Raw genomic sequence first — 57,671 nt, 5'->3', positions numbered from 1 at the left:
CTGCCGAACGTCAGCCTCAACACCGTCGTCAACGACCCCAGCTACCCCATGACCGGCTGCACCGGCGCGGAAAAGGCCGCGCTGCCGAAGGCGCCGGCGGCCACCAGGTCGATGTGCTGGGACGCCGACCGCGCCGGGACGACGACGTGGAGCCCGCAGGGCATCACGACCTCCGGCGACGCCGACGACGACGGCATGTGGGGCAACGACAGGATCATCCTGTCCGGATGGCACGGCACCGACGCGCTCGGCCGCTACAACGACGCGCGGATCCAGGCGATCGACTACGACGACCCCGCCTCGCCGTCGTACCGGATGTTCTACCTGGCCGTGCCCAACAGCACCGGCAGCAGCTTCTCCGCGGCGCAGGCCCACATGGGCGGGATGGCCTGGTACGGCGACAAGATCTACGTGACGGCCGAAGGCAGCACCTCGACCGCCATCCGCGTGTTCAGCACCAAGCACATCCTGCAGATGACCGACACGACGTCGAACGCGATCGGCAGGACCTCGGGCGGGTACGCCGCCTACACCTACAAGTACGCGATGATGCAGATCGGCTACTACACCTACGCGGGCGGCACCTGCAGCATGGCCTCCGACACGGGCGTGCCGTGCTTCTCGTCGATGTCGCTGGACCGCAGCACGTCCCCGGCGTCGATCGTGACGACGGAGTACTTCTCCGACCAGACCCTCCACGGCCGCCTCTACCGCTACCCGACGGGCACGGACTACCTGCTGGCGGCGTCGTCCGGCACGGTGGCCGCGTCGGAGGCGTTCCGCAGCTCGGTGGGCAACATGCAGGGCGTGCTGTCCCACGACGGCAAGTGGTACGTCGCCCACAGCTCGGCCACGACCAACGGCCAGCTCTGGACCCAGACCACGGCGAAGAGCACCTCCGCCACGTGCGGATCGACGTCGACGACGGCCTGCTGGGCGGTCCACCCCGAGGCGCTCACCTACGACTGGTCGACCGGCCTGGTGTGGTCCCAGTCGGAGTGGTCGACGGCCGACTGCACGGCGAAGGACCAGGTCTGCGGGCGTGCGGTGTTCGCGGTGCCGCTGTCCTCGCTGGCTTCGTGACGCGGGTCAGCTGACCGGTGCCGCCGGCTCGGGTTCCCGGGCCGGCGGCACGGCCGTTTCGGGACGGCGGCGGCGGTTCCACAGCTCCCGGCCCCGCCGCAGCACGACCGGCGCCACCATCACGCACAACGACATCGCCGTGACGTCGAGCAGGTACGCCGCCAGCCACAGGTGCTTCGCGATCTCGAAGTACCCGTCGCCGACCACCGCCATCGCCGCGATGCCGAGCGCGCTCGTCACCGCCACGCCGGCGACCGTCCCGTAGCGGGTCGTCGACCGGTGGCGGCGCACCAGCGCCACCACCGCGGCGGCCAGGCCGAGCAGGACGAGCAGGGCGGGCAGCCACGGGATGCCCATCCCGTCGAGCCACTGCTGGAACGTCGTCGCGTCGCCGCCCATGTCGCCGCTGACCGGGGCCGAGCCGTCCGGGGGCCGGCTGACCGGGCTCCACGGCTGGTCCGGCAGGTAGGGCAGGCTCCGGCCGAGCGTCGCCTGCAGGCCGATGCCGATCGCGTGGACCAGCACGAACGGGTGCTCCAGCAGCAGGTCCCACGCCTTGTGCTTGACCGTGCTGGGGTCCTCCAGCAGCACGTCGGAGCCGGCGAGCGCTTCGGGGCCCTCCGGGTAGTACGCGTGCCCGGCGCTGCTCTGCGCGGACTCGGGCAGGCCGAGCCGGGGCGCCGAGCCGGGCAGTTCGGCCAGGGTCAGGGTGTAGACGACGTTGACGGCGTTGACGTCGGCGTAGTTGCGTTCCTGCCAGGCGAGGTTCGCCCGCACCGGGGCGATGATCTCCAGCACGAGCAGGATGGCCAGGGCGGGACCCACGATCCGGCCGGTCCACCACCGGCCGCCGCCCGGCCGGGCGGCGGTGACCGCGCAGACGAGCACGGCCAGCACGAACAGCGGCAGGAACCCGATCTTCGCCAGCCCGCCCACGACCCCGCCGGCGGCAACCAGGACGAGCGCGGCCAGCCGCGCGAAGCCGTCACCGGCCCGGGTCGCGGCGATCACCGCGACCCCGAGCAGCAGCGTGTAGGCGCCGAACAGCCCGGCCGGCTCGGCGAAGGTGGAGATGAACAGCCGCGCGAAGGACGGTTCGAGCAGCGGCAGCAGCGGCGGCACGAGGAACAGCAGCCGCAGCGGGCCGCGCGCCTGCACCGCCCAGGCCGCGAGCAGCGTGACCAGGAAGACCAGCAGCACGTACAGCCAGCCGAGCTTGACCAGGCTGAACGCGCCACCCCCGTTGGCGACGGATCCGAACAGCACCGCGGCGCTGGACGGCTGCGGGTCCGGGCACGGCGTGCCCCGCCCGAAGTCCAGCACGACCCCGCCCAGCCAGCTCGCTTTGTGGTTCGGCGTGGCGGGCGTCAGCCCGGGCCCGCAGAACAGCCGGTAACCGTCCCCGTTGTCCCCGGCGCCGGTCGGTGTCCCGCCCAGCAGACCGAGCACCAGTGCCAGAGCGAGCGCGGCGACCGCCGCGGTCGCCGTGGCGATCCCCACCCTCTTCATGCCGGTCAGCGTAGGTGGTCGGTTCGCCGGGTGGTTCCGGAACACCCGAAACCGGCGGTTCCGTCCTCAGGCTCCGGGGTGTCCGCAGGCGTAGACGTTCGCCGACGCGAGTGTCACGCAGGCCGGGCAGGTGTTCACCGGCCGGTCGCGGCGGCCGTGGTAGGGGTGGCGGGCGCCGCACAACGCCGTGATCACGTCCCCGGGGCGCGGATCCGGGTGGCAGCGGGGGCAGTAGGCGTGCGCGGCGCGTTCGACCTCGGCACTCATGCCGTGCCGGGTACCCCCGGCGGCCGGGTACCAACCCGCCGCCGGGTCCACACCGGCCGGCCGCCGGTGAAGCACCAGATCGCGATCACCGGGTCGCAGATCGCGCAGCCGAACGACGAGCCGTGGGCGAACGGGAGGATCGGCTGGCCCTTGAGGTGGTGGACGACGTCCCAGCCGGTGTGCAGCAGCCAGCCGATCCCGATGAACGTCCACGAGTCGAGCCCGCGGAACGCGACGTAGGTCAGCACCGCGCAGAACACCAGCTCCCACGGCCCGAGCGCGCCGCCGGAGAGGTAGGCCGCGCCCGCGCCGCCGACCATCACCGCGTTGAAGCGCCGCCGGTGCGGCTCGGGGATCGGGGAGTTGAGCAGGACGTAGAGGAGGCCGATGAGGATCGGCGCCACGATCTCGATCACCGGTCCGACGCTAGGAACCCGCCCGCTCGGCGGCCAGTGGCTGAACAGCCACGCTCCACCGGGATCTCGCCACTATTACGTCAAGCGATTGATTTAAAATCGGGTATGCTGCCGCCATGACCACCACGGAACCGCTCACGGCGGACACCCCGATCGGCGAGTGGGTCGCCCACCCCGACGGCGGTCCGCTCATCCGCACCCTGCTCGCCGAGGCGGGCGTCGACGAGACCGTCCTGGCGCCGGTCCGGCTGCTGCCGCTGCGCCAGCTGGTCGCCCTCAGCCAGGGCCGGCTGGCCCAGGACGTCGTCGACGACCTCGTCAGCCGCGCCAACCACGGCGTGGTCCCGGAGCCCGGGGCCGGCCGGAGCGGGTGGCGGGAGCGGATCGTGCCCGGCCGGTTCGAGGGCCGGACCGTCGTGGTGACCGGCGCCGCCTCCGGGATCGGGCGGGCCACCGCGTCGCGGATCGCCCGCGAAGGCGGCCGGGTCGTCGCGGTCGACGTCTCCGCCGGCCGGCTCGACGAGTTCGCCGCCGACCTCGGCTCGCCGGAGCTGGTCGCGGTCCCGGCCGACATCACCGACTCCGGCGGCGTGGCACGGATCCTCGCCGCCGCGGGCCCGCGCATCGACGGGCTGGCGAACGTCGCCGGCGTCGTCGACGACTTCTCGCCGGCGCACGAGGTCACGGACGAGCTGTGGCGGCGCGTCTTCGCCGTCAACGTCGACGGGACGTTCCGGCTCATCCGCGCGGTCGTCCCGGCGATGCTCGAAGCGGGCGCCGGCGCCATCGTGAACGTCGCTTCCGAAGCGGCGCTGCGCGGCTCGGCCGCCGGGATCGCCTACACCGCCTCGAAGCACGCCGTCGTCGGGATCACCCGCAGCTGCGCCTTCATGTACGGGCCGCACGGCATCCGCGTCAACGCCGTCGCGCCGGGCGGCGTCGCCACCGGGATGGGGATGCACGCCGAGCCGTCGGCGTTCGGGCAGGGCCGGATCGGGGAGTTCCTCGGGCTGATCCCGCCCATCGCCACCGCGGAGCAGCTGGCCGCGTCGATCACCTTCCTGCTCGCCGACGACGGCGTGAACGTCAACGGCGCCCTGCTGCCGTCCGACGGCGGCTGGTCGGTGCAGTGACCGTGCCGCTGTCCGCGGTGGCGCCCGAGCTGCGCGGGCGGGTCCGGCGGATGCCGCGCCTGCCGCTGGAGCGGGCCTGGGTGCGGCGCCTGGTGCGGGCGGCGACCGCGCGGATGCGGCCGCCGTCGCGGCCGGACGTCACCGTCGAGCTGCACCCCGGCCTGCGGGTGTACCGGCCGCGGACGCCGCAGTCGGACCTCACGCTGCTGTGGATCCACAGCGGCGGCCTGGTCATCGGCGGCGCGGCCCAGGACGACCGGTTCTGCGCCGGGACGGCGGCCGAGCTCGGCATCACCGTGGTGTCGGCCGAATACCGGCTGGCGCCGGAAAACCCGTACCCGGCGGCGCTCGACGACTGCCACGCCGCCTGGACGTGGCTGCGGGGCGACGTCGCCGCGGAGCGGGTGGTCGTCGGCGGGCAGAGCGCGGGCGGCGGGCTCGCGGCGGCGCTCGTGCAGCGCCTGCACGACGAGGGCGAGCGGCCGCGCGCGCAGTGGCTGTTCTGCCCGATGCTCGACGACCGCACCGCCGCCCGGCGCGCGCTCGACGACGCCGGCCACCGCGTCTGGGACAACCGCCTCAACCGCTTCGGCTGGCGCGCTTACCTCGGGACCGAACCCGGCGCACCGGTCGTGCCGCGCTACGCCGTGCCGGCCCGCCGCGACGACGTCACCGGGCTGCCGGAGACGTGGATCGGCGTCGGGGACATCGACCTGTTCCACGACGAAGCCGCCGGATACGCCCGGCGCCTGCGCGCGGCCGGCGTCGGCACGACGTTCCACGTCGCGCCCGGCGGGCCGCACGGGTTCGAGGCGTGGGCGCCGTCGAGCGGGTTCAGCCGCCGCTACCTGGCCACGGCCCGGGCGTGGCTGGGCCGGCTCCGGTGACCGCATCCGTAAGGTGGGTTCCGGCAGAGCGTTCGGGTGATGCGGGTGGGTGGATGAACGTCAAGGCGGATCGCGCGAGTGCCACGCGGGAGAGCATCCTCGTGACGGCGGAGCGGTTGTTCGCCGAGCACGGGGTGCACGCGGTGTCGAACCGGCACATCAGCGAGGCGGCCGGGCAGGGCAACAACGCCGCGGTCAACTACCACTTCGGGACCAAAGTGGACCTGGTCCGCGCGATCGCCCGCAAGCACTTCGGCCGCATCGAGCGGCTGCGCGAGGACCTGCTCGAGACCATCGACGGCGACGGCGAGCTGCGCGACTGGGTGGCCTGCCTGGTCCGCCCGTCGACGAGCTACCTGCACGAGCTGGGCTCGCCGACGTGGTTCGCGCGGTTCAGCGCCCAGGTGATGACCGACCCGGCGTTGCGGGCGATCCTCGCGGAGGAGTCGCTGTCCTCCCCGGTCCTCGCCCGCACGGTCGAGGGCCTGAACCGCTGCCTGCACGGCCTCCCCCCGGAGGTCCGCGCCGAGCGCGGCGACATGGCCCGCCAGCTGATGATCCACATGACGGCGGAGCGCGAGCGAGCCCTGGCGGAGGGCACCCCGACCCCGCGAGCGAGCTGGAACGACGCGGGAACGGGCTTGATCGACGCGATCACGGGCCTGTTGCTGGCCCCGGTGACCCCGGCGTCCTGACCGGGCCGGCTCGCGTACCCAGCCGGTCGGGTCGCGTACCTGGGCGGTCGGTTGGCGTGCCTGGGCGGTCGGTTGGCGTACCTCGAGGGTCGGTTCGCGTGCCTGGGCGGTCGGTTCGCGTGTCGCGCATCCCGCGAGCACGCGGGTGCGCCCCGGTCGAGTGCGCACCCGTACCTGGGTGGTCGGCTCGCGTACCTGAGCGGTCGGCTCGCGTACCCAGGTGGTCGGTTCGCGTACCCAGGGGGTCGGTTCGTCCGGGCGGATGGATCTCGCCGCCGGGATTCGTCGGCGTGCACGAACGGCCGCGGGCCGAATCCTCCTAACGTCACCTCGATCGGGCGGTGACGAGGAGGCGGCGGGTGCGGACACTCTTGCGGGGCGGGCGGGTCGTCGATCCGGGGAGCGGGTTCGACGGTGTCGCCGACGTGCTGCTGTCCGAGGCCGGGATCGAGGCCGTCGGTGCGAACCTGACGGCCGACGCCGCCGAAGTCGACGTCCGGGGGCTTGTCGTCGGGCCCGGGTTCGTCGACCTGCACAGCCACGTGCACGCGATCGCCGGGCAGCGGCTGCAGGCCGTGGACGGCGTCACCACCGCGCTCGACCTCGAAGCCGGCCTGATGCCCGTCGAGCGGGCCTACGCCGAGGCCGCCGCGGCCGGGCGGCCGCTGCACTACGGCTTCTCCGCCTCCTGGGGCGCCGCCCGGGCGCAGGTGCTCGCCGGCATCGCGCCCGACGCGAACATCGGCAGCGGCCTGGCCGTGCTCGGGAACCCCGCGTGGCAACGCTCCTCGTCGCCGAAGGAACTGGCCGCCTGGCTGTCGCTGCTGGACACCGAGCTCGCGGCCGGCGCCCTCGGCATCGGCGTCCTCATGGGCTACGCGCCGCAGTCGGCGCCCGCGGAGTTCCTCGCCGTCGCCCACCTCGCCGCGCTGGCCGGGGTGCCGACCTACACCCACGTCCGCGAGCTCGTCGAGGTCGACCCCGCGATCCCGGTCGACGGCTCCACGGAGATCGTCGCCGCGGCGGGGGAGACCGGCGCCGCGATGCACCACTGCCACGTCAACAGCACCTCCGGCCACCACCTCGACCGCGTCCTCGCCACCCTCGGCGACGCCCGGCGCGCCGGCTCCCGCGTCACCGTCGAGGCCTACCCCTACGGCGCCGGCAGCACCGCCGTCGGCGCCGCCTTCATCGAGCCGGAACGCCTGCGGATGAAGGGACTCCGCCCGTCGAGCGTGGTCATCCTCGAAACCGGGGAGCGCGTGCGCGACGAGGGCCGCCTGCGGCAGCTGCGCCGGGACGACCCGGGTGCGCCGTGCCTGCTCGAGTTCCTCGACGAGGACAACCCCCGGGAACGCGCCCTGCTGCACCGGGCACTGGCCTTCCCCGACGCCGTTGTGGCCAGCGACGCCATGCCCGTCCACTGGCCGGACGGCCGCACCGAAAGCACCGAGTGGCCGCTGCCGCCCGGCGGCACGACGCACCCGCGCACCGCGGGCACCTTCGCCAAGACCCTGCGGCTGATGGTCCGCGAAACGGGCGCCTGGAGCTGGCTCGAAGCGTTCCGGCGCTGTTCGTACCTGCCCTCGCGGCTGCTCGACGACGTCGCGCCCGCCGCCCGCGGCAAGGGCCACCTGGGCGCCGGGGCCGACGCCGACGTCGTCGTCCTCGATCCCGACCGGGTCACCGACACCGCCACCTACGCCGAGCCGACGCGGCCTTCACAGGGGGTCCGGCACCTGTACGTCGCCGGAGTTCCGGTGATCGCCGAGGGAAAGCTCGACGCGGAAGCGCTGCCCGGCCGGCCGCTGCGGGGTGAGCCGCGGTGATCGACGACATCGAGGCGCTCGTCCGCTGCGAATCGCCGTCGGCCGACCACGAAGCCGTCGCGCGCAGCGCCGAGGTCGTCGCCGGGATCGGCCGCCGCCTGCTCGGCGTCGAGCCCGAACGGATCGTCACCGACGGCTGCACGCACCTGCGCTGGCGGTTCGGCGACGGCCCGCCGCGCGTCCTGCTGCTCGGCCACCACGACACCGTGTGGCCCCTGGGATCCCTGCGCACGCACCCCTTCGAAGTCCGCGACGGGATCCTGCGCGGACCCGGCTGCTTCGACATGAAGGCCGGGGTGGTGATGGCCCTGCACGCGGCCGCCGCGCTGCCCGACCGTGACGGCCTCGCGATCCTCGTCACCGGCGACGAGGAAATCGGCTCGCCGCGTTCCCGCCCCTTGATCGAAGGGGAGGCCAAGAGCTGCGACGCGGTGTTCGTGCTCGAAGCCTCGGCCGACGGCGGCGCGCTGAAGACCCGCCGCAAAGGCGTTTCCCTCTACCGCGTCGAGGTCGAAGGCCGCGCCGCGCACGCCGGGCTCGAACCGGAAAAGGGCGTCAACGCGGGGGTCGAAATCGCCCACCAGATCCTCGCGATCGCCGCGCTCGCCGACGCGGGCCGGGGCACCACCGTGGTGCCGACCGCGCTGAGCGCCGGGACCACGACGAACACCGTGCCCGCCGAGGCGAGCGTCGCCGTCGACGTGCGGGTGTGGGACGCGGCCGAACAGGAGCGCGTCGACCGCGCCATCAGAAGTCTCGCGCCGGTGGACGAAGCGGCCCTGATCCACATCGCCGGCGGCATCAACCGCGCACCGCTGGACGCGGAAGCGTCTTCGGAGCTGTTCGTGCTCGCGAACGAACTCGCCGCCGGGACGCTCACCCAGGCCGCGGTCGGCGGCGCGTCGGACGGCAATTTCACCGCCGGACTGGGCGTTCCGACGCTCGACGGCCTCGGCGCGGTCGGCGGCGGAGCCCACGCCGACGACGAACACGTCGTCGTCGCCGAGCTGCCCCGGCGCACCGCGCTGCTCGCCACGCTCACGGAAACCGTTCTGGCGCGGGGGAATTCGTCCGCGCCGACGAACGAACCGGGTGAATCCCGTGCGGGACAACGGTGACCCGGCGCGAGCGTCCGGAAAGGATGGTGGGCGTGACAGAAGTCGTGACGAACACAGCCCCGCCGCTGCGGGACGAGGCCGCCGCCGCGGCGGCCGGCGCCGCGCTCGCCTCCGGCGTCCGGATCCGGACCCTGACCGAGGTCACCGAGCTGGCCGCCGTGTCGCAGCTCTTCGAATCGATCTGGCAGCGCGCCCCGCGCGATCCCCTGGTGACGGCCGAGCTGCTGCGGGCCATGGTGTCGGCGGGCAACTACGTGGCCGGCGCGTTCGACGGCCCCGAACTGCTCGGCGCCTGCTTCGGGTTCTTCGGCGAGCCGGCGAAGGGAGGACTGCACAGCCACATCGCCGGCGTCGCGGCCCCCGGGCACGGCCGCGGCATCGGCTTCGCGCTCAAGCTGCACCAGCGCGCGTGGGCGCTGCGCCAGGGTGTCACGGCGATCTCGTGGACGTTCGACCCGCTGGTGCGCCGCAACGCCCACTTCAACCTGACCAAGCTGGCCGCCCGCCCGGAGCTCTACCTGCCCGACTTCTACGGCCGGATGCAGGACGGCATCAACAGCACCGGCGACACCGACCGCCTGATGGTCGCCTGGGACCTGACGAGCCCGGCCGTCCGGGCGGCCGCCGCGGGCCGGCCGGACCGGGTGGACGCGGCGGCGCTGCGGGCTCGGGGCGCCGCGGTCGCGCTGGCGGCGGATCCCGCCGGCGCGCCGGTCACCGGCCCCGCGGACGCGCCGGTGGTGCTCGTCGCCGTGCCACCGGACATCGAGGCGCTCCGGCGCGCCGACCCCGGGCTGGGCCGCGCGTGGCGGGTCGCCGTGCGGGACGTGCTGGGCGGCCTGCTCGCCGAGGGGGCCGCGGTCACCGGATTCGATCGTGCCGGCTGGTACGTGGTCGCGAGGGAGCAGTCGTCGTGAAACTCACCGGGGTGGAACTCCTGCGCGTGCGGATGCCCTTGGTGGCGCCGTTCCGGACGTCGTTCGGCACGCAGGCCGACCGCGAACTGCTGCTCCTGCGGGCGGTGACGTCCGAGGGCGAAGGCTGGGGCGAGTGCGGGGCGATGGCCGGCCCGCTCTACTCCTCGGAGTACATCGACGGCGTCGAACACGTGCTGCGTGCCTTCCTCGTGCCCGCGCTCCTCGCCGCCGGAGACCTCACGGCGCACCGGGTCGCGCCGCTGCTGGCGAAGTTCAAGGGCCACCGGATGGCCAAGGCCGCGCTGGAGATGGCGGTGCTCGACGCCGAACTGCGGGCGCGCGGCAGCTCCTTCGGCACCGCTCTGGGGTCCACAACGGACTCGGTGCCGTGCGGGGTGTCCGTCGGGATCATGGACTCGATCCCGCAGCTGCTCGACGTCGTCGGCGGTTACCTCGACGCCGGGTACCTCCGGATCAAGCTGAAGATCGAACCCGGCTGGGACGTCGAGCCGGTCCGCGCGGTCCGCGAGCGCTTCGGCGACGACATCCTGCTGCAGGTCGACGCGAACACGGCGTACACGCTCTCGGACGTGCCGCAGCTGCAGCGGCTGGACCCGTTCGGGCTGCTGCTGATCGAGCAGCCCCTGGAAGAGGAGGACGTGCTCGGCCACGCCGAGCTCGCCCAGCACCTCCGCACGCCGATCTGCCTGGACGAGACCGTCGTTTCGGCGCGGTCGGCGGCGGCCGCGATCCGGCTCGGCGCCTGCCGGATCGTCAACATCAAGCCGAGCCGGGTCGGCGGCTACCTCGAAGCCCGGCGGGTGCACGACGTCTGCGCCGCGCACGGCATCCCGGTCTGGTGCGGCGGGATGCTGGAAACCGGGCTGGGCCGGGCCGCCAACGTCGCGCTGGCGTCGCTGCCCGGGTTCACCCTGCCCGGCGACACCTCGGCGTCGGACCGGTTCTACCGCACCGACATCACCGAACCGTTCGTCCTCGAAGCCGGCCGGCTGCCGGTGCCGTCCGGCCCCGGCCTCGGCGTCACCCCGATCCCTGAGCGGCTGGCCGAAGTGACCACCGCGAAGTCCTGGCTCGCCTAGCGAAACGAGAGGCTCCCCATGCCGAAACTCCCCGAACTCTCCGCCTGGCTCGAAACCCGCCTCCCCGCCCTGCTCGCCGAGCACAAGGTGCCCGGCGCGGCCGTCGCCGTGTACGCCGGCGGCGAGATCATCGACCACGCCGCCGGGGTGCTCAACAAGGCCACCGGCGTCGAAGCCGACGCCGACTCGCTGTTCCAGATCGGGTCGATCACCAAGGTCTGGACGACCACGCTGGCCATGCAGCTCGTCGACGACGGCGTGCTCGACCTCGACCAGCCGGTCCGGAAGTACCTGCCGGAGTTCGTGCTCGGCGACGAAGACGCGGCCGCGCGGATCACCGTCCGGCAGCTGATGTGCCACACCGCCGGCTTCGAAGGCGACATCTTCACCGACACCGGCCGCGGCGAAGACCGCATCGAGAAGTACGTCGCCACCCTCGGCGACGTGCCCCAGCTGTTCGCGCCCGGCGAGATGTTCTCCTACAACAACGCCGCCTTCTGCGTGCTCGGCCGGCTCGTGGAAGTGCTGCGCGGCAGGACCTACGACGAGTGCCTGCAGGACCACTTGTTCACCCCGCTCGGCCTGACGCACGCCGCGCAGAGCCCGTACGAGGCGATCCGCTTCCGCGCCGCGCTGGGCCACCTGACGTCCGCGCCCGGCGCCGACCCGGAGCCCGCGGGCATCTGGGCGCTGACGCCGTCCAACGCCCCCGCCGGCTCGATGCTCGCCATGCGCCCGCGCGACCTCGTCACGTTCGCCGCGATGCACCTGCGGGACGGCGAAGGCGCCGACGGCACCCGCGTGCTGAGCGCGGCAAGCGCCCGGGCGATGCGGGAACGCCTGGTGGAGCTGCCCGACCTCGGCCTCTTCGGCGACGCGTGGGGCCTCGGCTGGTCGCTGTTCGACGCGCCCGGCGGGCCGGTCGTCGGCCACGACGGCGGCACGATCGGCCAGTCCGCGTTCCTGCGCGTGGCGCCGGAGCACGGGGTCGCGGTGGCCCTGCTGACCAACGGCGGCGACACGGTCGCCGTCTACACCGAGGTCGTCGGGCACCTCCTGCGCGAGCTGACCGGCATCGAGCTGCGCGTGCCGCCGGTGCCCGACCCGGCCGCGCCGCGCGTGGACGCCTCGCGGTACGTCGGCGAGTACTCCTCGTCGGTGGCGGACGTCGTGGTCAGCCAGGACGCCGACGGGCGCGTCTGGGTCGAGCGCGTCCCGAAGGGCATCTTCGCGGAGCTGGCCAAGCCGGAGAAGACCGAGCTGGTCGCGATGAACGGCGACACGCTCATCCTGGCCGAGCCGATGCAGGGCATGTACATCCCGCACGCCTTCGTCGGCGACGACGGCACCGGCCGCGCGCTGTACCTGCACACCGGGCGCGCCGACCGGCGGGTGACGGCGTGAGCGCGGTCGAGGCGGAGATCGCCGGTGTCTTCGCCGAAGCGGGCGCGCGGGGGTTCCTGCACGCGCGGGAGATCGGCGGCGGGCCGGAGGTGGCGGTCGGCGCGGACGCCCCGGTGGTGCTCGCGTCGGTGTTCAAGATCCCGGTCGCCGTCGCCTACGCCCGGGAAGTGGCGGCGGGACGGCTCGACGAGACGGCCCGGACGCGCGTCGGGCCGCGCTACCGCATCGGCGGCATCGGGACCGCGGGCTGCGCCGACGACGTCGAGATGAGCTGGCGCGACCTGGCGCTGTTCATGCTGACCATGAGCGACAACGCCGCCACCGACGTCGTCTACCACCGGATCGGGGCGGCCGCCGTCGACCGCCTGCTCGCCGACCTCGGCCTGCACCGCACCCGGCTGATCGGCTGCTGCGAAGACCTGTTCGCCTCGGTCCTCGCCGACCTCGGAGCGGCCGAAGGCGCCGACATCGACGCGGTGTTCGCCGGCGCGAGCCCCGAGCAGACGTGGAAGCTCGCGGTCCTGGATCCCGAGCGCACGACGTCGTCCACCCCGCGCGAGATCACCGGGCTGCTCGACGCGGTGTGGACCGACCGCGCCGGCGAACCCGCGGCCTGCGAGCGGGTGCGGTCGATGCTGGCGCGGCAGATCTGGCCGCACCGCCTCTCGTCCGGGTTCTCCTCGGACGTGACCGTCGCGGCCAAGACCGGCACCCTGCCCGCGGTCCGCAACGAGGCCGGCGTCGTGTCCTTCCCGGACGGCCGCCGGTTCGCCGTCGCGGTGTTCACCCGGGCGGACTCCCTGGCCGAGCGGCAACCCGCCGTCGACGCCGCGATCGGCCAGGCCGGCCGGCTCGCCGTGGACCACCTGCGGAAGGAAACCCCATGAAGAACCTCCGGACCGCGGTGGTCCTGCTCGCTCTCGCCGCGACCGCCTGCGGGGGGCCGGGCGGCGCCGGGACGAATACCGGCACCCTGGCCGACGGCAAGACGTTCACCCTCGGGCTGCCGTCGGACCCGGGCAACCTCGACCCGCACATGTCGGTGCTGTCGGTGACCGGCCAGGTCGACCGGTTCCTCTACGACCCGCTGCTCGAACTCGCCCCCGACGGCAAGCCGCTGCCGGCGCTCGCGGAGAAGTGGACCGCCACGAACACGACGGCGTCCTTCACCCTGCGCCCCGGCATCACCTGCGCGGACGGCGGCCCGCTGACCGCCGCCGACGTCGCCGCGAACATCGGGTTCGTCGGCGACCCGGCGAACAAGTCGCCCTACGCCGGCCTGACGATCGCGCCGGGCACGAAGGCCACCGCCGACGAAGCCGACCGGACGGTCACCGTGACCAGCGGCGCGCCCGACGCGTTCCTGCTCCGCAACGTCGGCAGCCTGCCGATCGTCTGCGGCAAGGGGCTGAAGGACCGCAAGCTGCTGGCCACCGGCGGCAGCGGGACCGGCATGTTCGCCGTCACCGAGGTCGTGCCGAACGACCACTACACGTTCACCCGCCGCAAGGACTACACGTGGGGCCCGGGGGACTGGCAGGCGCAGCAGCCGGGCCTGCCGGACAAGGTGGTCGCGCGGGTCATCCCGAACACCTCGACGGTGACGAACCTGCTGCTGTCCGGCGAGGTGAACGCGAGCCAGATCAACGGGCCGGACCGCCAGCGGCTCGAAGCGCGCAAGCTGTACCACGCCGACTTCCTCGCCCCGCTCGGGGAGATCTTCTACAACCAGGCCGCCGGGCGGCCCGGCCAGGACGAGGCCGTGCGGCGCGCGCTGACCCAGGCCCTCGACCTGGCCCAGCTCGGGAAGGTGGTCACCAACGGCACCGGCAAGCCGTCGCAGAGCCTGGTCACCGCCGAGCCGAAGGCGTGCTCGGGCGACACCGTCACCGGCCACCTGCCGAACCACGACCCGGCGGCGGCCGCGTCCACATTGGACGCCGCGGGCTGGAAGGCGGGCGCGGACGGCGTGCGCGTCAAGGGCGGCAAGCAGCTGACGCTCACCGTCCTCTACGGCACCCAGCTCGGCCCGACGATGGCCCCGACCGCCGAACTGGTCCAGCAGACGTGGAAGTCCCTCGGCGCCGAGGTCACGCTCAAGGCCGTGGACAGCCCCGGGCTGTCCCAGGTGCTGTTCGGCACCGGCGAGTGGGAGGTCTCGCTCGGGCCGCTCGGGCTCACCCTGCCCAGCCAGCTGGTGCCGTTCGTGTCCGGTCCGGCCGCGCCCGACGGGACCAACTTCGGCCACATCGCCAACCCGGAGTACGAGCAGGGCGTGAAGCAGGCGGCCGCGATGAGCGGCGAAGCCAGCTGCCCGGCCTGGCAGGCCGCCGAAACGGCGCTGGTCGAGCGCGTCGACGTGGTGCCCTACATCGACTCCGTGGTGCCGTTCTACGCGAGCGGTTCGCGGTTCGAGGTCAGCCAGGGCAGCGTCACGCCGTCGTCGATCCGGATGTACGCGCGATGACCACGGCGGTGGCGCCCGCGCGGCTGCGCGGCGGAGGATGGCCGGCGTTCGCCGCGCGGCGGCTGACCCGGTTCGCCGTCTCGCTGTGGGCGCTGGTCACCGCGGCCTTCCTGATGATCCACCTGGTCCCGGGCGATCCCGTGCGGGCCGCGCTCGGCATGACGGCCCCGGCGGACCTGGTCCGGGCCAAACGGCTGGAGCTCGGCCTCGACGACCCGCTGTGGGTGCAGTACGGGCACTACCTGCGCGGCCTGCTCACCGGGGACTTCGGGACGTCGATGGCGAGCGGCCAGCCGGTCGCGCAGGTGATCGGCGACCGGCTGCCGGCGACCCTGCAGCTGGCCGTCCTGGCCTTCGCGGTCGTCGTCGCCGTCGCGATCCCGGTCGGCGTGACCTTCGCGGTGCTGACCCGCGGCGGCCGCCGCCGGGGGAGCGAACTGGCCTTCACGTCGGTGAGCGCCTTCCTCGCCGCCGTCCCGGAATTCCTGGTGGCCGTCGCGCTGGTGGCGCTGCTCGCGGTGGGTCTCGGGTGGTTCCCGGTGGCCGGCGGCGACGACGCGAGCGCGTACGTGCTGCCGGTCGCGGCGCTGGCCACCGGGCCGTCGGCGGTGCTCGCCCGGATCGTCCGGGTGGAACTGCTTTCCGTGCTGGGCGCCGACTTCGTCCGCACCGCGCGGGCGAAGCGGCTGCCCGCGCGGCTGGTCTACGTCCGGCACGCGCTGCCGAACGCGCTGACCGCGACGCTGACCCTGGGCGGGCTGATGCTGACCGGGATGGTCGCGGGCACGGTGCTGGTGGAGAACGTGTTCGCCTGGCCCGGCCTCGGCTCGACGATCGTGCAGTCGATCCTGCAGAAGGACTACCCGCTGGTGCAGGGGATCGTCCTGGTCTACGGCGTCGGCGTGCTGCTGGTGAACCTGCTGGTCGACGTCGTGCTCGGGCTGCTCGACCCGCGCTCGGCCATTCGGGAGGCGTGAGATGGCCCGACGCGGGACGTGGGCGGCGGCCGTGCGCACGCCGGTGGGCGCGTGCTCGGCGGTGCTGCTGGCCCTGGTGGTCCTCCTGGCCGCGATGGCCCCGCTGCTCTGGGGTGCGGCCGCGGCCGCCGTCGACACCGACGCGATCGGCCAGGGACCGTCCGGGGCGCACCCGTTCGGCACCGACTCCCTCGGCCGCGACCTGCTGCTGCGCACCCTGGTGGCGACCCGCCTGTCGGTCGGGCTGGCCGTGCTCGCCACCGCGATCGGCGCCGGCACCGGGGTCGTGCTCGGGACGCTGCCGTCCGTGCTGCCCCGCCGGGTGGGCCGGCTGCTCACCGCGGTCGTCGACATCGCCGTCGCGTTCCCCGGGCTGCTGCTGGCCCTGTTCCTCGCGGTGATCTTCGGCGTCGGCACGCAGGGCGCGGTGCTGGCCATCGGGTTCGCGACGGCGCCGGCGTTTGCGCGGCTCGTGCAGACGCTGTCGGCGTCGGTCAGCGGGCGCGACTTCGTGGCCGCGGCCCGGATCGCCGGCGTGGGCCGGATCCGGCTGCTGGCCCGGCACGTGCTGCCGAACATCGGCGAGCCGCTGGTCGTCAACGCGACCATCGGGGCGGGTTCGGCGTTGCTGGCCTTCGCCGGGCTGTCGTTCCTCGGCATCGGCGTGCAGGCACCGGACTACGACTGGGGACGGCTGCTGCGCGAAGGGCTGGACGGCATCTACGTCACCCCGGTGGCCGCGCTCGCCCCCGCGGCGGCCGTGGTGCTCGCGGGGCTGGCGTTCAACCTGGTCGGCGAGACGGTCGCCGCGGTGGTCGGGGTCCGGACGCGCCTGACCCGGGTGGCGGCGCCCGCGTCCCCGGCGGCGCGGCCCGCGGTTCCCGAGGCACCCGCGGACGCCGTGCTCGTGGTGGAGAACCTCCGGGTGGCGTTCCCCGGACCGGCCGGCTGGACGGTTCCGGTGCGCGGAGTCAGCTTCAGCGTCCGCGCGGGCGAAGCGATCGGTGTGGTCGGCGAGTCCGGCTCCGGCAAGAGCCTGACCGCGCTGGCCGTCTCCCGCCTGGTCGAGGGGCCGGGTGTGGTCACCGCCGACCGGCTGGAGTTCGCCGGGAAACCCCTGGCGGAGGCGTCGGACCGGGAGCTCGGCACGGCGCTGGCCATGGTGTTCCAGGACCCGATGACGTCGTTCAACCCCGCCCGCCGCGTCGGCGGCCAGCTGGCCGAGGTGTCCGAGCGGCACCACGGCCTGTCCCGGCGCCAGGCGTTCGCCCGCGCGGTGGACCGGCTGGCGGCGGTCCGCGTCCCGGCCGCCGAGCGGCGCGCCCGGCAGTACCCGCACGAGTTCTCCGGCGGCATGCGGCAGCGGGCGATGATCGGCATGGGCCTGATGGGCCGGCCGAAGCTGATCGTGGCCGACGAGCCGACGACCGCGCTCGACGTCACCGTGCAGCGGCAGGTGCTGCGCCTGCTGGCCCGCACGCGCGAAGCGGAGGGCGCGGCGGTGCTGTTGATCAGCCACGACATCGCCGTCGTTTCCCAGACGTGCGAACGGATGCTGGTGATGTACGCCGGCCGGATCGTCGAGGACCTGCCGGCCGGGAGCCCGGCCCGCCACCCGTACACGCGGGCGCTGCTGGCCACCACGGTCGACCTCGACACCGATCGCGACCGGCCCCTCGAGGTGATCCCCGGCCGCCCGCCGGAACCCGACCAGGTGCCCGAAGGCTGCGCGTTCGCCGCCCGGTGCCCGCTGGCGTCGGACCGCTGCCGCACCGAAGACCCGGTGCTCGAAGCCACGGATCGCCGGGGCCACCGCGTCGCCTGCTGGCACCCGCAGGTCACCGTCCTTTCCGGACAGTCGCACGAGGAGGGGGCCGCGTGAGCGCCTTGGAGTTCGACGCGGTGAGCGTCCGCTACGGAAAGCTGACCGCGGTCGACGGCGTCAGCCTGACCGTCCCCGCCGGACAGGTCGTCGGCCTGGTCGGCGAGTCCGGCTCCGGCAAGTCGACCCTCGCGCGGGCCGCGGCCGGGCTCGCCCCGGTCAGCGCCGGGCGGGTGCTGCTCAACGGCGCCGACGTGCGCCGCCTGCCGCGGCGGCGGCCGCTGCAGATGGTGTTCCAGGACCCGTATTCGTCGCTGGACCCGCGGATGGCCGTCGGCGAGTCGATCGCCGAGGCGATGCCGCCGGGGACGTCCCGCGCCGGGCGCCGGGCCGAAGTCGCCCGGCTGCTCGAACTGGTGAACCTGGATCCGGACCGCGCCGCGGCGCTGCCCGGCCGGCTCTCCGGCGGGCAACGGCAGCGCGTCGCGCTCGCCCGGGCGCTCGCGGGGCAGCCGAAGGTGCTGATCGCCGACGAGATCACCTCGGCCCTCGACGTCTCGGTGCAGGGCGCGGTGCTCAACCTCGTGCGGGAGGTGCAGCGGCGGCTTTCGCTGTCGATGCTGTTCATCTCGCACAACCTCGCCGTGGTGCGGTACGTCAGCGACGTCGTCGCGGTGATGTACCTCGGCCGGATCGTCGAGGCCGGGCCCGCCGCGCAGGTCCTCACCGATCCGAAGCACCCGTACACGCGGGACCTGCTGGCCGCCGCGCCGTCGGCCCGCCGGAACCTGCTCGACGACGCGAGCGACGACCCGCTCGCCGACACCGAACCCGCCGACCCGCACCACCCGCCGGCGGGCTGCCGCTACCACCCGCGCTGCCCGATCGGGCCGCTCGTGCACCCCGACCGCACCGTCTGCGTCACCGCCGACCCGGCCGGCGACGCCGCGGGCCGGCCCCACTCCGCGGCGTGCCACTTCGCCGCGACCCATCCCACGAGGAGATCCGCATGACCCGACGTCCCGGCCTCGACGACCTGTACGCCTTCGAGTTCCCCGAGCAGCCCGCGCTCTCGCCCGACGGCGGCCGGATCGCCTACGTGCTGCGCACCGCCGACCGCGCCGAGGACGAGGACACCCGGTCGCTGTGGCTGGTTCCGGTCGGCGACGGTGAGCCGCGCCGGCTCACCCGCGGCCCGGCCGACGTGGCGCCGACGTGGTCGCCGGACGGCACGCGCCTGGCCTTCCTCCGCGCCCAGGACGGCCCGCCGCAGCTGTGGCTGCTGCCGGCCGACGGCGGTGAGCCCGAGCAGGTCACGACGCTCCCGCTCGGCGCGGGAACGCCGGTGTGGCGCCCGGACGGCGCCGAGATCGCCTTCGCCGCTGCGGTGGACCTCGCGGCCGACGAAGGCGAGGACGCCGCCGCCCGCGCCCGTCGCGCGAGCGCTCCCGTGGTCGCCGACCGGGTCGACTTCAAGGCCGACGGCGCCGGTCGGCTGCGGACCCTGCGCAAGCACGTCCACGTCCTCGACCTCGCCACCGGCGAGGTCCGGCGGGTGACGTCGGGAGACTGGCACGCGGGCGACCCCGCGTGGTCGCCGGACGGCCGGCTGCTGGCCTTCCCCGCGGGGCCGGAAGCCGACGCCGACCTGACCTTCCGCTCCGGCGCCTACGTCCTCGAGCCCGGTGGCGAGCCTCGCCTGGCCGGGTCCGGCGACGGCATGTGCGGCGCGGTCGCCTGGACCGCGGACGGCACCGCGCTGCTCACGGTCGGCCGTCGCGACACCGCGCCCGGGCACCTCGGCCTGCTGCGGATCCCGCTGGACGGCGGGGAAACCACCGACCTGGCCGCCCCGCTGGACCGGAACGTCATGCCGGGTGCGCCCGGGTACCCCGGCGCGCTGCCGCAGCTGTCCGGCAGCACCGTGCTGTTCTGCGCCCGCGACCGCGGCCACACCCACCTGTACGCGGTCGACGGTGGCGAGCCGCGGCTCGTCGTGGGCGGCACCGGGACCACCGTGGCGGCCGTGTCCGTCGCCGGGGACACGGCGGCGATCGTGCTGGCCACGCCGACGTCGTACGGGGAGATCGCGACGGTCAGCCTGCCCGGCGGCGAGGTCGAGGTGCGCACCGCGCACGGACCCGCCGACCTCGAGCCGTTCACCCACGAGGAGCGGGAATTCACCGTCTCCGACGGCACGACCGTGGCCGGCTGGCTGCTGCGCGACCCCGCCCGCACCGGCCCGCGCCCGCTGCTGCTGGACATCCACGGCGGCCCGCACAACGCCTGGAGCGGCACCGCCGACGCCGTGCACCTCTACCACCAGGAGCTCGTCGCCCGCGGCTGGGCGGTGCTGCTGCTCAACCCGCGCGGCAGCGACGGCTACGGCGAGGCGTTCTACACCGCGGCGGTCGGGGCCTGGGGCATCGCCGACGCCCAGGACTTCCTCGAGCCCCTGGACGCCCTTGTCGCCGAAGGCGTGGCCGACGCGCGCCGGCTCGCGGTGGCCGGCTACAGCTACGGCGGCTACATGACGTGCTACCTGACCAGCCGGGACGACCGGTTCGCCGCGGCGGTCGCGGGCGGGGTCGTCAGCGACGTCGTCAGCATGGCCGGCACGTCCGACAGCGGCCACTACCTCGGCGTCGCCGAGCTCGGCGCGATCCCGTCGGAGAACCGGGCGCACTACGCGGCGCTTTCCCCGCTGGCGCAGGTGGAAAAGGTGCGCACGCCGACGCTGGTGCTGCACGGCGCCGCCGACGACCGCTGCCCGGCCGGGCAGGCCGAGCAGTGGTTCACCGCGCTGCGCGAGCAGGGCGTGCCGGCGCGGATGGTGCTCTACCCCGGCGCGTCGCACCTGTTCATCCTGAACGGGAAGCCGTCCCACCGCGCGGACTTCAACCGCCGGATCGTCGACTGGGTTGCGCAGTACGCCGGCGAGCCGGGCAAGCCGGCGCTGGTGCCGCTCGACGCCGCGCACTGGCGGCGGCGCCTGGCCGAGCTCGCGCGCAAGCACCGCGTTCCGGGTGCGTCGCTGGGCATCCTGCGCGGCGACGACCGGGTGGTGGCGAGCCACGGCGTGCTGAACACCGCGACCGGCGTCGAGGTCACCGACGACTCGGTGTTCCAGATCGGCTCGATCACCAAGGTCTGGACGGCCACGGTGGCGATGCAGCTGGTCGACGAGGGCCTGCTGGACCTCGACGCCCCGGTCGCCGACGTGCTGCCCGAGCTGCGCCTGGCCGACCCCGACGTCACCAAGCAGCTGACCCTGCGGCACCTGCTCACCCACACGAGTGGCATCGACGGCGACGTCTTCACCGACACCGGCCGCGGCGACGACTGCATCGAGAAGTTCGTCGGCCTGCTGCCGGAGGTCGCGCAGAACCACCCGCTCGGGGCGACGCTGTCGTACTGCAACTCCGGGTTCGTGCTGATCGGCCGGGTGATCGAGAAGCTGACCGGGCAGACCTGGGACGCGGCGCTGCGCGAACGGCTGTTCACCCCGCTGGGGCTCACCCACACGGGGACGTTGCCGGAGGAGGCGCTGCTGCATCGCGCGGCGATGGGCCACGTGGCGGCGGGCGACGGCTCGCCGTCACCGGCGCCGGCGTGGGGCCTCCCGCGCTCGGCGGGCCCGGCCGGCCTGATCACGGCGTCGGCGGCGGACGTCCTGGCCTTCGCGCGGATGCACCTGGCGGGCGGCCTCGACGTGCTGTCGGAGCCGACGGCGGCGGCGATGACCGAGTGGCAGGCCGACATGCCGGACAAGCACACGCTGGGCGACTCGTGGGGCCTCGGCTGGATCCGCTTCGACTGGGACGGCCACCGCGTGATCGGCCACGACGGCAACACGATCGGGCAGTCGGCGTTCCTGCGGCTGCTGCCCTCGCACGGCCTGGCCGTCACGCTGCTCACCAACGGCGGCAACACGCGGGACCTGTACGAGGAGCTGTACCGCGAGATCTTCGCGGCGCTGGCCGGAGTGGCGCTCCCGCAGCCGATCGCGCCCGCCGCGGAGCCGCCTTCGATCGACGCCGCGGAGTTCGTCGGGGTGTACGAGCGCGCGTCGATGCGGATCGAGGTGTTCGAAGGGGAGACGGGCCTGCGGATGCGCCAGACGATCACGGGGCCGATCGCGGCCCTGGTCCCGGAAGCGACGACCGAGCACGACCTGATCCCGATCGGCGGGCCGCAGTTCGTGTTCCGCGAGCCGGGCGCGAAGTCGTGGATCTCGGCGACCTTCTACACGCTGCCGACGGGGGAGCGGTACCTCCACAGCGGCGTCCGCGCGACCCCGAAGGTGCCGGCATGAGCCGGATCACGTCGGGGAACACCGGCGGCGGCGTGGCGTTGTAACGGGTGTCGGTACGGCGGTGTCCCCGGGCCTCACCCCTTGCCTTCACGGAATACCGGTAATGCAGGAGCCGTGTTGAGCCTTTCGCCGCGAGGCGACCCCCGTACCGGCCCCAGAACTCCCGCTTCCGCTCGCAGGTTTCCCCCAGCCTTCGCCGAGCGGAAGCGGGACTTTCTTTCGCGGGACCGGCGCCGGTCCCTCAGTGCTCCGAAGTGGACGGTGCCGCCGGCCCGCGGCGGATCAGCCAGCTGCCCGCGAACGCGACCAGCCCGACCAGCGCGGCCACGATGAACGCCGCCCGCAGGCCCGAGGCGTCCGGGCTGCCGGCCGTCGCGTCGTGGCTGCCCAGCGTCGCGATGCTCACGAACACCGCCGTGCCGAGCGCGCCCGCCACCTGCTGCAGCGTCGAAAGGATCGCGCTGCCGTGGGAGTACAGGTGGTCCGGCAGGACGCCGAGCGCCTCGGTGAACAGCGGCGTCATCATCAGGCCGAGCCCGGCCATCATCAGCACGTGGATCCCGATCACCGCGATCAGCGGCGAACCCGGCCCCAGCACCGCGAACAGCCCCAGCGACGCGGCCATCGCCGCCGCGCCCGGGATGACCAGCGGGCGGCCGCCGACCTTGTCGAACAGCGCGCCGACCGGGCGGCCCAGCAGGCCCAGCACCAGCCCGCCCGGCAGCATCGCCAGCCCGCTGACGAACGTGCTCGTGTGCAGCACCGTCTGCAGGTACAGCGGAAGCATGATCGCCGCCGCGCCGATCAGGCACACGAACAGCAGCGCCGTCAGCACCAGGGCGACCACGAAACTGCGGTGCGTGAACGGCCGCAGGTCCAGCAGCGCCCGGTCCCGGCGCTGCAGCCGCAGCTGCCGCCAGACGAACACCACCAGCGCGGCGGCCCCCACCACGATCGGCACCCAGCCCGGCACCGGCGGCTCGGCCCCGGCCTGCTCCCCACCCGCCGACAGGCCGTACAGCACCCCGCCGAACCCGATCGCCGACAGCAGCACCGACGGCACGTCCAGCGGCACCCGGCGGCGTTCGGCGGTCAGCCGCAGCAGCAGCGCGCCCGCCACCAGCGCGGCGACCGCGAGCGGCAGCACGATCCAGAACATCCAGCGCCAGCCCAGCGAAAGCACCGCGCCGCCGATCGTCGGCCCGATCGCCGGTGCCACCGCGATGACGATGGTGATCGTGCCCATCGTCGCGCCGCGGCGCTCCGAGGGCACCAGCCGCATCACCGTCGTCATCAGCAACGGCAGCATCACCGCCGTGCCGCACGCCTGGATCACCCGCCCGGTCATCAGCAGCCCGAACCCGGGCGCGACCCCGCACACCAGCGTGCCGAGGCTGAAGGCCGACAGCGAGAAGAGGAACACCTCGCGCGGCGAGAACCGTTCGAGCAGGAACCCCGTGGTGGGGATGACGACCGCCATCGTCAGCAGGAACCCGCTGGTCAGCCACTGCACCGTGGTCGTCGGTACCCGGAGGTCGACGGTCAGGTCCCGCAGCGCGACGCTCAGGATCGTCTCGTTCAGGATCATCACGAACGCGGAGAGCACGAGAACCCCGATGAGGAGCCCCGAGCGCACCGGCGCGCGGTCGAGGTCGGAAGACGGGGTGGACACGGTTTCGGTCATCGGGATGGGACTCTCCTGCTCGGCCGGGACGGCCGTGCTGCACACGGGACGTCCTTCGCAGTGTGCCCGTTTCGGGCCGTTCCTGTCAGGCGGTTTTCGGTGAACCGGACCCCCTGTGAAGCCGTCAGGAGCGTCCGATATGCTTCTGTCAGTACGAAGTTCCGCAGCGCGCGATTAGCTCAGCGGGAGAGCGCTTCCCTGACACGGAAGAGGTCACTGGTTCAATCCCAGTATCGCGCACCACGAGGTCCACCCCCGGATTTCGTGAATTTCGTACCACGGGCGATTAGCTCAGGGGGAGAGCGCTTCGTTCACACCGAAGAGGTCACTGGTTCGATCCCAGTATCGCCCACCCGATCGAGAGAGCCCTGTTTGCGAACTGCGCAAACAGGGCTCTCTCATTTCGTGTTCCGGGTGGGCCGGGTCCGATCACAACAGGCGGCGTTGCAGCACGTCGGCCAGAACCGTCGTCACCATGGTTCCCAGTTCCTTCCCGTCCGGCAGGGTTCCGCGGCGGCGGCCGGCGAAGAGCAGGTGGGCCGCGCCGATCAACGACAGGGACAACGAGTCCACCTCGGCGTCCACCGCGATGCGGCCCTGTTCGCGCTCGGCTGACAGGTAGGCCTTCAGCATGGCGCGGGCCTCCGTCAGGATCGGGAGGCCGCCTCCCGTGCGCAGGCGGGTGCGCAGCTCGTCGCGGAAGAAGATCAAGCTCGTCAGGGCCACGGAGACCGGGTCGAACAGCTCCGTCAGGGCGGCGATCAGGTTGTCCGCCACCGTCCGGGTGCCCGCGGCCGCGTGCAGGAGGGCGGCCTGATCGGCCAAGCGGGTGAGACGGTCGCGGACCAGGTCGGCCAGGAAGTCGTCGAAGTCCGTGAAGTGGCGGTGCAGGACCCCCTTCGCCACGTCGGCCTCCGTCGTCACCGCGCGGCTGGTCAGGGCGTTCGGGCCGTCGCGGAGGAGGACGCGCCCGGCCGCGTCGAACAGCTGCTTGCGCACGTCGCGCAGGTGGACCCCGGTCGGCATGGCCCCATTCTCCGGCACGGCCCGCCGTTGTCCTAGTGGGCGATCGCCCATTAAAGTGGGCGCATGCCCACTCAACCTCACGAAGCCCGCGCGATCGCGGAGTCCTTCGGTGCCGATGTCGAACGCTACGACCGGGCGCGGCCGGAGTACCCGCGCGAACTGGTGGAGCGGGTCGTCGCCGGGAGTCCCGGGCCCGACGTCCTGGACGTCGGCTGCGGGACCGGGATCGAGGCACGGCAGTTGCGTGCCGCCGGCTGCCGGGTGCTCGGTGTCGACCCCGACGCGCGGATGGCCGCCTTCGCCCGCCGCGGCGGGATCGACGTGGAGGTGGCGAAGTTCGAGGACTGGGCGCCGGCCGGGCGGACGTTCGACGCCGTCGTCGCCGGGCAGGCCTGGCACTGGGTGGACCCGGTGGCCGGGCCGGCCAAGGCGGCCCGGGTCCTGCGGCCCGGCGGCCTGCTCGCCGTGTTCGCCCACGTGTTCCAGCCGCCCGCGGCGGTGGCGGCGGCCTTCGCCGCGGCGTGCCGGCGGGTGCTGCCGGGCTCGCCGTTCGCGGGGGAGTCCCGGCCGGCCGCGGACGTCTACGACGTGATGTTCACCGCCTTCGCCGACGCGATCGCCGAGGCGGACGGCCTCGGCGCCCCGGAGCGCCGGCGGTTCGCGTGGGAGCGGACCTACACGCGCGACGAGTGGCTCGATTTCCTGCCCACGACCGGCGGCCTGACGCGGGTGCCGCCGGCGGAGCTGGCGGACATCCTGGCCGAGGTCGCCGCGGCCGTCGACGAGCTCGGCGGGAGCTTCGTGCTGCCGTACACGACGCTGGCGGTCTTCGCCCGGAAGGCTTGACAAAAAAAGTTGTCGGTGAGACCTTCGTGCCATGTCCTTTCAGGCTTACCTCGACAACGCCGAGAAGCAGACCGGCATCACCCCGCGCGGCTTCCTCGACCTGGCCGCCGCCAAGAACCTCACCAAGCACGGCGAAATCACCACCTGGCTCAAGACCGAGCACGCCCTCGGCCACGGCCACGCGACGGCACTGGCCCGCCTCATCACGAAGGGCCCCGACTTCGTCGCCGCAAACCACGCCGATGGCGTCCTCCACCTCGACGGCCTGGCCGCCCGGACCTGACCCGGACGCCCCCGCCGCCGTGATGCCCCTTCAATCACGCAAGATGCCCCGCCAATCACGCGTGATGCCCCGCCGATCACGCGAGTTCCGCCCTCAGGCGGGGGGCGATCGGCCCGAGGAACGTCCCGCCTGACACGTCGAGCGTGCGGCCGGTGATCCACCGCCCGCCCGGCCCGGCGAGGAACCCCACCACGTCGGCGACGTCCTCGGGCTCGCCGATCCGGCCCAGTGCCGTCATCGCGGTGAGGCCGGCCGCCGCCTCCGGGATCGCCAGCATCGGCTCCGTCAGGTCCGTGCGGATCGGTCCCGGGGCGACCGTGTTCACCGTGATCCCGCGGTGGCCGAGCTCGTTCGCCAGCGTCGGGGCGAGGGCCTCGACGGCGGCTTTGCTGATCGTGTACCCGATCTGGCTCTGCACGGCGATGCGGCTGGCCATCGAGCCGACCACGACGATCCGGCCGCCGTCGTTCAGCAGCGGCAGCAGCCGCCGGATCAGCAACGCCGGTGTCTTGACGTTGACGGCCAGCAGCCGGTCCAGTTCGTCCTCGGTCAGCTGCCCGATCGTGCTGTGCGAACCGATTCCCGCGTTGTTGACCAGGATGTCCAGCCCGCCGAACTCCGCGGCGACCGCGTCCGCCAGCCGGTCGACGGCGCCGGCCTCGCCGAACCGCGCCGCCACGGTGAACGCGCGGCCGCCCTCGGCCTCGATCAGCGCGACGGTTTCCTCGGCCGCCACCTCGTTGCCGCCGTGGTGCACGGCGACGACGGCGCCGTCCGCCGCCAGCCGCCGGGCGATCGCGCGGCCGATTCCCCGCGAAGCTCCCGTCACCAAGGCGTTCTTCGTCATGTCCGGCTCCTCCGGGTCGGTGCCGGACCGTGGTGGTCCGGCGATGACACGGAGGTTTCCGCCCGGCGCTGACCGGGCGCGCACCACGCGCGCACCGCCGCGGGCCCGGCGGTGCGCGCCCGGTCAGCGCGCCGCGGCCGCCGGTTCCGGCCGGGCCGCCGCCGGTGCCGCGGGAACCCACCGGGGCAGGAACGCGGCGACGGCCAAGGCGATCAGCGCCGCCGCCGACCCCATTCCCAGCACCAGCCGGAACCCGTTCTGCGACGGCAGGGTCGCCGGCCCGAACGAAATGGTCAGCCGGGCCAGGATCAGCCCGGCCGTGGCGCTGGAGACCGACGTCCCGATCGAGCGCATCAGCGTGTTCAAGCTGTTGGCGGCCGCGGTTTCCGACACCGGCACGGCACCCATGACCAACGCCGGCATCGCCCCGTAGGCGAGCCCGATCCCGGCGCCGATGACGCACGAAATCAGCACCAGGTGCCAGGTCGCGCTCATCAGGACGACGCCGAGGGCGTACCCCGCCGCGACGACCACCGCGCCGCACATCAGCGTGGTCTTCGGGCCGCGGGTCCGCGTGATGCGCGCGGACACCGGCGCCAGCGCCATCATGACCAGGCCGGACGGCGCCATCACCAGGCCGACCACGAGCATCGACCGGCCGAGGCCGTACCCGGTGGCCGCCGGCAGCTGCAGCAGCTGCGGCAGCACCAGGGACATCGCGAACATCGAGAAGCCGAACACCGAGGACGCGACGTTCGTCAGCAGCACCTGCCGCCGCGCGCTCGTCCGCAGGTCCACCAGCGGCTGCCGGGTCCGCAGTTCCCAACGGCCCCACGCCAGCAGGACGACGACGGCGGTCGCGAACAGCCCGAGCGTCGCGCCGCTGCCCCAGCCCCAGTCGGCCCCCTTCGAGATGGCCAGCAGCAGGCACACCAGGGCGACCGAGAGCCCGGCCGCGCCGGGGACGTCGAACCGGCCGCCGGTGCGGACCGGCGACTCCGGCACGAGCGCCACGACCAGCGCGGTGACGACGACGCCGAGCCCGGCCGCGGTCCAGAACAGCGCGTGCCAGTCGGCGTTTTCGGCCAGCAGCGCCGCCGCGGGCAGGCCCAGCGCGCCGCCGACGCCGAGGGACGCGCTCATCAGCGCGGTGGCCGAGCCGAGCCGTTCGGCGGGCAGCTCGTCACGCATGATGCTGATCCCGAGCGGGATGACGCCGGCGGCGAGACCCTGCAGGGCCCGCCCGGCGACCATCGGCACCAGGCTGTCGGAGAGCGCGCCGATCGCCGAGCCCACGACCAGCGCGCCGAGGCTGATCAGCAGCATCCGCCGCTTGCCGTACATGTCCCCGAGCCGGCCCATGGTCGGCGTCGCCACCGCACCGGCCAGCAGGGTGGCGGTGATCGCCCAGGTGGCGTCGGCGGCGGACGCGTGCAGCAGCCCGGGCAGCGCCGGGATCAGCGGGATGACCAGCGTCTGCATCAGCGAGACGGTGATGCCCGCGAGGGCGAGGACCGCGACGACGAGGTTCGCGCGCGGCGACGCCTCCCCGGCGGCTCTGGATGGATCGGACACGAGCGGTCCTCCGAAGGTCGAATTAAATCAGTCGCTTGACTTAGCGTAGCAGTCTTCGGTTGACTGATCACGAACCGACGGCCACCGCGGAGGAACGATGACGAGTACCACCGAAATCCCCGAGTTCCCCATGCCGCGCGCCGCGGGCTGCCCGTTCGACCCGCCGCCCGCGGCCCGCGCCCTGCAGGAGGAGGCTCCGCTCGCGCGCGTCCGGCTGTGGGACGGCAGCACGCCGTGGCTCGTGACCCGCTACGCCGACCAGCGGGCCCTGCTGGCGGATCCGCGCGTCAGCGCTGACATCACCCGCCCCGGCTACCCGAGCCCGGCGCCGCTGCCCAAGGGCGGCACCGGCATCAGCTTCATCCTGATGGACAACCCCGAGCACGCGCGGCTGCGCAAGATGGTGACCGCGCCGTTCACGATCCGCCGCGTCGCCGCGATGCGCCCGGCCGTGCAGAAGATCGTCGACGACCTGATCGACGCCCTGCTGGCCGGCCCGAACCCGGTCGACCTCGTCGAAGCGTTCGCGCTGCCGGTGCCGTCACTGGTGATCTGCGAGCTGCTCGGCGTGCCCTACGCCGACCACGACTTCTTCCAGGAGAACAGCAAGGTCATCATCCGCCGCGACGCGAAGCCCGAGGAGCGGGCGGCCGGGCACCAGGCGCTCGTCGGCTACCTCGACCGGCTGATGGGGGAGAAGCTGGCCGCCCCCGCCGACGACCTGCTGTCCGGGCTCGCGGCCCGGGTCCACGCGGGGGAGCTGTCGCGCACGGAGGCGGCGCAGATGGGGGTGCTGCTGCTCATCGCCGGGCACGAGACGACGGCGAACATGATCGCGCTCGGCACCCTGGCGCTGCTGGAGCACCCGGACCAGCTGGCGCTGCTGCGCGAGTCCGACGACCCGGCGCTGGTGGCGTCGGCGGTCGAGGAACTGTTGCGGTACCTGAACATCACGCACAACGGCCGTCGCCGCCTCGCGCTCGAGGACATCGAGATCGCCGGGGAGACCATCCGCGCGGGCGAGGGCATGATCATGGCCAACGACGTCGCCAACCGCGACCCGGAGGTCTTCCCCGACGGTGACCGCCTGGACCTCACCCGCGACTCGCACCGGCACGTCGCCTTCGGCTTCGGCGTCCACCAGTGCCTCGGGCAGCCGCTGGCCCGGCTCGAACTGCAGGTCGTCTACCGCACGCTGTACCGGCGGATCCCGACGCTGGCGCTGGCCACCGACGTCGGGCGGATCCCGTTCAAGCACGACGGATCCGTTTACGGCGTCTACGAGCTGCCGGTCACCTGGTAGATCAGACGCTGCGCAGCACCGACACGACCGCGCCCAGGATCACGGCGCGGTCGCCGTCGATGACGTCGTAGGCCGGGTTGCGGGGCTCGAGGTAGACGTGCCCGTCGCGACGGCGGTACACCTTGACGGTCGCCTCTTCGTCGATCATCGCCGCGACGATCTGCCCCGAGTGCGCCTCCGACTGCTGCTTCACCACGACGATGTCGCCGTCGCAGATGGCCGCGTCGATCATCGAATCCCCGCGCACGCGCAGGCCGAAGACGGTGCCGCGCCCGGTGAGGTCGCGCGGCAGCTTGAGGACGTCGTCGACGTGCTCGACGGCCGAGATCGGCGTCCCGGCGGCGATGTCGCCGACCACGGGCACCGGCACCGAGTCGCTGTCCTCGGGCGCGGCGGTGCCGTGCAGGAACGCGCGCACGTCCATCGGCCGCGAGACCCCGGCGCCGCGGCGCAGGTACCCCTTGTCTTCGAGGGCCGCCAGGTGCTTCGACACCGACGACGTCGACTGCAGGCCGACGGCCTCGCCGATCTCCCGGGTGCTGGGGGAGTAGCCGTGCCGGACCACCCAGTCCCGGATCGCCACCAGGATCTTCTGCTGCCGCTCCGGCAGGATCGAGGGGTCGAGGTGCTCGAACGTGTCGTCGTAGGTGGTCACGGGCGTGATCCTAGGGCCAGCGGCCCGCCGCGCGCCGCCCGGTCCCCGGCACGCGGTCCCGCTGACCGGAACACCGGGTGACAGTCGGTGGATTACCAACCCGGTGGAAGACTTTGCCAACCGTTGACCTTTGTCCCGAACCGACGTATGGTCTAGACCACAATTTTCCTTCGCTCGTAACCCTTCCGACGCGGCGGCCGGTATCGGCCGCGGCTCCGCCCTGCCCGGCGGCGGGAGGCGAGCCCGTCCCCGAAGGAGCTTGGTATGAACCGCAAACTGGTCGCGGCCGCGGTGGGCGCACTCCTGGCCCCGGTGCTGGTGGTGCTGAACCCCGCGGGCATCGCGAGCGCGCACGGCTACGTCAGCGCGCCGGCCAGCCGGCAGGCGCAGTGCGCCCAGCACACGGTGCAGTGCGGGCAGATCCAGTACGAACCCCAGAGCGTCGAGGGGCCGAAGGGCCTCAAGTCCTGCAACGGCGGCCTGTCCCAGTTCGCCGAGCTGAACGACAACAGCAAGGGCTGGCGCGCGGCCCCGGTCGGCCGCACGGTGACGTTCACCTGGACCTTCACCGCCCGCCACCGCACGTCGAACTACCAGTACTTCATCGGCAGCCAGAAGATCGCGGAGGTGAGCGGCAACAACCAGCAGCCCCCGGCGACGGTGGCGCACCAGGTGAACCTGGGTAGCCACACGGGCCGCCAGACGGTCCTGGCGGTGTGGAACATCGCGGACACGGCGAACGCGTTCTACGCCTGCATCGACCTCCAGGTAAGCTGAGCGGCCACGGCCCGGGAGCGCGCGGCTCCCGGGCCGTGTCGTCCACTGTGGAGAGTTCAGGTGTGGCCGTACGGGGTCAGGCCCCGTTCGGCGCCGGCGGCGGCAAGGCGTTGCGCGACCCAGTGCCGCGCCCATTCGGCCTCCCGGCAGCCCAGGTCGGCCAGCAGGTCGGCGACCGCTTCCGGGAACTCCTCGTTCCACATAGCCGGGCGTTTGCGCAGCCCGCTCGCCGACTTCCTTCAGCAAGCCGGCCAACCGCTCGCGGTAGCCGTGCGCCAGCACGGCTTCGGCCACCGCCCGCACCCTTCTGCGGCCCGTGGCCAGGTCGCGGGGATCACGGACTGGGGTCGTCGGATTCGCCGGTGGCCTGGAGAACCGCCGTGGCGCGCTCCCCCCGACCGTACTCGGCCAGGACGTCGGCCAAGCCACCCTGGTAGCCCGGGCCGGCCAGCTCGAAGGTCCAGTCCATCAAGGGATCCGCGTAGCTGTACAACAGGCGCTGGTAGGCGTTCTCGGTCAGGCGCACCAAACCCTCGGGATGGGCCGTGTGCGTCACGCAGGCTTCCCCAGCTCGGCGGCCGCCGCGGTCCACCGGCGAGCCGCGCGACCGTGCTGGTCGAGGTAGTCCCGCAGCTCGTAGCCGTCGGGCGGTCCCGTACCCGGCTGCTTCGGTCGCGCCATGAGCGCGGTCACGCCCAGCAACGCTTCGTCTGCCGCGCGGGTGAGGCCGCGGGAGAACCAGTCGTCCGGGGGATTCACCCGGTCGTGTTCGTCGTCGGGGTGTTGGAAGAGCTAGACGAGTATCGGCCCGCCGGCCATCGTCTGGATCACCCGGCCGCCGGACGCCGACGCTGCGGCCGCGAGGCGCGGGTCGGCCGCGCCGGTGGTGCGGACCCGGGCCACCTCCGCGCGGCTCAGCCGGCCGGCGACCCGCCCACCGTGATCGCGCGGTGGATCCCGAGGTCGAACGCGCTCCACCCGCCGATCGGCCGCGCCGCACCCGGCGACAGCGCGGAACGCAGGTGGACGTCGCGGCGGGACCGCCCCGGCCTGCAGGACCGGACCGGTGGTGCCGTGGACCCGGTTGCGGGTCGAAACGCGTTCGCCCAGAGTCCCGGCGCTCCCACCATGACCGCGCCGGGCGAAGGGTCAGCAGGACGGACCCCGGTGCACGACCGTGCCGTCGACGACGGTCAGCGCGATCGGCGCCTCCGCCAGCTCGTCCGGCGCCGCGCGCAGCGGGTCCAGCGTGAACGCCGTCAAGCCGGCGTGGCCGCCGACCCTGATTCCGCCCCGCTCGCCGGCCGCCGCGGCCGCGAGCGTCGTGTACCCCTCCAGCGCCATCAACGCCGTCAAGGCCTGGTCCGGCTGTACCGGGGGGATCTCCGGCGCACCCGCCGGGCGGCGGAGCCGGGCCGCGGCCAGGGTGCGGCGGGGGTCGAACGGGGCGATCGGCCAGTCCGAACCCAGCACGACCGGGACCCCCGCGTCACGCAGGTCGCGGCAGCGCCACGCGCGGTTCGCGCGTTCGCCGCCCAGGCGGGACGACCAGTTGTCCGTGTGGTCCGCGCGGGTGAAGTGGCTGTGCGCCGGCTGCATGCTCGCCACCACCCCCGCCCGGCGGAACCGGGCGATCAGGTCCGTCGGGAGCGTTTCGAGGTGCTCGATGCGGTGGGGTGCCGCCGCGGGCGCCGCGCCTTCGAGGGTTTCCAGTGCGTGGCGGACGGCGGCGTCGCCGATCGCGTGGGTGGCCGTCGGGATGCCGGCCGCGGCCAGGGTGTGCACGGCCTTCGTGAACTCGGCCGGGTCGGTCCAGAAGCTTTCGGTCGACTCGCCGTGGGCGTCGGGCTCCTCCAGCCACGCCGTTCCGTTGTCGATCGTGCCGTCGACGAAGAACTTCACGCCGGCGATCCGCCAACGGCGCCCGCCCGTGCCCTGGCCGGGGATCAGCTCCGCGGGGTCGGCGCCGGGTTCGCACCAGGGGGCGAACCGCAGGCGCAGCGGGAGGTCGCCGAGGTCCTCGGCGGCCGCGACCACCGCCGCGCTGTCGCCCAGCAGGTCCATCACGTGCCCGCCGGTGAGCCCGGTGGCGGCCATCTCCGCGAGCAGCGCGTGCAGCCGGGCCGCCCGGACGGCGACCGGCTCGCCGGGGACGTGCGCGGTGACCAGGTCCATCGCCGCGGACTCCAGCAGCAGGCCCGTCGGCCGCCCGGAGCCGTCGCAGACCACGCTCGAGCGCTGGGCGAACCGCCGCGGACCGGCGACGCCGGCGATCCGCAGCGCGGCCGGGGTCGCGAGCGCGGAATGCGCGTCGAACAGCCGCACGAACGCCGGGCGGCCGCCGACCGCCGCCTCGATCGGGGCGGCGGTGACCGGCCCGCCGCCGAAGACGTTGGGGTCCAGGCCCCACGCCTGGACCCACGCGTCCGGTGCCCGGTCCGCGGCCGCGGCGGCCAGCGCCCGCCGGACCTCGGCGAGGGACCGGGCGGCCGACAAGTCGACGTCGGCGGTCAGCTGCAGGCCCATCACCGGGTGCAGGTGCCCGTCGGTCAGCCCCGGGGTCACCGTGGCGTCGCCGAGGTCGACGACTTCGGTCCGGGAACCGCGCCAGTCGCGGACGTCCCGGCGCTCGCCGAGCGCGGTGACGACACCGCCGGTGATCGCGATCGCCTCGGCCGGCCGTCCGCCGCCGGCCAGGGTGTGCACCGTGCCGGCGCAGACGACGAGGTCCGGGTTCACGCGGGGATCCCTTCCGGGGCGGGCTGGGTTTCGCCGTCTCCTTCGCCGATGCGCGCGTAGATGGCGGGCCGCCGCCGTCGCAGCCGGACGGCGACCGCGCCGCCGGCGACCAGCGTCGCCGGGACGATGCTGACCAGCACCACGTTCACCGTGGCCGACGCGGCGGTGAGCAGGCCGACGCTGTCGACGAGGACGTAGGTGGCCACGGCGAGGAGCACGGAGGAGACGATCCCGGCGGCCACCGCGACCGGTGTGCTCGCGGCCCGGTTGCGCCGCAGGAAGTACCCCACGGTGGCGATCGCGGTCAACGTCTGCAAAACCAGGATGCCCACCACGCCCGGCGTGTTCACCCACAGCAGCAGCTTCGTGTACGGGTCGGCGCCGGTCACCGCGAACACGGTGATCACGACGGCCGCGAGCCCGGTCTGCACGATGCTCGCGCGGTAGGGCGAGCCGAACCGGGGGTGGACCTTCCCGAGCCACGCGGGCAGGAACCCGTCCTGGGCGAGGGCGTGCGTGTAGCGGGTGATCGCGTTGTGGAAGGCGAGCTGTGCGGCGTAGACGCTGCTGATCACGAGCAGGTGCATGACCGTGGCGGCCCAGGACCCGACGTAGGTGCCGATCGCGGTGAAGAACAGGCCGCCGATGTCCGCCGCGGCCGCGCCGGTGACCTGGCCGCTGCCGAACGCCTGGATGACCGCCCAGACGACGAAGCTGTAGAAGATCGCCATGAACCCGACCGCGACGTAGGTGGCGCGGGGGATCGTGCGCTCGGGGTTCCGGGCCTCGCGGCGGTACAGCACGGTGGATTCGAAGCCCATGAACGCGGCGAAGCTGAAGGCGAGCACGCCACCCATGCCGGGGCCGAACACGGCGCCGGGGGTGAACGACTTCGCGTCGATCCCGGCGGCGCCCCCGTGCGCCAGGACACCGATCGCCATCAGCAGCAGGATTCCCGATTCGAGGACGAGCAGCACGCCGAGCACCTTGGCGCCGACGTCGATCCCCAGCCAGGCCACCAGCAGCACCAGCGCGACGGCGGCGAGGGCGATGACCGGCCACGGGACGTCCAGCCCGAAGACGTCGGCCAGGGTGGCCTTGGCCTGGGCCGCGAACAGCCCGTAGACCCCGATCTGGAGGGTGTTGTACGACATGAGCGCGAGCAGCGCCGCCGTGATGCCCCACGCCTTGCCGAGGCCGCGGGCGATGTAGGCGTAGAAGGCCCCGGCGCTCCCGACGTGCCGGGTCATCCGGGTGAACGCCACGGCGAACACGGTCAGCACGAGCCCGGCGGCCAGGTACCCGGCCGGGGCACCGATCCCGCCGATCATGATCGCCAGCGGCGCGACGCCGGCCATCACGGTGAGCGGCGCCGCGGCGGCGACGACCATGAAGACGAGGCTGCCGGTGCCCAGGACACCGCGTCTGAGGGAATCGGGAGCTGATCCGGCCATGGGGGTGTCCTCTCGGGCCTGCGATGCTTAACCGAACGACATTCGCTTAAGCATGCGGCCGCGCGTCGAGGTCGTCAAGGATTTCGTTGACGGCTACGCTCGGTGGCGACCGATATAGTGGAGGATTCGTGGTGCAGCGACGAAAACGGTTGCTCGATACCGAGGCGATCCTCGACGCCGCCTTGGCGGGCATCGACGCCACCGGCCGGCTGACGATGGCCGGGCTGGCCGCGCGGCTCGGCGTGAGCGCGTCCTCGATCTACCACCACTTCAGCGGCCGCACGGCGATCGTCGAGGCGTTGCGCGAACGGATGGCCACCGCGATCGACCCGCCCCCGCTGGACGGCAGCGACTGGGGCGAGCAGGTCGGCCGCTGGATGCGCGGCTACCGGCGGGCGCTGGCCGCGCACCCGGCCCTGATCCCGCTGCTGAACGAGCAGACGATGACCGCGGGTTCGGTCCTGCTCGGCTACGAACGCATCGCGGTGTTGTTGCGCGGCAACGGGGTTCCGCTGCGCGAGGTGGTGCTGTGGATCAGCGTCCTCGACTGCTACGCCCTGGGCGCGGCCCTCGACCTGGCGGCCCCGGACGAGGTGTGGCGGCCGGAGCGCGACGACCTGCCCACCCTCGGCGACGCGATCACCGCCGCACCGCGGGGCCGCGAGCGCGCCGACGAGGCGTTCGACGTCGGCCTGGACGCCCTGCTGACGGGGTTGCGCGGCCGGCTCACCCCGCCGCTTGCAGCAGGTCCGCCAGCACGTCGGGCCGCTCCAGGGCGATGAAGTGCCCCGCTCCCGGCACCTGCGTGAACGCGGCGTCGGACAGCAGCTCCCGGTTCGCCCGCCGGTCCGCGGGCCGGGACCAGTCCCGCTCGCCGTAGACGAGGTGGACGGGCGCCTTGACCTCGGGGTAGCGCGACCGGGCGGCGATCAGGCCGGGCAGGTTCCGGTAGACGCCGCGGGCCACGGCCGGGTAGCCGGGGCGCGCGCCGGACCGGAGGAGTTCGTCCAGGTAGTCCTCGCGCAGGGCGCTCTTGTCGCCCAGGCCGCCCCGCAGGATCCGGCGCAGGGCGGCTTCGGGCTCCACCCGGGCGAACAGCGGTCCGACGCCCGGGGCGAGCACGCCGCCGACCACGACCCGGGCGAGGAGGCCGGACCGGGCGATGCCGCCGCGGAAGTCGTAGGTGTTCACCGCGACGACCCGCCGGACGCGGTCCGGCAGGTCGGCCGCGGTGGTCAAGGCGAGCACCGCACCCATGGATTCGCCCAGCAGCGTGACGTCGTGCAGGTCGAGGTCCGTGAGGAGGCGTTCGACGCCCGCGCGCAGCGCCGGCTCTTCGTGCGACGCCCCGGGCACGATTTCCGAGTACCCCATCCCCGGCAGGTCGAGGGCGTACACGGTGTACCGGTCCGCGACCGCCGGGATGAGGTGGCGGAAGTGTTCGGCCTGCGTCCGCACGGTGTGCAGCAGGACCAGGGGAGCGCCGGTGCCGGCCTGGAGGTAGCGCAACGTCCCCTCGTGATGGCCCTCCCGCGGGGGGAGGGTGTGACTGGTGGTCCCCGGCACGTGCAGTGGCATTGCGCTGGCTCCTGGGCTCGGCACTCGTGAAACCGATCGGTTTTGCCGAGCGTAAACCGATCGGTTTCCCGCGGCAAGGTGTGGTGCTACCGTGAGCGGCGAGCCCGGAAACCGATCGGTTTACGCCGGGCCGAGCCGACGCACGAGGAGGCCGGATGACCGCCGCGCAAGCCGAAGGGGAGCCGAAACTCCCGCTCAAACTGGCGGCGCACCCGTCCGTGCAGGCGGTGCTCGCCCGCGACCGCGCCGCCGCGAAGCCGTCGAAGGTGCTCGACGCCGCGTGGCTGCGTGAGCTGTGCCTGGCCGCCGGGGCGGACGACGCCGCCGCGGTGAGCCTCGACCACCCCGACCTGGCGGGCGAGCGCGAGTACGTGCTGGGTGCGCTGCCCGGCACGCGCACCCTGGTCGCGATGGCGTTCCGGATGAACCGCGACAACTGCCGCTCACCGGCCCGCAGCGTGGCGAACCAGGAGTTCCACCGGACCGACGAGCAGGCCAACCACGCCGCCCGCACGGTGACCCGGGCGCTGCAGGACGCCGGCCACCACGCGATCAACCCGTCGGCCGGCTTCCCGCAGGAGATGGACCGCTTCGGCACGGACCGGATCTGGGTCGTCGCGCACAAGACGGTCGCGGTGGCCGCCGGCCTCGGGGTGATGGGCCTGCACCGCAACGTGATCCACCCGCGGTTCGGCAGCTTCGTGCTGCTGGCCACCGTCCTGGTCGACGCGGAGGTGAGCGAGTACGGGCAGGAACTGGACTACAACCCGTGCATCGACTGCAAGTTGTGCGTCACGGCGTGCCCGGTCGGCGCCATCGCCAAGGACGGGCAGTTCGACGGGCTGGCCTGCACCACGCACAACTACCGCGAGTTCATGAGCGGCTTCACCGACTGGGCGCAGACGGTGGCCGACAGCGCGGACGCCGCCGACTACCGGGCCCGCGTCACCGATGCCGAAAGCGCTTCGCTGTGGCAGAGCATGGCTTCGCCGCCGGGGTACAAGTCGGGTTACTGCCTGGCCGTCTGCCCCGCCGGCGAGGACGTGCTGGGCCCGTACCTGGCGGACCGCAAGGGTTTCCTGGACACCGTGCTGCGGCCGCTGCAGGACAAGCGGGAGACGCTGTACGTCCTGCCGGACTCTCGGGCGGGGGAGTACGCGCGGCGCCGCTTCCCGCACAAGCCGGTCAAGGAGGTCACCGGCGGCTGGCCGCCGCCGTCCTGACGGTTCCACCCAGGCCGGCGGCGTCGAGCAGGGTGGTCACGGTGGGGGTGAGGAGCCCTTTCAGGGTGTCGACGCCGATCCCCGCCCGCGCGCTGGCGCCGTCGAAGACCAGGATGAGCTGCCGGGCGAGCAGCTCCGGATCGGCCGCTCCGCCCTGGACGGCTTCGGCGCGGAAGAAACCCAGCAGGTTCCGCTTGATCCGCCGCGCCACCCGGCTCGCGGGATGGCGCGGGTCCTTGAGTTCGATCTGCACGGCGAGGTAGCGGCAGCCGCGGAAACCGGGGGCGTGCGCCTGGGTTTCGACCTGCGCGAAGACGTGCATGATCCGGTCCCGCGGCGGCCGCCCGTCGTCGGCCGGGGGGAGGAGACCGGTCACGAACGCGCCGGCGCCCTCCTTGAGGCTCGCCGCGAGGAGTTCGTCCTTGCTTTCGAACAGCTGGTACAGCGACCGCTTCGAAACCCCGGCGGCCTTGCACAGCGCTTCGACGCCGACGTTGACGCCGTCGCGGTAGGTGAGCGTGGCGGCCGCGTCCAGCAGGCGCTCGCGGGTCGGCTTCGCCTCGGTCGTCATCCTGCGAGGGTAACCGGGCCGGAGGCGGAAGGAAAACCGATCGGTTTATGACCTGCTCCGTGCGGGTGGACCTCGGTGACCGCCTCGCGCCGGCGGGGCGGGAAGCGACACACTGCTTCCCGTGACGGAGGGACCGGGCGTTCGCAACGACGTCGGCGGCGCGGTGACGGGCCCGGTGGTGCAGGCCGGGTCGATCCGGCACGTGTCGCTGACCGGATCGCCGGAGCCGTGGCCGGGCCTGCCGGAGGTGCCGCGGCAGCTGCCGCCCTCGATCAGGGATTTCACCGGCCGCGCCGACCACGTCGCCGCGTTGGACGCGCTCCTGCCGGCCGCGGACGAGGGCGCGTCGGGAGCGGTCGTGATCACGGCGGTGGACGGCACCGCGGGCATCGGGAAGACCACCTTGGCGGTGTGGTGGGCGCACCGGGTGCAGAGCCGGTTCCCGGACGGCACGTTGCACGTGAACCTGCGTGGCTACGGAACGGGCGACCCGGCCACACCCGGTGAGGTACTGGAGGGCTTCCTCCGGGCGCTGGGGCTGCGGGCCGAGCAGATCCCGGTGGGGACGGAGGCGCAGGCGGGCCTGTTCCGGTCGCTGGCGGCGGGCCGGCGGATGCTGATCGTGCTGGACAACGCCAACCACGCCGACCAGGTTCGTCCGCTGCTGCCGGGAACACCGGGCTGCGTCGTGGTGGTGACCAGCCGCGAAAGCCTGACCGGGCTGGTGGTGACCGAGGCGGCCACCCGCCTGACCCTGGACCTGCTGCCGCAGGACGACGCCGTGAAGCTGGTCGCCGGCATCCTCGGTCCCGCGCGGGCCGCCGCCGAACCGGACGCGGTCCGGGACCTGGTGCGGTACTGCGGCCGGTTGCCGCTGGCGTTGCGGATCGCCGCCAGCCAGGTCGCGCCCCCGCACGTCACCGTGGGCGACGTGGTCGCCGAACTCTCCGACGAACGGGTCCGCCTGGACGCGCTGAGCCAGGACGGGGACGACCGGGCGGCCGTGCGTGCCGTGTTCGACTGGTCGTACCAGCGGTTGCCGGCCGGGCACGCCCGGGTTTTCCGCCGCCTCGGGCTGCACCCCGGCGAGGACTTCTGCGTGGAAGCCGCCGCCGCGGTGGCCGGGCTCGAGCTGCCGGAGGCGAAGCGGGTGCTCGCGGCGCTGGCCCGGGCGCACGTGATCGAGCCCGCGGCCGGCCGGCAGCGCTACCGGTTCCACGACCTGCTGCGCGCCCACGCCGTCGACCGGACCGGGCGCGACGATTCCCCGGCCGAGGTGGACCGGGCTCGCCGTGCCTTGCTGATGTGGTACGCCCACCACGCCAAGACGGCGCTGGGGATCCTGTTCCCGGCACACCGCGACTGGGATCCCGCGGTGCGGCTGGCCACCCGGACCCGGCCGGAGGTCCGGCTTTCGGGGCGGGAGGAGACGTGGGCGTGGACCGTGCTCGAGGTGGACAACCTGGTGGCCGCGACCCGGGAGGCCGATCTCCACGAGGAGACCGACCTGACCCTGCTCCTCGTGGAAACGACCGCGATGATCCTGCACCGGCGGGGACGCTGGGACGACCTGTTCGACCTGCGCGCACGGGCGCTGGCGGCCGCTCGCCGCGTCGGCGACTCTCGCGAGGAGCTGCAGGCGCTGATCAGCCTGGGGGAGACCTTCCAGGTGCTCGGCCGGTGGCAGGAGGCCGAGGACGTGCTCCGCACCGCCTTGGAGACGGCTCGCGAGCTGGGAAAACCGTGGTGCGAAGCGACGGCGCTCCTGCAACTCGGTGATGGGTGCTGGGTGCGGGGGCACCTCGCCGAGGCGCGGAACCACCTGCTGGCGGCGTTGCCGCTGGCTCCCGGTGCTCAGCACGGACGCATAGAAGCCCAGATCGAGTCGGTCCTGGCGGTCATCGCGTTCCGGTCGGGCGAGTCCGGCGAGGCCCTCGACCACGCCTACCGGGGCTTCGTGCTCAGCGAACAGGCCGGTGACTGCGAAGGACAGGTCGGCAACCTGCGCTGCATGGCGACGATCCACCACAGCTCGGGCAACCACCACCGCGCGATCGAGCTGTGTGAGCAAGCGCTTCGCATCGTTTCACCCGAGTTCTTCCCCACCTTCTTCGCCCACACCCTGGACACGCTCGGCGACGTTCTGCGCGACACCGGCGACACGGCACGAGCTCTCGAGTGCTGGCGCGAAGCACTGCGCATCTACGACGACTGCCGTTCCCCGGAGAGCACCCGGATCCGTGCGCAGATCCGCGCTCTCGAAGCCAGGCCCGAGCTAGCTCCGCGAGAAGCTGCCGAGCCACCCGGGCGCCGGGAGGAAAGGGCGCGGGGTGATGCGGTGGTGCCCCGGGACTTGGCTTCGGGGAAAGGTCGGCTCCGGGGGCACCACCGCCCGCGGGACGGCTGACACGGTGTCCTGCGGTGGACTCACCGTACGAACCGCCGGCCGGCCTGACCAGGGCCTCGATGCGGTGTCGAAGGTTTGTCGCCCGGTCGGTCACCGGGCGTACCGAGAGTGGGTCTCCGTCATGGTTTCCTCGGGTGCCGGTTCGTCCGGTGGCCGGTCGGCGTGGCGGTGGACGATCCTCCATTCGCCGTCTTCGCGGCGGTACACGTGCGTGGCGCGCAGGGTGTAGGTCGTCTCCCGGCCGTTGACCGACACCGTGTTGTGCTCGAAGCCGATGGTGTAGGCGAGGTCGCCGCTCGCGCCGGCGGCGATGACTTCGAAGCGGTAGTCCCGGGTGTCGCCGAACTGGGCGGCGACGCGGCGGAACGCGGCGCTGACGTCCGCCCAGCCGGTGCGGACCGGCAGCCAGGCGCCGAAGAGGCTCACCGGGTCCTCCTTCGACCACAGTGCCGTGCGCGGCTCCGCGTCGCCGTCGTGGATGGCCTGCTCGGCGGCGGTCTGCCTCGGCAGCATGTCGGCCAGGAACGCGTCGGTGGGTGCTGGCATGATGACTCCAATACAGTCATGCTGTTTTCAATACAGTGAGGATGTATCGGATGAGTGGGCCCGTCAAGCGCCAGTACGACTCGAGCCGGCGCCGCGAGCAGGCGGCGGAGAACCGGCGGCGGATCCTGCGCGCGGCGCACGCCCTGTTCGTCACGCGCGGTTACGGCCGGACGACCATCGCGGACGTCGCCGCCGAGGCCGGGGTCGCGTCCGAGACCGTCTACGCCGCGTTCAAGAACAAGCCCGCGCTGCTGCACCGCGCCTGGGACGTCGCCGTGGGCGGGGACGACCGGGACGTCCCGCTGCTGGAACGCCCGGAGCTGCGGGCCCTGTTCGCCGAGTCCGACCTGCGGGCCCGGCTCGCCGGGTTCGCCGTCTTCGACACCGCGGTCATGCGGCGGACGGCGGGCCTGCACCTCGCCGTGCGCGGCGCGGCCGCGAGCGACCCCGCGGCGGCGGCGATGCTCGCCGAGATCGACCGGCAGCGGCTGGAAGGCATGGGGGAGCACGCCCGCGCGGCCGCGGCCACCGGGCAGCTGGCGGTTCCGGAGGAGGAGTGCCGGGACGTGCTGTGGTCGACGACGGACGGCACGCTGTGGTACCGGCTCGTCGAGCAGCGCGCGTGGTCCGACGAGCGGTACGCGGCCTGGCTCGGCCGGTTGTGGGTGACGTCGCTGGTGGGTTGACCGGCCCGCGGTTCGCCCCTAGCCTGAAGTTGAAACTTCAACCTATCTGCGCGCCGCCGCGACCGTGGAGCACTGATGTCGATCTTCCGCCTGAACCACGCCGTGCTGTACGTCCGGAACCTCGCCGAGAGCGTGGCCTTCTACCGGGACGTCCTGGGGTTCGGCTACATCCCGGACGGCGACCTCCACCGCGGGGCGGCCTTCCTGCGGGCGCCCGGTTCGGCCAACGACCACGACCTCGGCCTGTTCGAGGTCGGCCCGGACGCCGCGGAGTCCGGCGCCGGGCGGACGTCGGTCGGGCTCTACCACCTCGCGTGGGAGGTCGACACGCTCGGCGACCTCGAGGGGCTCGCCGCCCGGCTCGCCGAAGCGGGCGCGCTGGTCGGCTCGTCCGACCACGGCACCACGAAGTCGTTGTACGCCAAGGATCCCAACGGGATCGAGTTCGAGGTCGTCTGGATCATCCCCCGCGAGCTGCTGACCGACGAGGACCGGGCGAAGAGCGTGTCGATCGGCCGGCTGGACCTCGCGGCGGAGCTGGCGAAGTACGGTCCCGACGCGCGCAGCGGCGTCGGGATCTCGCGTACCTGACCAGCCTGGCCAGCCTGGCTAGCCGGCGGTGACCCGGGCCCGGGCCGGCTCCGCGGAGGACCGCTGCAGGACCGGGAGGTTGCCGAGCGCGAAGCGGCCGGGGCCGACGAAGGCGACCAGGAGCAGGCCCCAGCAGAACAGGGTGGCCGCTTCGCCGCCGTTCTGGATCGGGAAGAGCCCCTGCGGCAGGTGCACGGTGAAGTAGGCGAAGGCCATCGAGCCGGAGCCGAGCACGGCGGCGGCCCGGGTGGCGAGGCCGACGCAGATCAGCACGCCGCAGACCAGCTGGATCAGCGCGGCCCACCCGCCCGGCCAGGCGGTGACGGCGGTGGTGCTCTTCGCGCCGAAGAGGCCGAAGATCGTCTTGAGGCCGTGGCAGGTGAAGAGGAAGCCGATGACGATGCGGTAGAGCCCGATGACGTGTTCGCGGGCCGGTTCAAGGCGGTGCATGGTGCCTCCGTTGGCGAGAGCGGGCGGCATCGAACCGGCCGGTGGCGCGACCGGCCGCTGCGAATTCGGTGCTCCAGATATACCGCTCGTGGGGAGTTGTCACAAGACCCCGAAGTCGGGTAAGGCGCTTTCGAAAATTGCGAGCCGCGGCGGACGATCACACAGTGACGTTGCGGTGCAAGGAAAAGCCGCCGTACGGGTGATCTTCAGCTGATGGTCCAGACCAGTCGGGAAAGCGGTCCGCTCTTTCGGAAAATTTTCGAGTCTTTCGATGTCGCAACTTAACGGATGACTTAACAAAATCGTGGATCCGATTGCCGTATTCGCTGCGTCCGAATGATGTGTTGTTTCCCTCGGCGAGCCGCTCCGGCGGCCCGCGCCCGGCGGTGCCCGGGGCGACGTTCGACATGATCGGCGACTTCGTCGGCCGGTTTGAGGCAGGACCCCCTAAGGTGGTTCCATGGTGGACGAAGAAGTCGTCTCGGAGCGCATCCGGCAGATCGCCGCCACCCTCGCGGACCGCGCAGGCGATCTCACCGGGGAACTGGTCCAGCTGTACGCCGCCGACCTGCCGCAGCTGGTCAACGACGACGAGCGCATGGTGAGCCTGCTGTCGGCGAGCGTCTACCAGAACATCGAGACCGCGCTGCAGATCTTCCGGCACGGCATCGACCCGGCGACCGTCGAGCCGCCCGCCGCGGCGGTGGAGTACGCGCGCCGGCTGGCCCAGCGCGGTACGCCGGTGTTCGACCTGATCCGCGCCTACGACCTCGGGCAGGCCGCGATGCTCGACTTCGGGTTCCAGGAGTGCATCCGGGCGGTCGACGACGCGGCCCTGCTCGGGGCCATGATGCGCCGGCTGCTGCGGGTCGCCTACGAGTTCATCACCCGGGTGGTCCGCCAGCTCGTCGGCGTCTACCAGGACGAACGCGACCGCTGGCTGCTCAACCGCAGTGCCGCGCGGGCGGCGAAGGTGGCCGACCTGCTCGACGGCAGCGGCGGCCCGCCCGACGTCGACGCGGCCGAGGCGGTGATCGGCTACCGCCTGCGCGGGCGGCACGTGGGGATGATCGTCTGGCACGCCTCCGAGGCCTTCGTCGACGACGCGCTCTCGCTGCTCGAGGCGGTCGCGGGGTCGGTGTTCGAGCGCGTCCGCGGCCAGGGGCGGCCGCTGTTCGTGCCGCGCGACGAGGCCAGCGCCTGGGTGTGGCTGCCGCTCGCGCCGGGCGCGACGGTCGGCCGCGAGCACCTCGACGCGGCGCTCGCGGAGAGCGCGCCCGGGGTGCGGGTGACCGTCGGCGAGCCCGGGACCGGTGTCGGCGGCTTCCGCGACACCCACCAGCAGGCCCGCCGGGCGCACGCGCTGGCCCTGGCCGCCGGGGAGCACTGCGACCGCGTGCTGACCTTCCGGGAGGTCGGCACGGTGGCCCTGCTGTCCAGCGACCTCAACGCGGCCCGGCTGTGGGTGGCCAGCACGCTGGGCCCGCTGGCCGCCGACGACGAGAACTGCGGGCGGCTGCGCGAGACGCTGCGGGTCTTCCTGGCCTCCGGCGGCAGCTACACCGCGGCGGCGGCCGAGCTGACGATGCACAAGAACTCCGTGCAGTACCGCGTCCGCAAGGCGGAGGACCTGCTGCCGCGCGGGCTCGGCGAGGGCCGCCTCGACGTCGAGCTGGCGCTCACCCTGTGCCGCCGCCTGGGCGGAGCGGTGCTCTCCCCGGTGTGACTTTGGTGTCCCGGACCACCGGGGCCCAAGATCGTTGGGTCCCGGACACGAAGTCGGCGCGCCGATCTTCGCCTACCTTGCTCGTATGGGTGAGAACGGTGGAATGCTCGCACTGGTGCGGCTACGCCGAGGTGTCGTCGGCGAGAGCAGACGCGTCTGCCACCTGATCCCCGTCCCGGCCGGCCCGGTGCCCGACCACCTGACGGCTCTCTGCGGCGAACCGATCTTCCCCGCCGACGCCGAGGTGCTGGACGGGCTGCGCGGCATGCCGTGTCACCCGTGCCTCCTGCGGAGCGCGGCGCCGGGAGAGGGCCTGCTCGCCGACGCCGGCTGATCCGTGTGTCCCGAGTGGACGGGTGTCGCCGCGCCCGCGGCTGAATCGATTTCGTGGAACGGCCACCGTTTCGGCCGCGGAAACAAAGCGGCGGAAACGGTGGTCGGTGAATATCCGACCGGGACGATCGCCATTCCGCGCGGTGACGATCGGTAGCGGACCGAGTGTCCACAGTGGCGAGTGATCGGGCCGCGGGTGTGGATGACGTGGGAAACTGCTGCGACTGGTCCAGGTTCGATAGGTCATTCGGCTGAACTCTGCGGAATACGTATCCCCAGACGCTGTCTTGCCCCTTAGCCTTGCGTGATTCTTCGTCATATCGCACTGGGGAGTGAGATGAAGTCCACGTCACCGCCTTGGTTTCCGCGCGCCCATTCGCCGTCGGGAGCCGACTCCGGGCGATGACGCAACCCGGTTGTCTCAGACGTTTCGCGGAAGCCGTCCGGCGCTCGCCCGACCGGATCGCGGTGCTCGAGCACGGTTCGGCGGTGAGCTACGGCCGGCTGGCCGCACTGGCCGGCGGGCACGCCGCCCGGCTGCTCGACGCCGGGGTGCGGCCGGGCGAGTTCGTCGGCCTGGTCACCGGGCACGGCACGCCCGCCATCGCCGCCATCCTCGGCACCCTGGCCGCGGGGTGCGCCTACGTCCCGCTGGACCCGACGTTCCCGCGGGACCGGCTCGCGCACCAGGTCGCGGCGGCCCGGGTGTCGGCCGTGCTCGCCGACCCCGACCACGCCGAGCTGGCGGAAGCGTTGTGCCGCACCGAGTCCGCGCGGGTCGTGCGGTCCGGAAAGGACACCGCGCCGCTGCCGGTGCCCGACCCGGATCCCGGCGCGCCCGCCTACGTGCTGTTCACCTCCGGCTCCACCGGCCCGCCCAAGGCCGTCGCGCAGACCCACCGCAACCTGCTGCACGTGGTGGACAACCAGATCACGACGCTCGGCATCACCGCCGCGGACCGGGTCAGCCTGCTGGCCTCCTTCGGCTTCGACGCGGCGATCCCCGACCTCTACCCGGCGCTGCTGACCGGCGCCGCCGTGGTGCCGGTCGACGTCCGCGCCCACGGCGTGGCCCACGCGGCCCGCGAGCTCGCGCGGCACGAGGTGACGGTCTACCACTCGACGCCGACGGTCTACCGCCACCTGCTCGACGCCCTCGACGGCGACCTGCCCTCGGTGCGGACCGTCCTGCTGGGCGGCGAGCAGGCGACCTACGCCGACGTCCGGCGCGGCCGGTTCGCGCCGGGCTGCGAGTACGTCAACGGCTACGGCGCCACCGAGGTGACCTTCGCCGCGCAGTACCGGCTGACCGCCGCGGACGTCGGCCCGGACGACACCGGCCCGCTGCCCATCGGGACCGCGTTGCCGGGCTACACGCTCACCGTGCTCGACGGCGGAGAGCTCGAAGTCAGCGGCGACTACCTGGTCGACGGCTACTTCGACCGGCTGAGCCCGGCGTTCGGCACCACCGCCGCCGGCGTCCGCAGCTACCGCACCGGCGACCTCGGCCGGGTCCGGCCGGACGGGACCGTCGTCTGCCTCGGCCGGCTGGACCGGCAGGTCAAGGTGCGCGGGTTCCGGGTCGAGCTGACCGAGATCGAGGCCCGGCTCGGCGAACGGCCCGGGGTGGCCGAAGCGCGCGCCATCGTCCGCGACGGGGAACTGCTCGCCTACGTCGTCCCGGTCGCGGGGTCGCGGCCGGACGGGACGGTGCTGCGGGCCGCCCTGGCGGAGGTGCTGCCCGGGCACGCGGTGCCCACCGCGGTGACCACGGTCGCGGCGTTCCCCCTCACCGTCAGCGGCAAGCTCGACGAGGAAGCGCTTCCGGACCCGCGCCCGCCCGCGCCCGTCGCCACCGGGCCGATGACCCCGGCCCAGCGGCGGGTGCACGCGATCTGGTGCGCGGTGCTCGGGCACGAGCGGATCGCCACCACGGACGCGTTCTTCGACGTCGGCGGCCATTCCCTGCTGCTGGGCCGGGTCCAGCAGCGGCTGGCCGCGGAGTTCGGGGCCGACGTCCCGCTGCTGGACCTGCTGGAGCACCCGACGGTCGCGGCGCAGGCCGCGTACCTGGAACGGTCCACTTCGGACGACCGGCCGGCCGGCGGCGGACCGTCCACGGAGGACGAACCCGGCAGCGACCTGATCGCCGTCGTCGGGCTCGCCTGCCGGTTCCCCGGCGCCCCGGACGCCGACACGTTCTGGTGGAACCTGTGCGCGGGCGCCGACGCGGTCCACGACTACACCGACGACGAGCTGGCCGCGCTCGGCATCGGCCCGGGCCTGCGGGCGGACCCCGCGCACGTCCGCGCCGGGGGCCGGCTCGACGGCGTCGAGGACTTCGACGCCGGGTTCTTCGGGTTCACCGCCGAGGAAGCCGCGCGGACCGATCCGCAGCACCGGCTCTTCCTGGAGACGGCGTGGCGGGCCCTGGAGGACGCGGGCCGCGACGCGGCGCGGGAGTCCGGCCCGGTCGGCGTGTTCACGTCCACCGGCGTGAACCGGTACTTCCTGTTCCACCTGTTCGGGAACCCGGCCGTGACCGGCGGCGTCGACCCGGACGACTGGGAGGGCCGGCTGCTCGGGCGCCAGCTCACCGACCACCTGCCCGGTCAGCTCGCCTACCGGTTCGGCCTGACCGGGCCCGCGGTGGCCGTCCAGAGCGCCTGCTCCAGCTCGCTGGCCGCGGTCGGGCTGGCCGCGCAGAGCCTCGCCGAGTACCGCTGCGACCTCGCGATCGCCGGGGGTGTGAGCGTGACGTGGCCGCGGTACCGGGCCGGCGGCATGGCGTCCCCGGACGGCCGCTGCCGGTCGTTCGACGCGGCGGCCGACGGCGCCGGGTTCGGCTCGGGCGCCGGGGTCGTGGTGCTGCGGCGGCTGTCCGACGCGCTCGCCGACCGCGACCACATCCACGCCGTGCTGCCCGGCTGGGCGATGACGAACGACGGCGGCGACCGCGCCGGGTACGCCGTGCCGAGCCCGGCGGGCCAGGCGGCCGCGATCGCCGAGGCCCTCGCGGTGGCCGAGGTCGACCCGGCCGAGGTCCGGCTGATCGAGGCGCACGGCAGCGGCACGCCGCTCGGGGACGCCATCGAGGTGGCCGCGGTCAACCGGGTGTACCGGGACGTCCCGCCGGGCACCTGCGCGCTCGGCTCGGTCAAGACGAACATCGGCCACCTCGACGCGGCCGCCGGGGTGGCCGGGCTGATCAAGGCCGTGCTTTCGGTGCGCCACGGCGTGATCCCGCCGAACCTGCACTTCACCGCGCCCCACCCGGAGGTCGACCTGGCCGGCGGGCCGTGCCACGTGCCCGTCAAGGCGGCGGACTGGCCCGAGGCGCCCCGGCGGGTGGCCGGGGTGAGCGCGTTCGGCATGGGCGGGACCAACGTGCACGTGATCGTCGAGGAGGCCCCGGCACCGGGACCGCGGGTGACGGCCGACGGCCCGCACGTCCTGCCGGTGTCGGCGCGGGACCGCAACGCCCTGCGCGAGACGCTGACCGGGGTGCGGGACCGGCTCGCGGCCGACCCGCCGGACCTGGCCGACGTCGCCTACACCCTCGCCGTCGGCCGCCGGGAGTTCCCGGTCCGCGCGGCCGTGGTCGCCTCGACGGTGGCCGAGGCCGTCGAAGCCCTGGACACCCTGCTCGCCGGCGGGACGGACCTGGCCGGCCCGCCCGGCGCGGCCCGGGAACTGGCCGCCCGCTGGATCGGCGGCGACGGCGTCGACTGGGCCGCCCGCCACGACGGCGCCCGGCCCGGCCGGGTACCGCTGCCCGGCCACCCGTTCCGGCGCACCCGCTGCTGGATCGACCCGCCGGTTCCGGGACACCACCCGTGAGCCGCACGCACGACCACACGGCCGCCACCGCGGCCGTGCCGAACTGGGGAGTCCACCGTGACCGACACGTTGCCCGGCACGGGCATCGACGGCCCGCCACTGTCCTATCCGGACACCACGATCGCCGCGCTGATCCTCGCGCAGGCGCGGCGGACGCCGGACGCGCCCGCCGTGCGGCAGGGCGGAACCGAGCTCACCTACGCTGAGCTCGTCGCCGCGGCCTGGGGCGTCGCCGCCGCCCTGCGCGAGCGCGGCGCCGGGCCGGAAACCCGCGTCGGCGTGTGTGCCCACAGGAGCACCGCCCTCGTGAGCACGGTGCTCGGCGTCCTGCTCTCCGGCGCCTGCTACGTCCCGCTCGAACCCGGCGGCCCGCGGGCCCGGCTGGCCACGATCGCCGCCGACGCGGGCGCGACCCTGGTCGTGGGCGACGCGGCCGTCGCGGAATTCGGGACTGCGCAAGGGATCGACGTGCCGCCGCCCGGTGCTCCGGGCACCTGTCCCGCGACACCGGAGAACACCGCGCACGTGCTCTACACGTCCGGGTCGACCGGGCGGCCGAAGGGCGTGCTGACCCGCCACCGCAACATCGTCGCGTTCGTCGGCGGGTTCGCCGCCCGCCTCGGCGTCGGCCCCGGCACCCGGACGCTCGGCATCTCCTCGCTCGGCTTCGACGCGTTCACCATGGACGTCTTCGTCCCGCTGGCCGTCGGCGGCTCGGTGCAGCTGGCCGGCTCGGCCGACCGCGCCGACCCCGAACGGCTGCGCCGGTTCGCCGTCGAGCACGAAGTCGACTTCGGCTTCATCACGCCGACGCTGCTGTCCCTGCTCGACCCCGCGGACGTGCCCGGCTGGCGGACCGTGGCCTGCGGCGGCGAGCCGGTGCCCGCCGAGCTGGCCGCCCGCTGGCTGCCCGGCCGCCGGTTCTTCCACGTCTACGGCCCGACCGAGACGACCGTCGTCGTGGTCGCCGACGAGGTGACCGGCCTCCCGGCCGACCCGCTGCCGCTGGGCACGCCGTTGCCGAACCACCGCGCCCGCGTCGTCGACGACGAGCTGCGGCCCGTCCTGCCCGGGGAGGTCGGCGAGCTGGTCATCGGCGGCCCGGGGGTGGCCGCGGGCTACCTGGACAGCCCGGAGCTGACCGCGCGCAAGTTCGTCGCCGACCCGTTCGCCGCGGGGGAGCGGCTCTACCGCACCGGCGACCTGGCCCGGCTGCGCCCCGACGGCCGGCTCGAGTTCGCCGGCCGCGCCGACCGCCAGGTCAAGGTCCGCGGCCAGCGGATCGAGCTCGGCGAGGTCGAAGCCGCGCTCGGCGCCCACCCGGACGTCGGCGCCGTCGCGGTCGAGGCGGTGCCCGGGCCCGGCGGCACCCGGCTGGTCGCGTTCCTGACCCCGGCGTCGGCGCCGTCCGACGCGGACATCCACGCCCACGCGGGGGACCGGCTCACCCGGGCGATGCGCCCGGCCGCGATCCGGCGGCTGGCCGTCCTGCCCGTCAACCCGGTCACCGGCAAGATCGACCGGCCCGCCCTGCGCGCCCTCGCCGAGACGACTTCCGGGGACGTCGAAGCGCCCGCCTCGCCGGTGGAAGCCGTGTGGCGCCGGGTGCTCGGCCCGGGGGCCGGACCCGACTTCCTGCTGGCCGGCGGCGATTCGATCGCCGCGATGCGGCTGGTCGCGGCCCTGCGCCGGGACCTGGCCGCGGACGTGTCCGTCGAGGACGTCTTCGCCGGGCGGACCCTGGACGGGCTCACCCGGCGGGTCGCCGCGGCCGCCCCGCTCACCGGGGCCGGGCTGACCACCGGGCACGCGCCCGCGTTGTCCCCGCCGCAGCGGCGGCTCTGGTTCCTCGACCAGCTCGCCCCGGACGCGGCGCCGTACAACATCGCGATGGCGTTCCGGCTGACCGGACCCCTCGACGTGGCCGCGCTCGAGACGGCCCTGCGGGCGGTGGCCGAGCGGCACGACGTCCTGCGGTGGCGCATCCGCCCGGTCGACGGGATCCCGCGGGCCGAGTGCCTGCCCCCGGACGACGTGCCGCTGCCGGTGATCCCGGTGGCCGCGGACGCCGTGCGCGCCCGGCTGGCCGCCGACGCGGCGACGCCGGTGCGGCTCGACCGCGAACCGCCGTGGCGCGTACGGCTCTACCGGGTGGAACCCGACGAGCACGTCCTCGGGTTCACGCTGCACCACGCGGTGTTCGACGGCTGGTCGCAGGAACTCCTCTGCCGGGATCTCGGTGCGGCCTACCGCGGCGAGCCGCTGCCGCCGCCCGAGGCGTCCTATGCGGACTACGCGGTCTGGCGTGCGGATCGGGACGGCCGCCGGGAAGCCGTCGATGTGGCCTGGTGGAAGGACCACCTCGCCGGGGCACCGTCCACTCTGGACCTGCCGCGGGACCGGCCGCGGCCGGCCGTGCAGACCTACCGCGGCGCGAGCCACCACCAGGCGTTCCCCGCCGGTGTCGCCGAGGCTGTCGGCGAACTGGCCACGCGCACCGGGACCACCCGCGCCGGCGTGGTGCTGGCGGCGTTCGGGGAACTGCTGCGCCGGCTCACCGGCGGGACCGACCACCTGGTCGCCACCGTCGTCGCCGACCGGCAGCTGCCCGAAACCCAGGACGTCGCCGGGTTCTTCGTGGACATCGTCCCGGTCCGGCTGCGCGCCGGGGACGCGGACTTCACCGCGCAGGTGCGGGGCAGCGGGGACGAGCTCCTGGCCGCCACCGCGCACCCGGCAGCACCGATCGACCGCCTGGTCGACGCGCTCGGCGTCCGGCGTGACCCGTCGCGGGCGCCGCTCGTGCAGGTGATGGTCAACGTCCTGAACTTCACCGAACCCCGGCTGGACCTGCCCGGGGTGCCGGGGGCGTGGCTGCCGGTCGAGAAGCCCGGCTCGCCGTTCGACCTGACCGTCTACGTCCTCGGGCACGGCGTCGAGCTGCTCTCCAACCCGGACCTCTTCGACGCGGCCCGGATGGCCGCGCTGGCCGAGGACTTCACGGCGCTGCTCGCCGCCCTGGTCGCCGAGCCGGACCGGCCGGCCGCGAGGTGCGCGCCGGAGCTCCCGCGGGCCGCCGTCCGGACCGCCGCTCCGGAGGCCGCCGCACCAGCCCGTCCGGCGCCGGTGTCCGTCGCCGATCCCGCCGCTTTGGCCGCCACCGAGGCGGTCATCGCGGCGACCTGGCGGGAGGTGCTCGGCCGCGAGGCCGTGGGCGTCACGGACAACTTCTTCGACCTCGGCGGGCATTCGCTCGCCCTGGCCCGCGTCCACGCCGAGGTCACTGCCCGGCTCGGCCGCCGCATCCCGATGGTGGACCTGTTCACCCACCCCACCGTCCGCGCGCTCGCCACCCACCTGCACGCGGGGGCCGCACCCGGCCCGGAGCTCGCCCGCGCCGCCGAGCGGGTCGCCGCCCGCCGAGGGCGCACCCCGTCCAGAAGACCCCGCCGCAGTGCCGGCACGACCGGCCAGGAACAGGAGCGACCGCTGTGACCCACGACCTCGAACCCGACGCGAGCGCGGACCCGAGCGCCGACCCGATCGCCATCGTCGGGATGGCCGCCCGGGTGCCCGGCGCCGGCGACCTGCGCCAGTTCTGGCGCAACCTCGTCGACGGCGTCGAGTCCATCCGGCCCGCCACCCGCGAAGAGCTGCTCGCCCGCGGCGCGGACGCGGCCACTTTGGACGATCCCAGCTGGGTCAACGCGACCACGGTGGTCGAGGGCTTCGACGAGTTCGACGCCGACCTGTTCGGCATGACCAGCCGCGAAGCCGAGATCACCGACCCGCAGCACCGCGTGTTCCTCGAAGCCTGCCACTCGGCGCTGACCGACGGCGGCTACGACCCGGCCCGCTACCGCGGGGCGATCGGGGTCTACGGCGGCACCGGCCGGACCGGCTACCTGATCGAGAACCTGCTGCGCAACGAGCGCGTGATGGCCTCGCAGCACGGCGGCATCGGGATGTCGACCGGCAACCAGCCGAGCTACCTGACGACGTCGGTGTCGTACAAGCTGAACCTGCGCGGCCCCAGCCTGGCGATCCACACGGCGTGCTCGACGTCGCTGGTCGCGGTGCACCTGGCCTGCGAGGCGCTGCGCAACGGCGAATGCGACATGGCGCTGGCCGGCGGCGTGAACCTGGAGATGCCGCACGGCATCGGGTACATGGGCGTCGAAGGCTTCACCTCGCCCGACGGGCACGTCCGGGCGTTCGACGCCGGCGCCAACGGCACGGTGTGGAGCAGCGGTGTCGGGGTCGTCCTGGTCAAGCGGCTCTCGCAGGCGCTGGAGGACGGCGACCACATCCGGGCGGTCGTGCTCGGCAACGCGATCAACAACGACGGCGCCACGAAGGTCGGCTTCTCGGCGCCGAGCGTGGCGGGCCAGACCGAGGCCATCGCGCAGGCGGTCGGCATGGCCGGGGTGAACCCGCGCACCATCGGCTACGTCGAGGCGCACGGCACCGGAACCGCGCTGGGCGACCCGATCGAGATCACTTCGCTGTCCACTGTGTACGGACACGGGGTGGCCGACACCGGCTGGTGCGCCATCGGCTCGGTGAAGTCGAACATCGGCCACCTGTCCCAGGCGGCCGGGGTGGTGGCGCTGATCAAGACCGTCCTCGCCATGGAGCACGGGCTGATCCCGCCGACCATCAACTACGAAGAACCCAACCCGGGCATCGACTTCCCGCGCAGCCCGTTCCACCCGGCGCGGACGGTGACCAAGTGGGAAGCGGCCGACACCCCGCGCCGGGCCGGTGTGAGCTCGTTCGGCGTCGGCGGCACCAACGCCCACCTGGTGCTCGAAGAGGCCCCGGCGCCGCGGCGGCCCCGCCGCCCGCACCCGGCGCACCTCCTGCGGGTGTCCGCGAAGACGCCGGAAACCCTGGCCACCGCGGTCGGGCGCCTCGCCGACCGGCTGGCCGGGGACGTCGACCTCGACCTCGCCGACGTCGCCCACACCCTCGCCGCCGGGCGCACCGAGTACCGGCACCGCGCGGTCGTCGTGGCCCGCGACTCCGAAGACGCGGTCGACGGCCTGCGCGACCCGCGGCGCCTGCTGACCGCGGAGGCGGCCGAGCCGAAGGTGGCGTTCCTGTTCTCCGGCCAGGGTTCGCAGTACGCCGGGATGGGCGCGGAGCTGTACCGCACCGAGCCGGTGTTCGCCGCGGCCGTCGACGAGTGCTGCGAGCTGGCCGGGCTGCCGGGCCTGAAGGAGCTGATCTTCGACCGCGGCGGGGACGCGCGGCTGCGCGAAACCCGCTACACGCAGCCCGCGCTGTTCGTCGTCGAGTACGCGCTGGCGATGCTGTGGCGCAGCTGGGGCGTACGGCCCGGCGCGATGATCGGCCACTCGGTCGGCGAGTACGTCGCCGCGACCGTCGCCGGGGTGTTCACCCTGGCCGACGCGGTGGCGCTGGTCGTCCGGCGCGGTGAGCTGATGCAGTCGATGCCCGCGGGCGCGATGCTCGCCGTCCAGCTCGACGAAGAGGCGGTGTCGAACCGGCTGCCCGAGGGGCTGGCGATCGCGGGTGTCAACGGCCCCGGCACCTGCGTCGTCGCCGGGCCGTCCGACGCGATCGCGGACTTCGCCGCGTTGCTCAGGTCGAGTGACGTGCAGTGCCGCGAGCTGGTGACCTCGCACGCGTTCCACTCGCCGATGATGGACCCGATCCTGGCGGAGTTCACCGAGGCCGTCGCGGCGGTGCCGCGGTCGGCGCCGTCGCTGCCGTTCCTGTCGAACCTGACCGGCGGCTGGATCACCGGCATGCAGGCGACCGACCCGGCGTACTGGGCGGCCCACCTGCGCCGGGCGGTCCGGTTCGGCGACTGCGTGCGGACGCTGTTCGCCGGGGGAGACCGCTGGGCGCTCGTCGAATGCGGGCCGGGGCACCAGCTGGCCGGGCTCGCCCGCGGCCAGGTGCCGAAGGGCCTGCCCGCGCCGCAGCCGAGCCTGCCCGGCCGCACCGACCGCGAAGGCGACGTCGAAACGCTCCTCGCCGCGGCCGGTCTCTTGTGGACACACGGGGTTCCCCTCGAACCCACGACGTCCGGGTATCGCGTACCGCTGCCGGGGTATCCCTACGCCCGCAAGCGCTACTGGGTCGATCCCGACCCGGCGGGGACGGTCGCCGAGCCGGTGCGCCCGAGCGGCCCGCTGCCGCTCGACGAGTGGTTCGCCGTGCCGTCCTGGCGCCAGGCCGGGCCGGAGCTGCGGCGCGAGCCGTTCGCCGGCTGTCTCGCGTTCGTCGACGACGACGTCCTGCCGGGCCTGCTGCGCGACGCCGGGGTCACGGTCACCGGGGTCCGCCCGGGTGACCGGTTCGCGGCCGTCGAGGGCGGTTTCACCGTCCGTCCTGGCGTCCGCGAAGACTACGACGACCTCGTCGCCGCGCTGGGCACCCTCCCGGAACGGGTGGTCCACGCGTGGGCGCTCGGCGGGTCCGAGACCGGGATGGCCGCCCAGGAGCGCGGGTTCTTCAGCGTCCTGAACCTGGTCCAGGCGTGGGGCGAGCCGGTGCGGATCGACGTCCTGAGCAGCGGCACCGCCGACGTCACCGGCACCGACCTGACCCGGCCCGAGCACGCGACCCTCGCGGGCATCGCGCGGGTCGTCCCCCTGGAGGTCCCGGGCACCCTCGTGCGGCGGATCGACGTCGAAACCGTGTCCGCCGAGGTCGTCGCCGAGCTGTTCGGACCGGCGGACGCGCCGGAAGTCGCCCTGCGCCGGGGCCGGCGCTGGGTCCTCGGCCACGCCCAGCTCAGCGTGCCCGAGGTGCCGTCCCCGGTGCTGCGCGAAGGCGGCCGGTACCTGATCACCGGCGGCACCGGCGGCATCGGCATCACCCTCGCCGAGGACTTCGCGCTGCGCGTGCGGGCCAAGCTCGTCCTCCTGACCCGCTCCGGCCTGCCGCCCCGCGAGGAATGGGACGCCCGCACCGCCGACGACCGGGTGGGCCGGGCGATCCGGGCGATCCGGCGGATGGAAGCGGCCGGTGCGGTGGTCCACGTCGTCGCCGCCGACGTCACCGACGCGGCGCGGCTGCGGGAGGTCCGCGAGCTGGCCGAACGCGAGTTCGGCGGGCTCGACGGGATCGTGCACGCGGCCGGGCTCCCCGGCGGTGGCGTTGCCGACGTGAAGGAGCGGGCGGCCGCGGAGGCCGTCCTCGCCCCGAAGATCGGCGGCACGCTGGCGCTGGCCGAGGCGTTCGCCGACCTGCCGATGGACTTCGTCGCGCTGTGTTCTTCGGTCACCGCCGTCTCCGGCGACTTCGGGCAGGTCGACTACTGCGCGGCCAACAACTTCCTCGACGCCTACGCCCGCGGCGACCACGGCTGGCAGGCCCGGGTCGTCTCGCACGACTGGGGCGGCTGGGACGAGGTCGGCATGGCCGCCGAGGTGGAGGCGCCGACGACGATCCGCACCACCCGCACCAGGGCGGACGGCCCGGTCACCCACCCGGTGCTCACCACCCGCACCGGCGAGAGCTGCCACGGCCTGGTCTCGGCGAACGGGCACTGGCTGCTGGCCGAGCACCGGATCGCCGGGGTGCCGGTGGTCCCGGGCACCGGGCACCTGGAAACCGTGCGGGCCGCGGTCGAGGCCGCCCGGCCGCGCCCCGGCGAAGGGCACGTCGTCGAACTGCAGGACGTTGCCTTCCTGGAGCCGTTCTCGGTGCCGGACGGGACCGTCGCGGAGTACCGGGTCGCCTTCGACGGCGACGGCTTCACGGTGACCAGCCGCGCGGCCGGGGTCACGAAGGTGCACGTCCGCGGTTCCGCGGGCTGGGTCCCGGCCCCGGCGACGTCCACTGTGGACCTCGACGCGGTGCGGGCCCGGACCGGCGTGCTCGACGACGGCAACGCCTTCGGCACCGGCCGGACCAGCATGGTCACCTTCGGCCCGCGCTGGGCCGCGCTGCGCACCCACCACGTCGGCGAGCACGAGGAACTCGCGTCGGTCGTCGCCCCGGTCTTCGACACCGGCTGGGGGATGCACCCGGCGCTGCTCGACGTGGCCACGGCGTTCGGCCGCGGCCGGGGGAGCGGCACGTACCTGCCGATGAGCTACGGACGGGTGGTCGTGCACGCCCCGCTCCCGGCGAGCTTCCACAGCCACCTGCGCCACCGCGACACCGGTGGCGACCAGGTGATCGCCGCCGACCTGACGTTGTGCGACGACACCGGCCGCGTGCTGGTCGAGATCGAGGACTTCGTGCTGCGGCAGGTCGACGAGAACGCGGTCAGCAGCGGGCTGAGCGCCGTACCCAAGTCCACTGTGGACTCCGTCGGCATCCGGCCGGTCGACGGCGCCGAGGCGTTCCTGCGGGCCCTGACGCCCGGTCTCGGCGGGCAGGTGGTGATCAGCACCCGCCCGGTGCAGGACCTGTTCGACCGCCGGGTGACCGCCGAACGCCTCGAAGAAAACGAAGAGGCCGCCGAGCCGGCCGAGGCCGTCCAGCAGGACGGCTACGTCGCCCCGCGCACCGACCTCGAAGCGGAGATCGCCCGCCAGTGGGCCGAAGTGCTCGGCGTCGAGCGCGTCGGCGTCCACGACGACTTCTTCGCCCTCGGCGGCAACTCCC

46 protein-coding genes and 2 tRNA genes (2 of these 48 running past the window's edge) are annotated in these 57,671 nt (G+C 73.8%); 31 read left to right on the top strand and 17 right to left on the bottom strand.

The annotated features are described in order from the left end of the window. Window positions 1–1,083 carry the 3' portion of a hypothetical protein gene (locus ABZW17_RS05135; RefSeq protein WP_354809790.1) on the top strand. 168 nt of this gene lie to the left of the window's left edge, so only the last 1,083 of its 1,251 coding nucleotides appear in the window; its start codon lies off the left edge, out of view; the stop codon is at window positions 1,081–1,083. A gap of 6 nt (window positions 1,084–1,089) precedes the next feature. On the opposite strand, the gene ABZW17_RS05130 is transcribed toward ABZW17_RS05135, so the two are convergent. The 3 genes from ABZW17_RS05130 to ABZW17_RS05120 all read right to left on the bottom strand — a co-directional run bounded on the left by ABZW17_RS05130 (window position 1,090) and on the right by ABZW17_RS05120 (window position 3,275). Beyond that, the gene (locus tag ABZW17_RS05130; RefSeq protein ID WP_354809788.1) at window positions 1,090–2,592 is read right to left on the bottom strand and encodes a hypothetical protein; all 1,503 of its coding nucleotides are present in this window, start codon (window positions 2,590–2,592) and stop codon (window positions 1,090–1,092) included. Between the two features lie 66 nt (window positions 2,593–2,658). Further along, window positions 2,659–2,859: a hypothetical protein gene (locus ABZW17_RS05125; protein WP_354809786.1), complete on the bottom strand. Its 201-nt coding sequence runs from the start codon at window positions 2,857–2,859 to the stop codon at window positions 2,659–2,661. Next, on the bottom strand, window positions 2,856–3,275 hold the full coding sequence (locus tag ABZW17_RS05120; protein WP_354809785.1) for a DUF6010 family protein: 420 nt from the start codon (window positions 3,273–3,275) through the stop codon (window positions 2,856–2,858). Before ABZW17_RS05120 ends, ABZW17_RS05125 begins: the two co-directional genes overlap by 4 nt. Before the next feature lie 116 nt (window positions 3,276–3,391). Here ABZW17_RS05120 and ABZW17_RS05115 point away from each other — a divergent pair, with 116 nt between their 5' ends. The 14 genes from ABZW17_RS05115 (at window position 3,392) to ABZW17_RS05050 (ending at window position 21,939) form a co-directional block, all read left to right on the top strand. Next, a complete protein-coding gene (locus ABZW17_RS05115) occupies window positions 3,392–4,408 on the top strand; it encodes an SDR family oxidoreductase (protein WP_354809783.1) in 1,017 nt (338 codons plus the stop codon). Next, a complete protein-coding gene (locus tag ABZW17_RS05110; RefSeq protein ID WP_354809781.1) occupies window positions 4,405–5,295 on the top strand; it encodes an alpha/beta hydrolase in 891 nt (296 codons plus the stop codon). Before ABZW17_RS05115 ends, ABZW17_RS05110 begins: the two co-directional genes overlap by 4 nt. 53 nt (window positions 5,296–5,348) lie before the next feature. Continuing rightward, window positions 5,349–5,990, top strand: coding sequence for a TetR/AcrR family transcriptional regulator (locus ABZW17_RS05105; RefSeq protein ID WP_354809779.1), 642 nt, complete (start codon window positions 5,349–5,351; stop codon window positions 5,988–5,990). A 359-nt stretch (window positions 5,991–6,349) separates the two neighbouring features. After that, window positions 6,350–7,819 carry an amidohydrolase family protein gene (locus ABZW17_RS05100; protein ID WP_354809777.1) on the top strand — a complete coding sequence of 490 codons (1,470 nt, stop codon included), beginning with the start codon at window positions 6,350–6,352 and terminating at the stop codon, window positions 7,817–7,819. Continuing rightward, entirely contained in the window at window positions 7,816–8,937 is a 1,122-nt protein-coding gene (locus tag ABZW17_RS05095; protein ID WP_354809775.1) for a M20 family metallopeptidase, read from the top strand. The genes ABZW17_RS05100 and ABZW17_RS05095 overlap by 4 nt, the downstream gene beginning before the upstream one ends. Window positions 8,938–8,960: 23 nt before the next feature. Beyond that, on the top strand, window positions 8,961–9,854 hold the full coding sequence (locus ABZW17_RS05090; RefSeq protein ID WP_354809773.1) for a GNAT family N-acetyltransferase: 894 nt from the start codon (window positions 8,961–8,963) through the stop codon (window positions 9,852–9,854). Then, window positions 9,851–10,954: an o-succinylbenzoate synthase gene (gene menC, locus ABZW17_RS05085; protein WP_354809771.1), complete on the top strand. Its 1,104-nt coding sequence runs from the start codon at window positions 9,851–9,853 to the stop codon at window positions 10,952–10,954. The genes ABZW17_RS05090 and menC overlap by 4 nt, the downstream gene beginning before the upstream one ends. 18 nt (window positions 10,955–10,972) lie before the next feature. Then, window positions 10,973–12,358 (top strand): serine hydrolase domain-containing protein, encoded by a 1,386-nt coding sequence (locus tag ABZW17_RS05080; protein WP_354809769.1) that lies wholly within the window; start codon window positions 10,973–10,975, stop codon window positions 12,356–12,358. Further along, window positions 12,355–13,245, top strand: coding sequence for a serine hydrolase (locus tag ABZW17_RS05075; RefSeq protein ID WP_354809767.1), 891 nt, complete (start codon window positions 12,355–12,357; stop codon window positions 13,243–13,245). Before ABZW17_RS05080 ends, ABZW17_RS05075 begins: the two co-directional genes overlap by 4 nt. Further along, window positions 13,242–14,825: an ABC transporter substrate-binding protein gene (locus ABZW17_RS05070; RefSeq protein ID WP_354809765.1), complete on the top strand. Its 1,584-nt coding sequence runs from the start codon at window positions 13,242–13,244 to the stop codon at window positions 14,823–14,825. Before ABZW17_RS05075 ends, ABZW17_RS05070 begins: the two co-directional genes overlap by 4 nt. Next, window positions 14,822–15,802, top strand: a complete 981-nt coding sequence (locus ABZW17_RS05065) for an ABC transporter permease (RefSeq protein ID WP_354809763.1) — start codon at window positions 14,822–14,824, stop codon at window positions 15,800–15,802. Before ABZW17_RS05070 ends, ABZW17_RS05065 begins: the two co-directional genes overlap by 4 nt. 1 nt (window position 15,803) lies before the next feature. Then, window positions 15,804–17,684: a dipeptide/oligopeptide/nickel ABC transporter permease/ATP-binding protein gene (locus ABZW17_RS05060; protein WP_354809761.1), complete on the top strand. Its 1,881-nt coding sequence runs from the start codon at window positions 15,804–15,806 to the stop codon at window positions 17,682–17,684. Then, the gene (locus tag ABZW17_RS05055) at window positions 17,681–18,637 is read left to right on the top strand and encodes an ABC transporter ATP-binding protein (RefSeq protein ID WP_354809759.1); all 957 of its coding nucleotides are present in this window, start codon (window positions 17,681–17,683) and stop codon (window positions 18,635–18,637) included. The genes ABZW17_RS05060 and ABZW17_RS05055 overlap by 4 nt, the downstream gene beginning before the upstream one ends. Further along, window positions 18,634–21,939, top strand: coding sequence for a serine hydrolase (locus ABZW17_RS05050; protein ID WP_354809757.1), 3,306 nt, complete (start codon window positions 18,634–18,636; stop codon window positions 21,937–21,939). Before ABZW17_RS05055 ends, ABZW17_RS05050 begins: the two co-directional genes overlap by 4 nt. Before the next feature lie 241 nt (window positions 21,940–22,180). On the opposite strand, the gene ABZW17_RS05045 is transcribed toward ABZW17_RS05050, so the two are convergent. Continuing rightward, entirely contained in the window at window positions 22,181–23,623 is a 1,443-nt protein-coding gene (locus ABZW17_RS05045; protein WP_354809906.1) for a DHA2 family efflux MFS transporter permease subunit, read from the bottom strand. Window positions 23,624–23,791: 168 nt separating this feature from the next. Here ABZW17_RS05045 and ABZW17_RS05040 point away from each other — a divergent pair. Continuing rightward, a tRNA-Val gene (locus ABZW17_RS05040) sits at window positions 23,792–23,866 on the top strand. A 37-nt stretch (window positions 23,867–23,903) separates the two neighbouring features. Further along, window positions 23,904–23,975, top strand: a tRNA-Val gene (locus tag ABZW17_RS05035). Window positions 23,976–24,052: 77 nt separating this feature from the next. Here ABZW17_RS05035 and ABZW17_RS05030 read toward each other — a convergent pair. Then, complete coding sequence (locus ABZW17_RS05030) at window positions 24,053–24,649, bottom strand: TetR family transcriptional regulator (RefSeq protein ID WP_354809755.1); 597 nt, start codon at window positions 24,647–24,649, stop codon at window positions 24,053–24,055. A gap of 93 nt (window positions 24,650–24,742) precedes the next feature. Here ABZW17_RS05030 and ABZW17_RS05025 point away from each other — a divergent pair, with 93 nt between their 5' ends. Together ABZW17_RS05025 and ABZW17_RS05020 are read left to right on the top strand one after the other, a co-directional pair. Further along, a complete protein-coding gene (locus ABZW17_RS05025) occupies window positions 24,743–25,495 on the top strand; it encodes a methyltransferase domain-containing protein (protein WP_354809904.1) in 753 nt (250 codons plus the stop codon). Window positions 25,496–25,526: 31 nt separating this feature from the next. Next, window positions 25,527–25,778, top strand: coding sequence for a DUF4287 domain-containing protein (locus tag ABZW17_RS05020; protein ID WP_354809753.1), 252 nt, complete (start codon window positions 25,527–25,529; stop codon window positions 25,776–25,778). A gap of 76 nt (window positions 25,779–25,854) precedes the next feature. Here the strand turns inward: ABZW17_RS05020 and ABZW17_RS05015 are convergent, their stop codons facing one another. Then, a complete protein-coding gene (locus tag ABZW17_RS05015; protein ID WP_354809751.1) occupies window positions 25,855–26,625 on the bottom strand; it encodes an SDR family oxidoreductase in 771 nt (256 codons plus the stop codon). Window positions 26,626–26,748: 123 nt separating this feature from the next. Then, window positions 26,749–28,200 carry an MFS transporter gene (locus ABZW17_RS05010; RefSeq protein WP_354809749.1) on the bottom strand — a complete coding sequence of 484 codons (1,452 nt, stop codon included), beginning with the start codon at window positions 28,198–28,200 and terminating at the stop codon, window positions 26,749–26,751. Window positions 28,201–28,297: 97 nt separating this feature from the next. Here ABZW17_RS05010 and ABZW17_RS05005 point away from each other — a divergent pair, with 97 nt between their 5' ends. Next, window positions 28,298–29,503, top strand: coding sequence for a cytochrome P450 (locus ABZW17_RS05005; RefSeq protein ID WP_354809747.1), 1,206 nt, complete (start codon window positions 28,298–28,300; stop codon window positions 29,501–29,503). Between the two features lies 1 nt (window position 29,504). On the opposite strand, the gene lexA is transcribed toward ABZW17_RS05005, so the two are convergent. Beyond that, window positions 29,505–30,158 carry a transcriptional repressor LexA gene (lexA, locus tag ABZW17_RS05000; RefSeq protein ID WP_354809745.1) on the bottom strand — a complete coding sequence of 218 codons (654 nt, stop codon included), beginning with the start codon at window positions 30,156–30,158 and terminating at the stop codon, window positions 29,505–29,507. Between the two features lie 264 nt (window positions 30,159–30,422). Between lexA and ABZW17_RS04995 the strand changes: the two genes are divergently transcribed. Then, window positions 30,423–30,935 (top strand): lytic polysaccharide monooxygenase auxiliary activity family 9 protein, encoded by a 513-nt coding sequence (locus tag ABZW17_RS04995; protein WP_354809743.1) that lies wholly within the window; start codon window positions 30,423–30,425, stop codon window positions 30,933–30,935. A gap of 56 nt (window positions 30,936–30,991) precedes the next feature. Here the strand turns inward: ABZW17_RS04995 and ABZW17_RS04990 are convergent, their stop codons facing one another. The 5 genes from ABZW17_RS04990 to ABZW17_RS04970 form a co-directional block, all read right to left on the bottom strand. Beyond that, on the bottom strand, window positions 30,992–31,138 hold the full coding sequence (locus tag ABZW17_RS04990) for a hypothetical protein (RefSeq protein WP_354809741.1): 147 nt from the start codon (window positions 31,136–31,138) through the stop codon (window positions 30,992–30,994). Between the two features lie 131 nt (window positions 31,139–31,269). Then, on the bottom strand, window positions 31,270–31,491 hold the full coding sequence (locus tag ABZW17_RS04985; RefSeq protein ID WP_354809739.1) for a hypothetical protein: 222 nt from the start codon (window positions 31,489–31,491) through the stop codon (window positions 31,270–31,272). Continuing rightward, window positions 31,488–31,694, bottom strand: coding sequence for a hypothetical protein (locus tag ABZW17_RS04980; RefSeq protein WP_354809737.1), 207 nt, complete (start codon window positions 31,692–31,694; stop codon window positions 31,488–31,490). Before ABZW17_RS04980 ends, ABZW17_RS04985 begins: the two co-directional genes overlap by 4 nt. Before the next feature lie 390 nt (window positions 31,695–32,084). Beyond that, window positions 32,085–33,674: an amidohydrolase gene (locus ABZW17_RS04975; RefSeq protein ID WP_354809735.1), complete on the bottom strand. Its 1,590-nt coding sequence runs from the start codon at window positions 33,672–33,674 to the stop codon at window positions 32,085–32,087. Next, a complete protein-coding gene (locus ABZW17_RS04970; RefSeq protein WP_354809733.1) occupies window positions 33,671–35,128 on the bottom strand; it encodes an APC family permease in 1,458 nt (485 codons plus the stop codon). The genes ABZW17_RS04975 and ABZW17_RS04970 overlap by 4 nt, the downstream gene beginning before the upstream one ends. Before the next feature lie 131 nt (window positions 35,129–35,259). Here ABZW17_RS04970 and ABZW17_RS04965 point away from each other — a divergent pair, with 131 nt between their 5' ends. Beyond that, window positions 35,260–35,910: a TetR/AcrR family transcriptional regulator gene (locus ABZW17_RS04965; protein ID WP_354809731.1), complete on the top strand. Its 651-nt coding sequence runs from the start codon at window positions 35,260–35,262 to the stop codon at window positions 35,908–35,910. Here ABZW17_RS04965 and ABZW17_RS04960 read toward each other — a convergent pair. Beyond that, window positions 35,855–36,706 (bottom strand): alpha/beta fold hydrolase, encoded by an 852-nt coding sequence (locus tag ABZW17_RS04960; protein WP_354809729.1) that lies wholly within the window; start codon window positions 36,704–36,706, stop codon window positions 35,855–35,857. The genes ABZW17_RS04965 and ABZW17_RS04960 overlap by 56 nt on opposite strands. Before the next feature lie 155 nt (window positions 36,707–36,861). Between ABZW17_RS04960 and ABZW17_RS04955 the strand changes: the two genes are divergently transcribed. Further along, window positions 36,862–37,929, top strand: coding sequence for a 4Fe-4S binding protein (locus ABZW17_RS04955; protein ID WP_354809727.1), 1,068 nt, complete (start codon window positions 36,862–36,864; stop codon window positions 37,927–37,929). Here ABZW17_RS04955 and ABZW17_RS04950 read toward each other — a convergent pair. Continuing rightward, window positions 37,901–38,500 carry a TetR/AcrR family transcriptional regulator gene (locus tag ABZW17_RS04950; protein WP_354809725.1) on the bottom strand — a complete coding sequence of 200 codons (600 nt, stop codon included), beginning with the start codon at window positions 38,498–38,500 and terminating at the stop codon, window positions 37,901–37,903. The two genes, ABZW17_RS04955 and ABZW17_RS04950, sit on opposite strands and share 29 nt — an antisense overlap. A gap of 121 nt (window positions 38,501–38,621) precedes the next feature. Between ABZW17_RS04950 and ABZW17_RS04945 the strand changes: the two genes are divergently transcribed. Continuing rightward, window positions 38,622–40,907: a tetratricopeptide repeat protein gene (locus ABZW17_RS04945; RefSeq protein ID WP_354809723.1), complete on the top strand. Its 2,286-nt coding sequence runs from the start codon at window positions 38,622–38,624 to the stop codon at window positions 40,905–40,907. Window positions 40,908–40,997: 90 nt separating this feature from the next. Here ABZW17_RS04945 and ABZW17_RS04940 read toward each other — a convergent pair whose 3' ends face one another. Beyond that, complete coding sequence (locus tag ABZW17_RS04940; RefSeq protein WP_354809721.1) at window positions 40,998–41,453, bottom strand: nuclear transport factor 2 family protein; 456 nt, start codon at window positions 41,451–41,453, stop codon at window positions 40,998–41,000. A 50-nt stretch (window positions 41,454–41,503) separates the two neighbouring features. Here ABZW17_RS04940 and ABZW17_RS04935 point away from each other — a divergent pair, with 50 nt between their 5' ends. After that, window positions 41,504–42,139, top strand: coding sequence for a helix-turn-helix domain-containing protein (locus ABZW17_RS04935; protein ID WP_354809719.1), 636 nt, complete (start codon window positions 41,504–41,506; stop codon window positions 42,137–42,139). Window positions 42,140–42,214: 75 nt separating this feature from the next. Continuing rightward, window positions 42,215–42,730: a VOC family protein gene (locus ABZW17_RS04930; protein ID WP_354809717.1), complete on the top strand. Its 516-nt coding sequence runs from the start codon at window positions 42,215–42,217 to the stop codon at window positions 42,728–42,730. Between the two features lie 18 nt (window positions 42,731–42,748). Here ABZW17_RS04930 and ABZW17_RS04925 read toward each other — a convergent pair whose 3' ends face one another. Next, the gene (locus tag ABZW17_RS04925) at window positions 42,749–43,180 is read right to left on the bottom strand and encodes a DoxX family protein (protein WP_354809715.1); all 432 of its coding nucleotides are present in this window, start codon (window positions 43,178–43,180) and stop codon (window positions 42,749–42,751) included. 460 nt (window positions 43,181–43,640) lie between these two features. Here ABZW17_RS04925 and ABZW17_RS04920 point away from each other — a divergent pair, with 460 nt between their 5' ends. The 5 genes from ABZW17_RS04920 to ABZW17_RS04900 all read left to right on the top strand — a co-directional run. Further along, a complete protein-coding gene (locus ABZW17_RS04920) occupies window positions 43,641–44,906 on the top strand; it encodes a helix-turn-helix domain-containing protein (protein WP_354809713.1) in 1,266 nt (421 codons plus the stop codon). Window positions 44,907–45,009: 103 nt separating this feature from the next. After that, window positions 45,010–45,240, top strand: a complete 231-nt coding sequence (locus ABZW17_RS04915) for a hypothetical protein (protein WP_354809902.1) — start codon at window positions 45,010–45,012, stop codon at window positions 45,238–45,240. 401 nt (window positions 45,241–45,641) lie between these two features. Continuing rightward, window positions 45,642–49,079 (top strand): beta-ketoacyl synthase N-terminal-like domain-containing protein, encoded by a 3,438-nt coding sequence (locus tag ABZW17_RS04910; RefSeq protein ID WP_354809711.1) that lies wholly within the window; start codon window positions 45,642–45,644, stop codon window positions 49,077–49,079. Window positions 49,080–49,136: 57 nt separating this feature from the next. Beyond that, window positions 49,137–52,574: an amino acid adenylation domain-containing protein gene (locus ABZW17_RS04905; RefSeq protein WP_354809709.1), complete on the top strand. Its 3,438-nt coding sequence runs from the start codon at window positions 49,137–49,139 to the stop codon at window positions 52,572–52,574. Continuing rightward, a protein-coding gene (locus tag ABZW17_RS04900) for an SDR family NAD(P)-dependent oxidoreductase (protein WP_354809707.1) crosses the window boundary here: on the top strand, window positions 52,571–57,671 show its 5' portion. Its footprint extends 182 nt past the window's final position; only the first 5,101 of its 5,283 coding nucleotides appear in the window; the start codon lies at window positions 52,571–52,573; its stop codon lies beyond the right edge, outside the window. Before ABZW17_RS04905 ends, ABZW17_RS04900 begins: the two co-directional genes overlap by 4 nt.

It is taken from the genome of Amycolatopsis sp. NPDC004625 (assembly GCF_040609695.1).
GTDB lineage: Bacteria > Actinomycetota > Actinomycetes > Mycobacteriales > Pseudonocardiaceae > Amycolatopsis.
Note: the sequence above shows the minus strand (reverse complement) of the source record. Positions and strands in the feature narration are given on the sequence as shown.

What these genes read in the sequence shown, in the direction of transcription:
- ABZW17_RS04970 (WP_354809733.1), bottom strand. Translation starts at nt 35,128, where the DNA reads ATGGCCGGATCAGCTCCCGATTCCCTCAGACGCGGTGTCCTGGGCACC.
- ABZW17_RS04955 (WP_354809727.1), top strand. Translation starts at nt 36,862, where the DNA reads ATGACCGCCGCGCAAGCCGAAGGGGAGCCGAAACTCCCGCTCAAACTG.
- ABZW17_RS04990 (WP_354809741.1), bottom strand. Translation starts at nt 31,138, where the DNA reads ATGTGGAACGAGGAGTTCCCGGAAGCGGTCGCCGACCTGCTGGCCGAC.
- ABZW17_RS05125 (WP_354809786.1), bottom strand. Translation starts at nt 2,859, where the DNA reads ATGAGTGCCGAGGTCGAACGCGCCGCGCACGCCTACTGCCCCCGCTGC.
- ABZW17_RS05060 (WP_354809761.1), top strand. Translation starts at nt 15,804, where the DNA reads ATGGCCCGACGCGGGACGTGGGCGGCGGCCGTGCGCACGCCGGTGGGC.
- ABZW17_RS05115 (WP_354809783.1), top strand. Translation starts at nt 3,392, where the DNA reads ATGACCACCACGGAACCGCTCACGGCGGACACCCCGATCGGCGAGTGG.
- ABZW17_RS05050 (WP_354809757.1), top strand. Translation starts at nt 18,634, where the DNA reads ATGACCCGACGTCCCGGCCTCGACGACCTGTACGCCTTCGAGTTCCCC.
- ABZW17_RS05070 (WP_354809765.1), top strand. Translation starts at nt 13,242, where the DNA reads ATGAAGAACCTCCGGACCGCGGTGGTCCTGCTCGCTCTCGCCGCGACC.
- ABZW17_RS04940 (WP_354809721.1), bottom strand. Translation starts at nt 41,453, where the DNA reads ATGCCAGCACCCACCGACGCGTTCCTGGCCGACATGCTGCCGAGGCAG.
- ABZW17_RS04925 (WP_354809715.1), bottom strand. Translation starts at nt 43,180, where the DNA reads ATGCACCGCCTTGAACCGGCCCGCGAACACGTCATCGGGCTCTACCGC.
- ABZW17_RS05130 (WP_354809788.1), bottom strand. Translation starts at nt 2,592, where the DNA reads ATGAAGAGGGTGGGGATCGCCACGGCGACCGCGGCGGTCGCCGCGCTC.
- ABZW17_RS04920 (WP_354809713.1), top strand. Translation starts at nt 43,641, where the DNA reads ATGGTGGACGAAGAAGTCGTCTCGGAGCGCATCCGGCAGATCGCCGCC.
- ABZW17_RS05030 (WP_354809755.1), bottom strand. Translation starts at nt 24,649, where the DNA reads ATGCCGACCGGGGTCCACCTGCGCGACGTGCGCAAGCAGCTGTTCGAC.
- ABZW17_RS04935 (WP_354809719.1), top strand. Translation starts at nt 41,504, where the DNA reads ATGAGTGGGCCCGTCAAGCGCCAGTACGACTCGAGCCGGCGCCGCGAG.
- ABZW17_RS05020 (WP_354809753.1), top strand. Translation starts at nt 25,527, where the DNA reads ATGTCCTTTCAGGCTTACCTCGACAACGCCGAGAAGCAGACCGGCATC.
- ABZW17_RS04950 (WP_354809725.1), bottom strand. Translation starts at nt 38,500, where the DNA reads ATGACGACCGAGGCGAAGCCGACCCGCGAGCGCCTGCTGGACGCGGCC.
- ABZW17_RS04910 (WP_354809711.1), top strand. Translation starts at nt 45,642, where the DNA reads ATGACGCAACCCGGTTGTCTCAGACGTTTCGCGGAAGCCGTCCGGCGC.
- ABZW17_RS04930 (WP_354809717.1), top strand. Translation starts at nt 42,215, where the DNA reads ATGTCGATCTTCCGCCTGAACCACGCCGTGCTGTACGTCCGGAACCTC.
- ABZW17_RS04960 (WP_354809729.1), bottom strand. Translation starts at nt 36,706, where the DNA reads ATGCCACTGCACGTGCCGGGGACCACCAGTCACACCCTCCCCCCGCGG.
- ABZW17_RS05105 (WP_354809779.1), top strand. Translation starts at nt 5,349, where the DNA reads ATGAACGTCAAGGCGGATCGCGCGAGTGCCACGCGGGAGAGCATCCTC.
- ABZW17_RS05005 (WP_354809747.1), top strand. Translation starts at nt 28,298, where the DNA reads ATGACGAGTACCACCGAAATCCCCGAGTTCCCCATGCCGCGCGCCGCG.
- ABZW17_RS05090 (WP_354809773.1), top strand. Translation starts at nt 8,961, where the DNA reads ATGGTGGGCGTGACAGAAGTCGTGACGAACACAGCCCCGCCGCTGCGG.
- ABZW17_RS04995 (WP_354809743.1), top strand. Translation starts at nt 30,423, where the DNA reads ATGAACCGCAAACTGGTCGCGGCCGCGGTGGGCGCACTCCTGGCCCCG.
- ABZW17_RS05065 (WP_354809763.1), top strand. Translation starts at nt 14,822, where the DNA reads ATGACCACGGCGGTGGCGCCCGCGCGGCTGCGCGGCGGAGGATGGCCG.
- ABZW17_RS05015 (WP_354809751.1), bottom strand. Translation starts at nt 26,625, where the DNA reads ATGACGAAGAACGCCTTGGTGACGGGAGCTTCGCGGGGAATCGGCCGC.
- ABZW17_RS05045 (WP_354809906.1), bottom strand. Translation starts at nt 23,623, where the DNA reads ATGACCGAAACCGTGTCCACCCCGTCTTCCGACCTCGACCGCGCGCCG.
- ABZW17_RS04915 (WP_354809902.1), top strand. Translation starts at nt 45,010, where the DNA reads ATGCTCGCACTGGTGCGGCTACGCCGAGGTGTCGTCGGCGAGAGCAGA.
- ABZW17_RS05080 (WP_354809769.1), top strand. Translation starts at nt 10,973, where the DNA reads ATGCCGAAACTCCCCGAACTCTCCGCCTGGCTCGAAACCCGCCTCCCC.